The organism is Nocardioides terrigena (assembly GCF_003047265.1).
GTDB classification, from domain to species: domain Bacteria; phylum Actinomycetota; class Actinomycetes; order Propionibacteriales; family Nocardioidaceae; genus Nocardioides; species Nocardioides terrigena.
On the sequence record NZ_PZYY01000008.1, the window covers coordinates 1 to 56,428 of the forward strand.

At 72.0% G+C, this 56,428-nt stretch carries 52 protein-coding genes and 1 riboswitch (1 of these 53 cut by a window edge); of the genes, 26 read left to right on the forward strand and 26 right to left on the reverse strand.

The features are described 5' to 3' along the window. Positions 1-166: 166 nt before the first annotated feature. Complete coding sequence (locus DAE25_RS17540; protein WP_107767446.1) at positions 167-733, forward strand: anthranilate synthase component II; 567 nt, start codon at positions 167-169, stop codon at positions 731-733. Further along, positions 730-2,022, forward strand: a complete 1,293-nt coding sequence (locus DAE25_RS17545; protein WP_234411122.1) for an anthranilate synthase component I family protein — start codon at positions 730-732, stop codon at positions 2,020-2,022. The genes DAE25_RS17540 and DAE25_RS17545 overlap by 4 nt, the downstream gene beginning before the upstream one ends. Before the next feature lie 89 nt (positions 2,023-2,111). Here DAE25_RS17545 and DAE25_RS17550 read toward each other — a convergent pair whose 3' ends face one another. From DAE25_RS17550 to DAE25_RS17580, 7 genes are all read right to left on the reverse strand, one after another. Then, positions 2,112-3,503, reverse strand: a complete 1,392-nt coding sequence (locus tag DAE25_RS17550; protein WP_107767447.1) for a sensor histidine kinase — start codon at positions 3,501-3,503, stop codon at positions 2,112-2,114. Beyond that, positions 3,500-4,198, reverse strand: coding sequence for a response regulator transcription factor (locus tag DAE25_RS17555; RefSeq protein ID WP_056889441.1), 699 nt, complete (start codon positions 4,196-4,198; stop codon positions 3,500-3,502). The genes DAE25_RS17550 and DAE25_RS17555 overlap by 4 nt, the downstream gene beginning before the upstream one ends. 4 nt (positions 4,199-4,202) lie before the next feature. Beyond that, positions 4,203-4,844 carry a hypothetical protein gene (locus tag DAE25_RS17560; protein WP_159083819.1) on the reverse strand — a complete coding sequence of 214 codons (642 nt, stop codon included), beginning with the start codon at positions 4,842-4,844 and terminating at the stop codon, positions 4,203-4,205. Between the two features lie 101 nt (positions 4,845-4,945). Next, the gene (locus tag DAE25_RS17565; RefSeq protein WP_107767449.1) at positions 4,946-5,806 is read right to left on the reverse strand and encodes a fructosamine kinase family protein; all 861 of its coding nucleotides are present in this window, start codon (positions 5,804-5,806) and stop codon (positions 4,946-4,948) included. Beyond that, on the reverse strand, positions 5,806-6,309 hold the full coding sequence (locus tag DAE25_RS17570; protein WP_107767450.1) for a low molecular weight protein-tyrosine-phosphatase: 504 nt from the start codon (positions 6,307-6,309) through the stop codon (positions 5,806-5,808). The genes DAE25_RS17565 and DAE25_RS17570 overlap by 1 nt, the downstream gene beginning before the upstream one ends. Next, positions 6,309-6,680 (reverse strand): phage holin family protein, encoded by a 372-nt coding sequence (locus DAE25_RS17575; protein WP_107767451.1) that lies wholly within the window; start codon positions 6,678-6,680, stop codon positions 6,309-6,311. Before DAE25_RS17575 ends, DAE25_RS17570 begins: the two co-directional genes overlap by 1 nt. A 65-nt stretch (positions 6,681-6,745) precedes the next feature. Then, positions 6,746-8,218: a carotenoid oxygenase family protein gene (locus tag DAE25_RS17580; RefSeq protein ID WP_107767452.1), complete on the reverse strand. Its 1,473-nt coding sequence runs from the start codon at positions 8,216-8,218 to the stop codon at positions 6,746-6,748. 75 nt (positions 8,219-8,293) lie between these two features. Between DAE25_RS17580 and DAE25_RS17585 the strand changes: the two genes are divergently transcribed. From DAE25_RS17585 to hisC, 4 genes are all read left to right on the forward strand, one after another. After that, the gene (locus DAE25_RS17585; RefSeq protein WP_159083820.1) at positions 8,294-8,902 is read left to right on the forward strand and encodes a TetR/AcrR family transcriptional regulator; all 609 of its coding nucleotides are present in this window, start codon (positions 8,294-8,296) and stop codon (positions 8,900-8,902) included. Between the two features lie 9 nt (positions 8,903-8,911). Further along, complete coding sequence (locus DAE25_RS17590; RefSeq protein ID WP_107767454.1) at positions 8,912-9,478, forward strand: VanZ family protein; 567 nt, start codon at positions 8,912-8,914, stop codon at positions 9,476-9,478. Beyond that, entirely contained in the window at positions 9,475-9,609 is a 135-nt protein-coding gene (locus tag DAE25_RS24170) for a hypothetical protein (RefSeq protein ID WP_267895273.1), read from the forward strand. The genes DAE25_RS17590 and DAE25_RS24170 overlap by 4 nt, the downstream gene beginning before the upstream one ends. A 69-nt stretch (positions 9,610-9,678) precedes the next feature. After that, complete coding sequence (gene hisC / locus DAE25_RS17595) at positions 9,679-10,752, forward strand: histidinol-phosphate transaminase (protein ID WP_107767455.1); 1,074 nt, start codon at positions 9,679-9,681, stop codon at positions 10,750-10,752. 64 nt (positions 10,753-10,816) lie between these two features. Here hisC and DAE25_RS17600 read toward each other — a convergent pair whose 3' ends face one another. Together DAE25_RS17600 and DAE25_RS17605 are read right to left on the reverse strand one after the other, a co-directional pair. After that, positions 10,817-12,100: an MFS transporter gene (locus DAE25_RS17600; protein WP_199907659.1), complete on the reverse strand. Its 1,284-nt coding sequence runs from the start codon at positions 12,098-12,100 to the stop codon at positions 10,817-10,819. Further along, the gene (locus tag DAE25_RS17605) at positions 12,097-12,672 is read right to left on the reverse strand and encodes an ArsR/SmtB family transcription factor (protein WP_107767456.1); all 576 of its coding nucleotides are present in this window, start codon (positions 12,670-12,672) and stop codon (positions 12,097-12,099) included. The genes DAE25_RS17600 and DAE25_RS17605 overlap by 4 nt, the downstream gene beginning before the upstream one ends. 200 nt (positions 12,673-12,872) lie before the next feature. On the opposite strand from DAE25_RS17605, the gene DAE25_RS17610 reads away from it, so the two are divergent. Then, the gene (locus tag DAE25_RS17610) at positions 12,873-13,847 is read left to right on the forward strand and encodes a glutathione S-transferase C-terminal domain-containing protein (RefSeq protein ID WP_107767457.1); all 975 of its coding nucleotides are present in this window, start codon (positions 12,873-12,875) and stop codon (positions 13,845-13,847) included. A 28-nt stretch (positions 13,848-13,875) separates the two neighbouring features. On the opposite strand, the gene DAE25_RS17615 is transcribed toward DAE25_RS17610, so the two are convergent. Next, on the reverse strand, positions 13,876-15,132 hold the full coding sequence (locus DAE25_RS17615; protein WP_107767458.1) for a family 43 glycosylhydrolase: 1,257 nt from the start codon (positions 15,130-15,132) through the stop codon (positions 13,876-13,878). Between the two features lie 72 nt (positions 15,133-15,204). Further along, positions 15,205-16,263, reverse strand: coding sequence for a family 43 glycosylhydrolase (locus tag DAE25_RS17620; protein WP_107767459.1), 1,059 nt, complete (start codon positions 16,261-16,263; stop codon positions 15,205-15,207). 167 nt (positions 16,264-16,430) lie between these two features. Between DAE25_RS17620 and pdhA the strand changes: the two genes are divergently transcribed. From pdhA to DAE25_RS17635, 3 genes are read left to right on the forward strand one after another with little or no spacing between them, the layout of a single operon-like run. Further along, on the forward strand, positions 16,431-17,588 hold the full coding sequence (pdhA, locus tag DAE25_RS17625) for a pyruvate dehydrogenase (acetyl-transferring) E1 component subunit alpha (protein ID WP_107767460.1): 1,158 nt from the start codon (positions 16,431-16,433) through the stop codon (positions 17,586-17,588). Further along, positions 17,588-18,574 carry an alpha-ketoacid dehydrogenase subunit beta gene (locus DAE25_RS17630; protein WP_107767461.1) on the forward strand — a complete coding sequence of 329 codons (987 nt, stop codon included), beginning with the start codon at positions 17,588-17,590 and terminating at the stop codon, positions 18,572-18,574. The genes pdhA and DAE25_RS17630 overlap by 1 nt, the downstream gene beginning before the upstream one ends. Further along, on the forward strand, positions 18,574-20,112 hold the full coding sequence (locus DAE25_RS17635; protein WP_107767462.1) for a dihydrolipoamide acetyltransferase family protein: 1,539 nt from the start codon (positions 18,574-18,576) through the stop codon (positions 20,110-20,112). The genes DAE25_RS17630 and DAE25_RS17635 overlap by 1 nt, the downstream gene beginning before the upstream one ends. Before the next feature lie 141 nt (positions 20,113-20,253). Here the strand turns inward: DAE25_RS17635 and DAE25_RS17640 are convergent, their stop codons facing one another. From DAE25_RS17640 to DAE25_RS17650, 3 genes are all read right to left on the reverse strand, one after another. Then, on the reverse strand, positions 20,254-21,204 hold the full coding sequence (locus DAE25_RS17640; protein ID WP_107767463.1) for an NAD-dependent epimerase/dehydratase family protein: 951 nt from the start codon (positions 21,202-21,204) through the stop codon (positions 20,254-20,256). A gap of 180 nt (positions 21,205-21,384) precedes the next feature. Continuing rightward, positions 21,385-22,875: a M1 family metallopeptidase gene (locus DAE25_RS17645; protein ID WP_107767464.1), complete on the reverse strand. Its 1,491-nt coding sequence runs from the start codon at positions 22,873-22,875 to the stop codon at positions 21,385-21,387. After that, positions 22,872-23,423: an RNA polymerase sigma factor gene (locus DAE25_RS17650; protein WP_107767465.1), complete on the reverse strand. Its 552-nt coding sequence runs from the start codon at positions 23,421-23,423 to the stop codon at positions 22,872-22,874. Before DAE25_RS17650 ends, DAE25_RS17645 begins: the two co-directional genes overlap by 4 nt. Positions 23,424-23,443: 20 nt before the next feature. Here DAE25_RS17650 and DAE25_RS17655 point away from each other — a divergent pair, with 20 nt between their 5' ends. After that, positions 23,444-24,919: a serine/threonine-protein kinase gene (locus DAE25_RS17655; protein ID WP_107767466.1), complete on the forward strand. Its 1,476-nt coding sequence runs from the start codon at positions 23,444-23,446 to the stop codon at positions 24,917-24,919. A gap of 1 nt (position 24,920) precedes the next feature. On the opposite strand, the gene DAE25_RS17660 is transcribed toward DAE25_RS17655, so the two are convergent. Beyond that, positions 24,921-26,468 (reverse strand): glycosyltransferase family 61 protein, encoded by a 1,548-nt coding sequence (locus DAE25_RS17660; RefSeq protein WP_107767467.1) that lies wholly within the window; start codon positions 26,466-26,468, stop codon positions 24,921-24,923. Further along, positions 26,465-27,091, reverse strand: a complete 627-nt coding sequence (locus DAE25_RS17665; protein ID WP_159083821.1) for a magnesium transporter CorA family protein — start codon at positions 27,089-27,091, stop codon at positions 26,465-26,467. Before DAE25_RS17665 ends, DAE25_RS17660 begins: the two co-directional genes overlap by 4 nt. A gap of 198 nt (positions 27,092-27,289) precedes the next feature. Here DAE25_RS17665 and paaN point away from each other — a divergent pair, with 198 nt between their 5' ends. Together paaN and DAE25_RS17675 are read left to right on the forward strand one after the other, a co-directional pair. Continuing rightward, positions 27,290-28,960, forward strand: a complete 1,671-nt coding sequence (paaN, locus tag DAE25_RS17670) for a phenylacetic acid degradation protein PaaN (RefSeq protein ID WP_107767469.1) — start codon at positions 27,290-27,292, stop codon at positions 28,958-28,960. A gap of 31 nt (positions 28,961-28,991) precedes the next feature. Beyond that, positions 28,992-30,503, forward strand: a complete 1,512-nt coding sequence (locus tag DAE25_RS17675) for an amidohydrolase (RefSeq protein WP_107767470.1) — start codon at positions 28,992-28,994, stop codon at positions 30,501-30,503. Positions 30,504-30,661: 158 nt separating this feature from the next. On the opposite strand, the gene DAE25_RS17680 is transcribed toward DAE25_RS17675, so the two are convergent. After that, positions 30,662-31,867, reverse strand: coding sequence for a helix-turn-helix domain-containing protein (locus DAE25_RS17680; protein ID WP_107767471.1), 1,206 nt, complete (start codon positions 31,865-31,867; stop codon positions 30,662-30,664). A 102-nt stretch (positions 31,868-31,969) separates the two neighbouring features. Here DAE25_RS17680 and DAE25_RS17685 point away from each other — a divergent pair, with 102 nt between their 5' ends. The 4 genes from DAE25_RS17685 to DAE25_RS17700 all read left to right on the forward strand — a co-directional run bounded on the left by DAE25_RS17685 (position 31,970) and on the right by DAE25_RS17700 (position 37,751). Further along, the gene (locus DAE25_RS17685) at positions 31,970-33,103 is read left to right on the forward strand and encodes a ferredoxin reductase (RefSeq protein WP_107767472.1); all 1,134 of its coding nucleotides are present in this window, start codon (positions 31,970-31,972) and stop codon (positions 33,101-33,103) included. A 74-nt stretch (positions 33,104-33,177) separates the two neighbouring features. Beyond that, positions 33,178-34,407, forward strand: coding sequence for a fatty acid desaturase family protein (locus DAE25_RS17690; protein WP_107767473.1), 1,230 nt, complete (start codon positions 33,178-33,180; stop codon positions 34,405-34,407). 226 nt (positions 34,408-34,633) lie between these two features. Beyond that, the gene (locus DAE25_RS17695) at positions 34,634-36,697 is read left to right on the forward strand and encodes an MSCRAMM family protein (RefSeq protein WP_107767474.1); all 2,064 of its coding nucleotides are present in this window, start codon (positions 34,634-34,636) and stop codon (positions 36,695-36,697) included. 241 nt (positions 36,698-36,938) lie between these two features. Further along, positions 36,939-37,751, forward strand: coding sequence for a crotonase/enoyl-CoA hydratase family protein (locus DAE25_RS17700; RefSeq protein WP_107767475.1), 813 nt, complete (start codon positions 36,939-36,941; stop codon positions 37,749-37,751). Between the two features lie 35 nt (positions 37,752-37,786). On the opposite strand, the gene DAE25_RS17705 is transcribed toward DAE25_RS17700, so the two are convergent. Genes DAE25_RS17705 through DAE25_RS17715 form a run of 3 tightly spaced genes read right to left on the reverse strand, consistent with a single transcriptional unit; the run spans position 37,787 to position 40,906 of the window. Further along, a complete protein-coding gene (locus DAE25_RS17705; protein WP_234411123.1) occupies positions 37,787-38,782 on the reverse strand; it encodes a LacI family DNA-binding transcriptional regulator in 996 nt (331 codons plus the stop codon). Between the two features lie 34 nt (positions 38,783-38,816). Continuing rightward, positions 38,817-40,001 carry an MFS transporter gene (locus DAE25_RS17710; RefSeq protein WP_234411124.1) on the reverse strand — a complete coding sequence of 395 codons (1,185 nt, stop codon included), beginning with the start codon at positions 39,999-40,001 and terminating at the stop codon, positions 38,817-38,819. After that, positions 39,998-40,906, reverse strand: a complete 909-nt coding sequence (locus DAE25_RS17715) for an ABC transporter substrate-binding protein (RefSeq protein ID WP_107767477.1) — start codon at positions 40,904-40,906, stop codon at positions 39,998-40,000. Before DAE25_RS17715 ends, DAE25_RS17710 begins: the two co-directional genes overlap by 4 nt. 223 nt (positions 40,907-41,129) lie before the next feature. Here DAE25_RS17715 and DAE25_RS17720 point away from each other — a divergent pair, with 223 nt between their 5' ends. Genes DAE25_RS17720 through DAE25_RS17735 form a run of 4 tightly spaced genes read left to right on the forward strand, consistent with a single transcriptional unit; the run spans position 41,130 to position 45,945 of the window. After that, positions 41,130-42,248 carry an alpha/beta hydrolase family protein gene (locus DAE25_RS17720; protein ID WP_107767478.1) on the forward strand — a complete coding sequence of 373 codons (1,119 nt, stop codon included), beginning with the start codon at positions 41,130-41,132 and terminating at the stop codon, positions 42,246-42,248. 3 nt (positions 42,249-42,251) lie between these two features. Further along, complete coding sequence (locus DAE25_RS17725; protein WP_107767479.1) at positions 42,252-43,214, forward strand: NAD(P)-dependent oxidoreductase; 963 nt, start codon at positions 42,252-42,254, stop codon at positions 43,212-43,214. Then, positions 43,211-44,464, forward strand: coding sequence for a M24 family metallopeptidase (locus DAE25_RS17730; RefSeq protein ID WP_234411125.1), 1,254 nt, complete (start codon positions 43,211-43,213; stop codon positions 44,462-44,464). The genes DAE25_RS17725 and DAE25_RS17730 overlap by 4 nt, the downstream gene beginning before the upstream one ends. Positions 44,465-44,484: 20 nt before the next feature. After that, entirely contained in the window at positions 44,485-45,945 is a 1,461-nt protein-coding gene (locus DAE25_RS17735) for an NAD-dependent succinate-semialdehyde dehydrogenase (RefSeq protein ID WP_107767481.1), read from the forward strand. Positions 45,946-45,963: 18 nt separating this feature from the next. Here the strand turns inward: DAE25_RS17735 and DAE25_RS17740 are convergent, their stop codons facing one another. Beyond that, the gene (locus DAE25_RS17740; RefSeq protein ID WP_234411126.1) at positions 45,964-46,824 is read right to left on the reverse strand and encodes an alpha/beta hydrolase; all 861 of its coding nucleotides are present in this window, start codon (positions 46,822-46,824) and stop codon (positions 45,964-45,966) included. A gap of 163 nt (positions 46,825-46,987) precedes the next feature. Between DAE25_RS17740 and DAE25_RS17745 the strand changes: the two genes are divergently transcribed. Further along, positions 46,988-47,944, forward strand: coding sequence for an AraC-like ligand-binding domain-containing protein (locus DAE25_RS17745; protein ID WP_159083822.1), 957 nt, complete (start codon positions 46,988-46,990; stop codon positions 47,942-47,944). 211 nt (positions 47,945-48,155) lie between these two features. Here DAE25_RS17745 and DAE25_RS23270 read toward each other — a convergent pair whose 3' ends face one another. Then, positions 48,156-48,293 (reverse strand): hypothetical protein, encoded by a 138-nt coding sequence (locus DAE25_RS23270; RefSeq protein ID WP_159083823.1) that lies wholly within the window; start codon positions 48,291-48,293, stop codon positions 48,156-48,158. A 274-nt stretch (positions 48,294-48,567) separates the two neighbouring features. Between DAE25_RS23270 and DAE25_RS17750 the strand changes: the two genes are divergently transcribed. Next, positions 48,568-50,064: a calcium-binding protein gene (locus DAE25_RS17750; RefSeq protein WP_107767483.1), complete on the forward strand. Its 1,497-nt coding sequence runs from the start codon at positions 48,568-48,570 to the stop codon at positions 50,062-50,064. Positions 50,065-50,478: 414 nt separating this feature from the next. Further along, on the forward strand, positions 50,479-50,970 hold the full coding sequence (locus DAE25_RS17755; protein ID WP_107767484.1) for a SixA phosphatase family protein: 492 nt from the start codon (positions 50,479-50,481) through the stop codon (positions 50,968-50,970). A 117-nt stretch (positions 50,971-51,087) separates the two neighbouring features. Here DAE25_RS17755 and DAE25_RS17760 read toward each other — a convergent pair whose 3' ends face one another. From DAE25_RS17760 to DAE25_RS17775, 4 genes are all read right to left on the reverse strand, one after another. Then, positions 51,088-52,020 (reverse strand): ATP-binding protein, encoded by a 933-nt coding sequence (locus tag DAE25_RS17760; RefSeq protein WP_107767485.1) that lies wholly within the window; start codon positions 52,018-52,020, stop codon positions 51,088-51,090. A gap of 148 nt (positions 52,021-52,168) precedes the next feature. Beyond that, complete coding sequence (locus tag DAE25_RS17765) at positions 52,169-52,390, reverse strand: hypothetical protein (protein ID WP_107767486.1); 222 nt, start codon at positions 52,388-52,390, stop codon at positions 52,169-52,171. Between the two features lie 78 nt (positions 52,391-52,468). After that, positions 52,469-53,377: a TIGR03086 family metal-binding protein gene (locus tag DAE25_RS17770; protein ID WP_107767487.1), complete on the reverse strand. Its 909-nt coding sequence runs from the start codon at positions 53,375-53,377 to the stop codon at positions 52,469-52,471. Between the two features lie 69 nt (positions 53,378-53,446). After that, positions 53,447-53,827 (reverse strand): SpoIIAA family protein, encoded by a 381-nt coding sequence (locus DAE25_RS17775; protein WP_159083825.1) that lies wholly within the window; start codon positions 53,825-53,827, stop codon positions 53,447-53,449. Between the two features lie 94 nt (positions 53,828-53,921). Continuing rightward, positions 53,922-53,985: riboswitch (guanidine-III (ykkC-III) riboswitch) on the forward strand. Positions 53,986-54,049: 64 nt separating this feature from the next. Here DAE25_RS17775 and DAE25_RS17780 point away from each other — a divergent pair. Further along, the gene (locus DAE25_RS17780) at positions 54,050-55,240 is read left to right on the forward strand and encodes an aminotransferase class V-fold PLP-dependent enzyme (protein ID WP_159083826.1); all 1,191 of its coding nucleotides are present in this window, start codon (positions 54,050-54,052) and stop codon (positions 55,238-55,240) included. Between the two features lie 104 nt (positions 55,241-55,344). Next, positions 55,345-56,428, forward strand: partial view of an ATP-dependent helicase HrpB gene (gene hrpB / locus DAE25_RS17785; protein WP_234411127.1) — the 5' portion only. The gene runs 1,481 nt beyond the window's last position; only the first 1,084 of its 2,565 coding nucleotides appear in the window; it begins with the start codon at positions 55,345-55,347; its stop codon lies off the right edge, out of view.

Sequence of the window (56,428 nt, forward strand, 5' to 3'; positions counted from 1 at the left end):
CCAGAACCGTCGATCGAACTCACGTGGATGCTTCGGACGACCCATGACAACAACTCCTCAACATCGAGGTGTTGCATCACTCCCTAGAACCCGCCGCGCGTTCTGGGGTCCGATCGTCACGGACTACCCCGGGAGGGGACGCGCGTCCGGGGGCTAGCGTGCACCCGTGCTCCCTCCCGCGGACGTCGTCGTGGTCGACCACCACGACTCCTACACGTGGAACCTCGTCCACCTGGTCGCCTCGGTGACCGGCGTGCTCCCGCGGGTGGTGCAGCACGACGAGGTGAGTGCGGCGGAGGTCCTGTCGCACGCGTACGTCGTGCTGTCGCCGGGGCCAGGTCACCCGGCCGACCCGGTCGACTTCGCGGTCGGTCGCGAGGTGCTGCTCGCCGGCACCCGTCCGGTGCTGGGCGTCTGCCTCGGCATGCAGGGACTGGTCACGGCGTACGGCGGGACGGTCGAGCGGGTCGAGCCGGCGCACGGCGACGTGGCGACCGTGACCCACGACGGGTCCGGCGTCTTCGCCGGGCTGCCGAACGGCTTCGCGGCGGTGCGCTACCACTCGCTGGCCGCGACCTCGCTGCCCGACGAGCTGGTCGCCACGGCCTGGTCGGCCGAGGGGGTCGTGATGGGCGTGCGGCACGTGTCGCTGCCCCTGCAGGGCGTGCAGTTCCACCCGGAGTCGGTGCTCTCGCAGCACGGCGCCGCGATGGTCGCGAGCTGGCTGTCGTGACCGACGAGGACCCGGCCGTCTCCTTCGCAGCCGTCGCCGCCACCCACCGGCGCTGCTTCTGGCTCGACGGCGGGGGCGCCCGCGAGTGGTCCGGCCGGCGCTCGATCGTCGGCTGGCTCGAGGACGACGACGTGTCCCTGACCTACGACGCCGCGCGGCGCGAGGTCCGTCGGCACGCGGGCGGCACGTCGGAGGTCGTCGGCGACGACATCTGGTCGGTGCTCGAGTCGTCGATGGCGCCGGGGGAGCAGTGGTTCGGCTACCTCGGCGCGGCCTGCCGCCCCGACCTGCCCGCCCGTCCGGACCCGGACCTGCCCGACGCGGTGTGGATGCGGCCGTCCCACGTGCGGTCGTTCGAGCACGCCGCGGGGCCGATGTCGGAGTCCCCGCCGAAGCGGGGACCTCGGCGCATGCTGGCCGATGCATCGGCCAGCAACCGTCAAGGTCGGCCAGCCGGTGGGGCTCCTGGGGCGTACGCCGCGGCGTACGCCCGCGTGCAGGAGCACCTGCGGGCGGGCAACTCCTACGAGGTCAACCTGACCTACCGGCTCGGCGCCGACTCCGACCTCGACCCGGTCGCGACCTACCTCCGGCTCCGCGACCTCAACCCCGCGCCGTACGCAGGGTGCCTCCAGCACGACGTCGAGTCAGCCAGGGCGTGGCTGCTGAGCTCGAGCCCGGAGCGCTACGCCCTCGTGACCGCGGACCGCGCCATCGAGACCAAGCCGATCAAGGGCACCGCGCCCCGCGGCGCCACCGAGGAGGAGGACGAGGCGCTACGGGTCGGGCTCGCCCGCGACCCCAAGAACCGCGCCGAGAACCTGATGATCGTCGACCTCCTCCGCAACGACATCGGGATGGTCAGCGAGGTCGGCTCGGTCGAGGTGCCCGTGCTGATGGACGTCGAGTCCTACGAGACCGTGCACCAGCTCGTCTCGACCGTCCGCGGCCGGCTCCGCGAGGACGTCACGACGGTCGGGGCGCTGCGGGCCCTCTTCCCGCCCGGCTCGATGACCGGCGCGCCCAAGCGACGCACGATGGAGATCATCGAGGAGGTCGAGGAGACGCCGCGGGGCGTGTACGCCGGGGCGTTCGGGTGGATCAGCGGCGACGGCCGGGCGGACCTCGGCGTCGTCATCCGGTCGCTCATGACAGCCGGCGACGGCCGCTGGACCCTCGGCACCGGCGGCGGGATCACCGTGCGCTCGGACGTGGACGACGAGTGGCAGGAGTCGCGCTGGAAGGCCGAGCGGCTGCTGCGGGCCCTCGAGGAGGAGTCGCCGGGGTAGTCCGTGACGAGGGGACCCCGGGAACGGTCAGCCAGGGGTCCGATCGTCACGGACTACCCCGAGAGGGCCTGGGTCGGTTGCCCGGTCGGTCAGACGGGGACCGGCTGCTCGCCGGGCAGCGACAGGCTGAGCCGGGTACCGCCGCCGGGGGCGTCGGAGACGGCCACGCGACCGCCGTGGCGGTCGACGACCTGCCGCACGATCGCCAGCCCGAGGCCGGAGCCGGGCATGGAGCGCGACTCCTCGGCCCGCCAGAAGCGCTCGAAGACGTGGGGCTGGTCCTCGGCCGGGATGCCGGGGCCCTGGTCGTCGATGGTCAGCACGCCGGACGCCAGCCGGACGGTGATGGTGCCGCCCGCCGGGCTCCACTTGGCGGCGTTGTCGAGGAGGTTGAGCACCGCCCTCTCCAGCCCGGTGGCGTCGCCGGTGACCCGCCAGTGGTCGAGCCGCACGTCGAAGTCGATGCTGGGCGCGCGGCGGCGGACGCGGGCCAGGGCCCGCTCGGTGACGTCGGCGAGGTCGATGGACTCGATGACCGCGGCCGGCTGGTCCTCTCGGGCCAGGACGACGAGGTCGCCGACGAGGGTGGTGAGCTCCTCGATCTGGGCGCGCACGTCGTCGAGCAGCTCGCGGCGGGCCTCCTCGGGCAGGCCGCCGTCGGTGTCGGCCTGGGCGAGCAGGTCGAGGTTGGTGCGCAACGACGTGAGCGGCGTACGCAGCTCGTGGCCGGCGTCGGCGACGAGCCGGCGCTGCCGGTCGCGGGACGCCGCCAGCGAGGTCAGCATCTGGTTGAAGGCCGCCGCCAGCCGGGCGATCTCGTCGTCGCCCTCGACGGCCAGCGGGGCGAGGTCCTCGGTGACGGCGATCCGCTCGACGGAGCGGGTGAGGCGGCGCACCGGTCGCAGGCCGTTGGCGGCGACCGCCCACCCGGCCAGGGCGGCGGCGAGCACGCCGAGTCCTCCCGCGACGAGCATCACGGTGCCGAGCTTGGCCAGGGTGCGGTGCTGCGACGAGAGGGGTTGGGCGAGCACCAGGGCCGCCCCGTTGCCGGCGGGGACGGTGGCGACGCGGTACTCCACGTCGCCGGCCGCGACGATCGTGCGCACCGAGTCGGCCTCGCGTCCCTCGGCGACGTCGAGCTCGGGACGCCCGAGGGTGATCTCGGGGCCGTCGTCCGCAGTCAGCACGCCGCGGTCGGAGGTGATGAAGATGATGCGTACGTCGGCGGCGCCGAGCATCCACGAGGGCACGTCGCGGCGGGTCATCTCCGACAGGGCGGTGTACTTGGCGGCCTTCTCGGCCCGGTCGAGCAGGGACTCGTCGAGGCTGTCCTGGAGCTGCATCCGCATCACCATGAAGGCGCCCAGCGACATCACCGCGATCGACACCGCGACGGCGAGGGTGGTGAGGACCGCGACCCGGGAGGCCAGCGACCGCCGGTAGTGCCAGCGCTTGTCGTCCCAGCCGGCGAGGCTGCTCATGCTTCCTTCAGCACGTAGCCCACCCCGCGCACCGTCTGGATCAGCCGCGGCTCGCCCTCGGCCTCGGTCTTGCGCCGCAGGTAGCCGACGTAGACCTCGAGCGAGTTGGCGCTGGTCGGGAAGTCGTAGCCCCACACCTCCTCGAGGATGAAGGACCGCTCGAGCACCCGGCGCGGCCGACGCAGGAACATCTCGAGCAGGGTGAACTCGGTGCGGGTCAGCTCGATCGAGCGCGCGCCGCGGCGTACGTCGCGCGACCCGACCTCCATTGTCAGGTCGGCGAAGGACAGCGTCTCCTCGGCGGCGTCGTCCGCGGGTACGACGCGGCGCAGCAGGGCGCGCAGGCGGGCGAGCAGCTCCTGGAGGGCGAACGGCTTGGTGAGGTAGTCGTCGGCCCCGGCGTCGAGGCCCTCGACCCGGTCGCCGACCGCGTCGCGGGCGGTGAGCACGAGGATGGGTACGTCGTGCCCGGCGGCCCGGAGCGCCCGCGTCGTCTCGATCCCGTCAAGGCGCGGCATCATCACGTCCATCACGACCACGTCCGGATGACTCGACCCGAGCACCGCCAGCGCCTCGGCACCGTCGGCGGCGAGCGCGACGTCGTACCCGTTGAACTCCAGCGAGCGGCGCAGCGAGTCGCGCACGGCGCGGTCGTCGTCGACGACGAGCACGCGGGGCTTGGGAAGGTCCGGCACAGGCCTACCTTGCCAGTCGAGCCTGAGCCTCCGCTGAGATCTCGTCGGGTGGGGGGAGGTGGTGTCGCCACGCGTGGTGCACGAGGAGCGCGGCCAGGACCGTCCCGATCCAGCCGGCGAGGAGGTCGCCGAGGGTGTCCGCGTACGCCGACGGCAGCTCGGCCGAGCGGGTGACGAAGCTGACCAGCTCGAAGAGCTCCCACGCCAGGGCGGCCGTCATCCCGAGCGCCACCGAGCGCTCCAGGACGGCCACGGTGCTCGACGTACGGGTCATGGTGAGCAGCACCAGCGCGGCGGAGATGCAGGTGACCACGGCGACGTGCATGACGTCGTCGAACCACGCGACCCGGTCGTAGAGGTCGAGCCGGTTGCCGAGGATGTCGCTGAACGCGGCGAACGTCAGCAGCAGGTCCGCGAGCCAGGGGTAGCTCCCCGAGGGCCGCCTGAGCTGCCACCACAGCGGCACTGCGAACGCGAGCAGCGGGTAGGTCAGCGCCCGCGCCGTGGGGGCCTTGCCCTCCAGGTTGCCCCACGCCGGGTCGAGGAGGACCAGCACGAGGCAGGCCAGGAGCGTGCCCTTGGCCAGCACGTCGAGCGCGGCCACGGCCGGCGACACGACGGGCGGGCGGGGCGCACCACTCCTCATGCTCCCAGCGTAGGGTGCGGCACTCCCGGCGCACCGGGTCGTAGGTCACCACCGGACGTGCCGCCCGGCCCGGTGGGCCGGGTCCGGCGAGATCGGGACGGTCAGGCGTAGCGCCCGGCGGCGGTGGCGGCGCGGGCGCCGTACCCCCCACCGAACATGCACGCGTGCACGAGCAGCGGGAAGACCTGGTGCAGCGCGAGCCGGTCCTCCCAGCCGTCCGCGAGCGGCGTGGTCTCGTCGTACGCCTGCACCACCCGCTGGAGGTGCGGCAGGCCGAAGAGGTGCAGCATCGCGATGTCGACCTCGCGGTGCCCGCCGTACGCCGCGGGGTCGATGACGTGGACGGCGTCGGCGCTCCACAGGCAGTTGCCGTTCCAGAGGTCGCCGTGCAGGCGCGCTGGCGGCTCCTCGGGGACGAGGTCGCGCAGCCGCCCGACGACCGACTCGACCGTCGCCGCGTCCTCGGGTGTGATCGCGTCCCGGTCCCGGGCGAGCTTGAGGTAGGGCAGCACCCGGCGCACCGCGTAGAACTCGGCCCACGTCGGGCTCGTCCGGTTGGGCATCGGCAGCCGGCCGATGAAGCCGTCCTGCTCCGCGCCGTACGACGCCGCACCCGCTGCGTGGGTGGTGGCGAGGGCGTGGCCGAAGGCGAGCGCGGACTCGAGCCCTTGCTTGGCCGACGGCTCCACCCACGTGAGGATCACGCACTCGGGGTCGACGGCGAGCACCGGAGGGACGGGGACCCCGCCCTCGACCTCGGCGAGCCAGCGCAGGCCGGCGGCCTCCGCCTCGAAGAAGCCGGGCGGAGCGTGGGGCAGCGTCTTCATCAGCGCCGTGGTGCCGTTGGACAGGCGCAGCCTCGTCGCGGTGGAGATGTCGCCACCGGCGACCGGTGCCGTGGCCACCACGGCGGCGCCGAGGAGCTCCTCGGCGCGGCGAGCGATGAGGGGCTGGCGGGCCATCAGGCGGGCTTGCCCGTCCGGTCCCGGTGCTGCAGGGCGTCGACGATCGCGGCACTCGTGCGCTCCACCATCGACAGCACCTCCCCGAATCCGTCGTCACCACCGTAGTACGGGTCGGGTACCTCCCCACCACGATCGACCGGATCGAAGTCCCGGAAGAGTGCGACGCGCTCGTGCGAGCCCACGTCGGCGAGGTTGGCCCGGTCCATCACCAGGACCACGTCGTGGGTCTCCAGCCAGCCGGCGTCGTACTGCCGTGCCCGGTGTGCCGAGGGGTCGTAGCCCTCGCCGACCAGCGCCGTCGCGGCGCGCGGGTCCATCGGCTTGCCGACGTGCCAGCCGCCGGTGCCGGCGCTGCTGACCTCGACCTTCGCGGCCAGCCCGGCCCGGTCGAGGTGGTCGGCGAGCACCACGTGGGCCATCGGGGAGCGGCAGATGTTGCCCAGGCAGACCAGCGCGATCCGGTAGGGACCGTCGGTCTGCTGGACGGGCAGCCGCTCCATCACGCGTCGCCCACCACCGCGTCGATGGTCCAGGTCGCCAGGGTGATGACCACCGAGCCGAGCATCGCGGTCCAGAAGCCGTCGACGGTGAAGCCGAGGTCGAAGATGTCGGCGAGCCACGCGGTCAGCATCAGCATCAGGGCGTTGATGACCAGCAGCACCAGGCCGAGGGTCAGGATGATGAAGGGGAGGGAGAGCAGCTGGACCACCGGCTTGATGAAGGTGGAGACCAGGCCGAGGATCAGCGAGACGCCGAGGAGCGGCAGCACCTTGTCCTGCCAGTCGGCGCCGTCGAAGGAGATGCCGTCGAGCAGCCACGCGGCGGCGGCCACCCCGCCCGCGGTGGTCAGCAGCCAGATCACGTACCTCATGCGGGCCAGCGTAGGGGGCGGGGTGAACCCGGCCCGGTCGCCGGTCGAGGGCCGTCAAGGCATCCTCAGGACTCCGTCGGCGCCCAGTTGCCGTGGAATCCGGCCGGCACCCGGCCGGGCAGGTGCACGGCCGCCACGTCCTCCAGCGAGGCGGCGTCCAGCACCCGCAGGTGCGAGCGCCCCTCGGCGTGGTCGAAGACGTAGCCCAGGAGCACACCGTCGTCCTCGGCCGTGTCTCCCGGCGTCGGCACGAAGCAGAACTCGCTGGCCTCCAGGCCGTCGCCCAGGCGTCGTACGTCGGTGCGCCCGGCGTCCAGGTCGTGGCGCAGCACGGCGTCCCCGGTCCGGCCGCCCTCGAACCCGACGGCCCAGCCGTAGCGGTGCCGCCGCCCGGTCAGCCGCTCGTCGTGGCGGGGGAACTCCTGCGAGCGCTGGTCGAAGCCGTCCTCGCGCGCCCGGCCGGTGACCAGGTCGAGTGTGAAGCGGGAGAGGACGGTGGGTCCCTCGTCCGGCCCGTCGAGGACGGTGTCGAACATCCGGGGGTGCTTCACGACGTCCACGACGACGGTGTCGCCGTCGTCGTACGCGTTGAGCGTGTGGAAGACGAAGCAGGGGTCGATGTCGAACCAGCGGATCGCGTCGCCCTCGGCGTCGCGGGGCAGGACGCCGATGCGGGCGGGGTAGTCGGGGTTCCAGCGGTAGGGCAGGGACGGTGGCCCGTCGGAGCCGCCGCGCGCGACCCGGGCGATCATCGGCTCGGGCACGGGGTTGCGTCCCACGATCCGGCCGAGCAGGCCGCGCACGAGCGGCCGGGCGACGCGGGGGACGTCGGCGGTGGCGGCGGCGAGGTCGAAGGTCACCGGCAGGTCGAGCACCACGACGTGGCGCTCGGTCAGGGCGAAGTCGTGGATCATCGGGCTGCCGTGGACGGTGATGTCGACGCTGCGCCGGATCCGGCCCGTCGGGTCGAGCACCGAGTAGTCGACGCGGTTGCCGCGCATCCAGCTGTAGGAGATCGCGTGCAGCTCGCCGGTCTCCGGGTCCTCGTGCGGGTGGGCGCTGTAGCCCGGGCGGCCCGGCACGCTGGGCAGTGTGCCCCCGAAGTCGCAGGGCCCGACGGTGTCGAGGTCGTGGGTGAGCTCGTACGGCGGGGAGCCGCCCTCGACCAGGGCGAGCGTGCGCCCGGCGTGCTCGAGCACGTTGGTGTTGGCCGCGAAGTCCGACCCGCCGGGGGCGCCGCGGGCCGGCTCCCCGAGCGTGGTGGCGACGTCGGCCGAGCGGACCCAGCGGTTGCGGTACCACTGCGCCTGCCCGTCGCGGAGGTGCACGCCGTGCACCATGCCCTCGCCGAGGAACCAGTGGAAGTGCTCGCCCTGCTCGTGGATCGGGTTGGGGCCGATGCGCAGGTAGCGACCGTCGAGGTGGTCGGGCAGCGAGCCGGTGACGGTGAGGTCGACGGCGGTGAGCTCCTCGGTGACGGGGGCGAAGTTGTCCCGGAGGAAGCGGCTGGTGGTCGGTGCGGGATGGGTCAGGGTCATGGCGGGCTCGGTTCGGGTGAGGTCGATAACGCTGTTATCGATCGACCATAACGCTGTGATGGCACCATGTCCACGGTGAGCACCGAACCCGCCGTGAGTCCCGCCGAGTTGCGCGCGCGCCTCATCGAGCAGGCCGCGCGCATCCTGGGCGAGGAGGGCCCCTCGGCCCTCTCCGCGCGCCGGCTCGCGACGGCGGCCGGCACGTCCACGATGGCCGTCTACACGCACTTCGGGTCGATGGCCGGGGTCGTCGACGAGGTCGCGACCGAGGGCTTCCGCCGCCTCATCGACCATGTCGACGCGGTCGGCACGTCCGACGACCCCCTCGCCGACCTGCGCCGGATGGCCGGGGGCTACCGCGACAACGCGCTGGAGAACCGGCACCTGTTCGGCGTGATGTTCGGGGCGATCAGCCTGGGCGGCTTCCACGGCCGGGGCGCGGACCCGGAGGTGTCGCTGGCGGCCTTCGACCAGATCGTGTCCGGCATCGAGCGCGCCATGGCGGCCGGCGTGCTGCGGGAGGGCGACGCCCGCGCCGTCGCCGCGCAGTTCTGGAGCGCCCTGCACGGCTACGTGATGCTCGAGCTCGCCGGGATGGACCGGGTGGTCGACGACTCGGAGCGGACCGTCCTGTGGCCCATGCTGGCGCACCTCCTGGAGGCCCTCGCTCCTGCGCCTCGCTAGCCTCGCTGCGTGACCATCGGCGGGACGGGCGTGATGCTCCTGGGCTGCCTGCTCTCCTTGGTCGTCTTCGTCGGCCTCGCCCGCCTGCTGCGACCGCGTCTGGGTCCGGTGACGTCGGTGGCGATCGCCGGCTTCTGCTGGACGGTCGTCTGCATCGGGATCCTGACCCTCATCCCGGCGCAGTGGGGGATCGGGGTCGTGCCGGTCGACGAGGCGCAGACGACCTGCTCGCTCGACTACGGCGGCCCCGCCCCGGACGGGTTCTGGATCCTCCCGGGCAGCCAGCGGCTGCTCAACATCGCGGTCTTCGTGCCCGCCGGCGCCCTGTGGGTGCTGGCCGTCGCCCGCTGGCGCACCCGCTGGGTGCTGGCTCCGCTCGGCCTCGCCGCGCTGGCGCTCTACTCCCTGCTCATCGAGGCGACACAGCTGGCCGCCTCGCGGATCGGCCGGGCCTGCGACGTCACCGACATGGTGGACAACATCGTCGGCGTGCTCCTCGGGGGGCTCCTCGGCGTCGTCCTCGCGCTGCTGCTGCGCCCGTGGGACCACCGCCCCCGACCTACGCTGGGGGCATGACATTCCTCATCCTGCTGGTCCTCGTGGTCGGTGCCGTCTACGCCTACCGCAACCGCGTCAGCCTGCTCGCGAAGATCCTCGGGCAGCCCGAGTCGCGCATCGAGCGGCGCATCAACGGCCCCAAGCGCTAGCCACCGGACCCGCCCTGCCTCGCCCCGGGTGTGCCCCCGGGCGCTCGACCACGTCCTAGGGTGAGGCCCATGCCGCAGAACCCCCAGCCCCGCCGCAACGTCGGCCAGATCCCGACGTACGTGCCCGGCAAGCCGCCGACGCCCCGCCCCGGCCTCACGACGTACAAGCTGTCGTCCAACGAGAACCCCTACCCGCCGCTCCCCGGCGTGGTCGAGGCCGCGACCCGCGCCGCGGAGGCGATGAACCGCTATCCCGACATGGGCAACAGCGCCCTGTACGACGCGCTGTCGGCCAAGTTGGGCGTCCCGACGTCCGACCTCGCGGCGGCCACCGGCAGCGTCGCGCTGATCTACCAGCTCCTCAACGCCCTCTGCGACCCCGGTGACGAGGTCGTCTACGCCTGGCGCTCGTTCGAGGCCTACCCGATCGCGGCCACCGTCGCGGACGCGACCAGCGTCCGGGTGCCGGTGCTCGCCGACGGTCGCCACGACCTCGACGCGATGGCCGCGGCGGTCACCGAGCGCACCAAGGTCGTCATCGTCTGCACGCCCAACAACCCGACCGGCCCGGCGGTGTCGCAGGCCGAGCTCGACGAGTTCCTCGCCAAGGTCCCCTCCCACGTCGTCGTCGTGGTCGACGAGGCCTACCTCGAGTTCGTGCGGATGGACGACGCGGTCGACGGCGTCGCGACGTACCGTGCGCACCCCAACGTCATCGTGACCCGCACCTTCTCCAAGGCCTACGGGCTCGCGGGCTTCCGGGTCGGCTACGCCATCGCGCAGGCTCCGCTGGCCGGGGCGCTGCGCTCGGTGTCGCTGCCCTTCGGCGTCTCCTCGGTCGCCCAGGCCGCCGCCATCGCCTCGCTGGAGGCGGAGGCCGAGCTGCTCGAGCGGGTCGACGCGCTCGTCGCCGAGCGGACCCGGGTGGTCGACGGGATCCGGGCGGCCGGCTGGGACGTGCCCGACGCGCAGGGCAACTTCGTGTGGTTCGGCCTCGGCGAGCGGACGACCGACTTCGCGGCCGCCGCCGACGAGCTGGGCATCGTGGTGCGACCGTTCGCCGGCGAGGGGGCGCGCGTCACGATCGGGGAGACCGAGGCCAACGACCGGGTGCTGGAGCTGGCGCGGACGTTCCCGCGCTGAGCTTGCTGGCCGAAACGTCCGCTTGCTGGCCGATGTGTCGGCCAGCAAGCGTCGAGGTCCCCGCTCAGGCGGGGACTTCCACCGGGACCCGGTCCATCGCCCGGAACGACGGCACTCGCGTCGGCGCCATCGTCGTGACGAGGTACGCCGCGCCGGCGATCAGCAGGGCCGGCGAGACACCGAAGGCGGTCACGGCCAGGCCGCCGAGCACGCCGCCCAGCGGCATCAGCGACCAGCAGATCGCGGTGTTGAGCGACGAGACCCGCCCCATCAGCGGCGCCGGGATCCGCTCCAGGATCACCGCGCCGAGGATCGGGTTGAGGAACCCCGACGCCGCGCCGGCCACCACCGTGACGGCGAAGACCGCCCACAGCGGCGACTCCAGGGCCATCACGACGAAGCGCGGCGCCCCCGCGATGAGGAACGCGACCACGTAGGTCCGGTAGCGCGGCAGCGTCTCGCCCCACCGGGCCGCGGACAACGCGCCCAGGACCGAGGCCCCGCTGAAGGCGGCGAACATCGCGCCGAGCACCTCCACCCCGGCGCCGGACTCCTTCGCCCAGACCGGCGCGAGCACCGCGACGTACGTCTGGTCGACGAGGTTGGTCACCGCGACCATCAGGCAGATCGCGACCAGCACCGGCTCGGTGCGCAGGAAGTCCCACCCCTCCCGGAGCTCGGTGAGGTACGACGTCGCGCGGACGCCGGTGGCCGTCCCTGCGCTCGGCACGGGCCGGCCCATCCCCGTGGTCGAGAGCGCGAAGACCGCGAAGGACAGCAGGAACGACGCCGCGTCGACGTACAGCGCGTTGGCGGCCCCGAACCCGGCGACGAGGAACCCGGCCAGCGCGGCCCCGGCCATCGTCGAGGTGCGCTCGACGGCGCTGCCCAGCCCGGTCACCCGCTCGAGGGAGACCCCGGCGACCCGGGCGATCTCGGGCGTCATCGCGGACTTGCCCGCGTCGCCCGGTCCCCGCAGGGCGCCGGCGACCGCGACGATCACGAGCAGCAGGGGGAAGGTCAGCGCTCCGAGCTGGTGGAGCAGCGGGATCGAGCCCACCACGAGGGCGGACCCGAGGTCGCAGACCAGGGTGACCCGACGCGGTCCGACCCGGTCGAGCAGCGGCCCGCCGAGCGCCTTGAAGAGCACGAGCGGGGCGATCTCGGCGGCCGCGACGAGGCCGGTCTGGGTGGCCGAGCCGGTGGTGGACAGCACGAACCACGGGATCGCGATCATCGAGACCCGGGTGCCGATGAAGGAGATGCCCTCGGCCGTCAGCCCACCGACGAGCGGCGCCCGGCGGGCGGGTGTGGTCGTGGTCGTCGTGCCGGTGGTCGGGTCGCTCACCCGTCGGTCCCTGCGGGGTCCGTCCCGAGGGCGCCGGGGCGGGGGAAGGCGTTGAGGTTGACCGAGAAGGGCGCCGCGTCCTCCGCCTCGCTGCTCTCCGTCTCCTCGATGACGCGAACCAGGGCCTGGACGAGCTCGTCGGCACCGGAGGGAGTGAGGGGGATCTCCCAGTCGCTCAGGGTGCCGACCGACCGCCACTCCTGGGGCAGGAACCGCAGCTCCGCGACCGCCGACCGCAACCGGTCGCCGTACAGCAGGGCGACGGTGGTCAGGTAGGCCTCGACGTCCTCGTCGCTCGTGCCCTCCCGGCGGAAGTCAGTGCGCGTGGCGTCGTGCGCGGCCCGCCACCACCGGTCGCGCCCGGTGCCCCGCTCGGGGTCCTCCTCGATGAAGCCGTGCTGGGCGAGCTGGCGCAGGTGGTACGACGTCGCGCCGGTGTTGAGGCCCAGGCGCTGGGCCAGGGAGGTGGCCGTCGCCGGCCCCTCGGTGCGCAGCAGGCCGAGCATCCGCAGTCGGACGGGGTGGCTGAGCGCGCGCAGGCCGGCGATGTCGGGGGAGATGGAGGAGGCCATGGGATCAGGCTAGGACTGCCAAGAGTCATTTGCAAACACTTCTTTGCTATCCGCTCCCGGACAAGTAACGCGGTGTTGGTCGGACGGGACGAGGCATCGACGCCACGTCTCGAGTGACTAACACCGCGTTACTTGTGGCGTGGGGCCTGAGGGCTGGCGTGACAAGATGGTTGAGACGGCAACGATCGGGGAGATCTGCGATGGGCGACACCGTGACCAGCACGACGTACACCGCGAAGGGCAAGCCCTTCGAGCGGGACATGGACTACATCAGCGACCGGATCCTGGCCGGCGAGCGGTCGGCCGACCCCGACGACCGCGGCCCGCAGGACGTGCAGGTGTGGCCGGTCGAGCCCGGTCGCTACCGCCTCGTCGCCGCCAAGGCGTGCCCGTGGGCCAACCGGGCGATCATCGTGCGCAACCTGCTCGGCCTCGAGGACGTGATCTCGTGGGGCGCCCCCGGCCCGACCCACGACCAGCGCAGCTGGACCTTCGACCTCGACCCCGACGGTCGCGACCCGGTGCTCGACATGACGCACCTGCAGGAGGCCTACTTCAACCGGGTGCCCGACTACCCCAAGGGCATCACGGTGCCCGCGATGGTCGACGTCGCGTCGCGCGCCGTGGTCACCAACGACTTCCCGCAGATCACCCACGACCTGTTCTTCGAGTGGCGCGAGCACCACCGCCCCGACGCCCCCGACCTGTGGCCGGCCGACCTCCGCGAGGAGATGGAGACCGTGATGAAGCGGGTCTTCACCGAGGTCAACAACGGCGTCTACCGATGTGGCTTCGCCGGGTCGCAGGAGGCGTACGACGACGCGTACGACCGGCTCTGGGTCGCGATGGACTGGCTCGAGGAGCGGCTGACCGACCGTCGCTACCTGATGGGCGACGCGATCACCGAGGCCGACGTCCGGCTCTTCACGACGCTGGCCCGCTTCGACGCGGTCTACCACGGCCACTTCAAGTGCAACCGCGCCAAGCTCACCGAGATGCCGGCCCTGTGGGGTTACGCCCGGGACCTCTTCCAGACGCCCGGCTTCGGCGAGACGATCGACTTCGAGCAGATCAAGCAGCACTACTACGTCGTGCACACCGATGTGAACCCCACCGGCATCGTCCCGCAGGGTCCCGACCCGGACGTCTGGCTCGAGCCGCACGGACGCGGCTGACGCACGCCGCCGCCGGGGCCCAGCCGGCTCAGGGAGTGGCGGTGGTCGTCGGCTCGGTCGGGGTGGCCGTGTCTGTCGGCGTCGGCGTCGGGGTCGGGGTCGGGGTCGGCGTCTCGGTGGGCGTCGGCGTCGGGGTGGGCGTGGGTGTGGGCGTCACCGGGGGCGGCGGAATCAGCCCTTGGACGAACGCCGAGATCGACGGGCCGTCCTTCGTCCACGCGAGCCGTGCGGCGTACAGGGCGCGCTTGCCGACGTCCTCGTAGTCCTGGTGGCCCTGGTAGGACTGGTAGCAGGGCAGGTTGGTCCCCTTGCAGACCCAGCCGTGGAAGAACATCCGGTTGGCCGCGGTGTCGGTCTCGGGCAGGTAGTCGGCACCGCCCGGTCCGCAGACTCCGGTGTTGCGGCGGTTGAGCAGCGCGTGGCCGCGGGTGCCCTGCCAGTCCCGCTTGAGGAAGTGCGACCGGCGCCAGATCGTGCGGTAGCGGCAGTCGCCGTAGTCGCCGCGCGAGGTGATCAGGTAGTGCCACTGGCCACGCCTGACCATGACCGGGTTCTCGATCACGCCACTGTCGCGGATCAGCTCGCGGCTGCGGCCGAAGGTCGCGGTCCCGGCGGCGTTGAGCCGGATCAGCCGGATCGTCGAGGGTGTGCCCTGGGTGCGGTAGAGCAGGAAACGGCGGCCGTCGGGGGCGACGTACGAGGAGGGGTCTATGACGCCGCGCCGCGGCAGGCCGACGCGGCCCGGCACCTGGTCGAAGGCCGGGATCGTCGTCGAGTAGTCGGGGCACACGAGCGGCTTGTTGCCGAGCACGGTGAACGTGGACGACAGGTCGGGGGCGGTCGCCACCCCGATGCAGCGGTCCTGGTCGTGGGGGAGACCGCGGGAGGGCATCGTGAAGTAGGCGACGTAGCCGTTCGGCGTCTGCTCGATCTCCGGCCCCCAGACGCCGGCGTACTTGGCCCACGTCGGCCGACCGTTGAGGACGTCACCCCCGCGGGACCAGTCGCCCCAGTCCTCCTCGGCGCGCGCGGCCCGGCCGCGGAAGCCGGTCGCGGCGCCGTACCAGCGCTCGCCGTCGCGCACGACGCTCGGGTCGCCGAAGTCGCGGTCCCAGATCAGCGGCCGCGGGGCGGTCGCGGCCCGGTCCGACGTGCCCGGGCGGGCCTCGCGGGCGTCGCGGGACTCGTCCGCCGAGGCGCTCGTCGAGCCGGGTACGGCGAGCAGTGCGGGCAGCGCCACCAGCGCGGCGAGCGCGCCGGTCCAGCGGGTCAGGTGACGTGGCATGTGGAAGGTCTCCCCTTGCAGGCTGACCCTTGATACCCCGGCGACCCAGGGGGAGGGCAAGTCCCCGCGCGGTCAGCGCCAGGACGAGACGGTCGGTACGCCGCCCGGCCACGCCAGCTCCGCGGCGTACATCGGGCGCCGCGACCCGAGCGTGGAGCGCTTCTTCACCAGGTCGACACCGGCCGGGCACTGCCGTCGCTCGCACGTCCACGCGTGCAGGAAGAGCCGCAGCCGCGATCCCCGCGGCACCGCGCTCACGTCGGCGCCGCCCGGGCCGCAGAGGCCGCTCGTCGCCCGGTCGAGAAGGACGCCCTCCTCGGCCGCAGACCAGTCGAGCAGGGAGGCCGACCGGCGCCAGACGGTCCGGTAGGAGCAGCGCCCGAAGTCGCCCTGCGACAGCAGCATCACGTAGCCCTCGGGTCGCTTCACGACCACCGGGTTCTCCAGCACGCCGTCGCGGCGGAGCAGCTCCGCCGACGGCCCGGCGACCCGGATGCCCGACCGGGTCAGCGGCACCACCCGGATCGACGACGGGATGCGGTCGGTCTTGTAGAGGAGGTGCGTGCGCCCGTCCTCGACGAACAGCGACGGGTCGATCACCCCGGCACGCGGCAGGGAGCGGTCGGGCTGGGGCACGTCGTCGCCGGCGGCCGGGGCCTTCGCGTACGACGGGCAGACCAGCGGTCGGCTGCCGACCGGCACGAAGCCGCCCAGCACCGAGCGGGAGCGGGCGACCCCGATGCAGCGGCCGTACTCGCCGATCCCGCGCACCGGGGCGGCGAAGTAGAGCAGCCACCAGCCGTCGACGCGGGCGACGTCGGAGGCCCACACGTCGCCGTTCGCGTGGGACCAGGAGGGGAGCCGGACGAGCCCGCGCCCGGCCGCCCGCCACGCGCCGCGCGGCCGGTCCGAGACGGCCCGGGGGACGAGGCTGCCGGTGGAGAACCCGACGTACCCCGATCCCAGCACCGCCACCGCCGGGTCGGCGAAGTCACCGGTGAGGACGGGACGCGGCCGGTCCGGCGCGGCCGACGCGGCCGCGGAGGCGGTCGCGGTGGAGCTCGCAGGGGAGACGAGGGCGGACGTCATGGCCAGGAGGAGGGCGACCAGGACGGCCGGGGGTCGGAGCACCGGGAGATCCAAGCACGCCGTGATCGAGTGGCCCGATTGGCGCCCGCGCTGGCCTCCTCGATACCGTGCGGGCACCATGTGGTCGGGGTCACACACGCCCGCGACCGCACCGAGCCGTCGGCGATCCCGGTGACCCCGAGACGCTGCTAGCCGCACGAAGGAGTGCCATGAGCGACCCCGGAGGATTTGGCCCCGACCTGGTGGAGGTCTTCGGACCCAGCCAGCAGGACGGCGGACCCGAGCTCGTCCAGCTGTTGACGCCTGAGGGTGAGCGCGTCCACCACGACGAGTTCGACCACGACTTCTCCGCCGAGGAGCTGCGCGGCTTCCACCGCGACATGGTCCTCACTCGGCGGATCGACACCGAGGCCACCGCGCTCCAGCGCCACGGCGAGCTCGGCATCTGGGCCCAGCTGCTCGGCCAGGAGGCCGCCCAGATCGGCGCGGGCCGCGCGCTGCGCCCGCAGGACTACGTTTTCCCGACCTACCGCGAGCACGGCGTCGCCTACTGCCGCGGCATCGACCCGCTCGACCTGCTCGGCCTCTTCCGTGGCGTCGACCAGGGCGCGTGGGACCCGAAGGACAACAACTTCGGGCTCTACACGATCGTCATCGGCGCCCAGGTCCTGCACGCGACCGGCTACGCGATGGGCATGCAGCGCGACGGCGTCGTCGGCACCGGCGACCCCGACCGCGACGCGGCGGTCATCGCGCACTTCGGTGACGGTGCGTCCTCCCAGGGCGATGTCAACGAGGGCTTCATCTTCGCGGCGTCGTACAACGCTCCCGTGGTGTTCTTCTGCCAGAACAACCAGTGGGCCATCTCCGAGCCGATCGAGCGCCAGACCCGCATCCCGCTCTACCAGCGCGCGCTCGGCTTCGGCTTCCCCGGCGTCCGCGTCGACGGCAACGACGTCCTCGCGACGTACGCCGTGACGCAGGCGGCGCTGCAGCGCGCCCGCGACGGCCAGGGCCCGACCCTCGTCGAGGCGTACACCTACCGGATGGGTGCGCACACCACCACCGACGACCCGACCCGCTACCGGATGAGCGACGACCTCGAGCACTGGAAGCTCAAGGACCCGATCGCCCGGCTCGAGGTCTACATGCGCCGCAACGGCCTCGTCGACGACCAGTACTTCGCGGACCTCAAGGCCGAGGCCGACGAGCTCGGCCACCACCTGCGCGAGGGCTGCAAGGCGCTGCCCGACCCGCAGCCGATGAGCGTCTTCGACCACGTCTACACCGAGATGACCGACGAGCTCGCCGCCCAGCGCGACGGCTACCGGGCATACCTCGACTCCTTCGAAGGGGCGGGCCACTGATGAGCACGACGCAGAAGATCACCCTTGCCAAGGGCCTCAACATGGGCCTGCGCAAGGCGATGGAGGACGACCCCAAGGTCCTCATCATGGGCGAGGACGTCGGCAAGCTCGGCGGCGTCTTCCGGATCACCGACGGCCTGCAGAAGGACTTCGGCGAGGACCGCGTCATCGACTCCCCGCTGGCCGAGTCCGGCATCGTCGGCACCGCGGTCGGCATGGCACTGCGCGGCTATCGCCCGGTGGTCGAGATCCAGTTCGACGGCTTCGTCTACCCGGCCTACGACCAGATCGTGTGCCAGGTCGCCAAGATGACCTTCCGCTCGCAGGGCAGGTCGAAGATGCCGATGGTCATCCGCATCCCGTTCGGCGGCGGCATCGGCGCGGTCGAGCACCACTCGGAGTCCCCGGAGGCGCAGTTCGCGCACACGCCCGGCCTCAAGGTCGTGGCCTGCTCCAACCCGATCGACGGCTACTGGATGATCCAGCAGGCCATCGCGTGCGACGACCCGGTGATCTTCCTCGAGCCCAAGCGGCAGTACCACGCCGACAAGGCCGAGCTCGACGAGTCGGCCACCCCCGACCCGCTGTTCACCTCGCGCACGGTGCGCGCCGGCTCCGACGCCACGCTGCTGGCCTACGGCCCGACGGTCAAGACCGCGCTCAAGGCCGCCGAGGCCGCCGCGACCGAGGGCAAGAACATCGAGGTCATCGACCTGCGCACCCTCTCGCCGCTCGACATGGCGCCGGTCTTCGAGTCCGTACGCCGCACCGGCCGCGCCGTCGTCGTCCACGAGGCCCACGTCAACCTGGGCATGGGCGCCGAGCTGTCGGCCCGGATCACCGAGGAGTGCTTCTACTCCCTCGAGGCCCCGGTGCTGCGCGTCGGCGGCTTCGACACCCCCTACCCGCCGTCGCGGATCGAGGAGGAGTGGCTCCCGGACCTCGACCGGGTCCTCGACGCCGTCGACCGGAGCATGGAGTTCTGATGAGCGAGTTCAAGCTGCCCGACGTGGGCGAGGGCCTCACCGAGGCCGAGATCGTGTCCTGGAAGGTCAAGGCCGGCGACTCGGTCGAGATCAACGACATCATCGTGGAGATCGAGACCGCCAAGTCCATCGTCGAGCTGCCGTCGCCGTACGCCGGCACGGTGCTCGCGCTGATGGTCGACGAGGGCCAGATGGTCGACGTCGGCACGCCGATCATCTCCATCGGCTCGGCCGACGAGGCCGCCGCCGCGGCGGCCGCGCCTGCGGCCCCGCAGACCGAGTCCGACCCCTACCTCGGCATGGCCCAGAAGGCCGGCGAGGCGCAGGTCGACCTGTCCGACATGGACCTCTCCAACCCGGCCGCGTCCGGCGGCGGCGAGGGCGAGTCCCTGGTCGGTCGCAACAAGGCCGAGCGCGGCCCGCAGCGCCGGGCCCGCAAGGGATCGGCCACCCCGCGGACCGCCGCTGGCGCCCAGACCCAGCTGCAGCTGCAGGGCGCGTTCGCGCCCGGCGGCGCACGGACCGACGAGGTCGCGCCCGTCGACGAGCCGGCCGTGCCGGCCACTTCGGCGGCGCCCCGTCCGGCCGCCGAGCCGGCGGAGGCGCTCGTCCCCCCCGCGGCGCAGACGCCGCACGCCGACGTCCGTGCGCTGGCCAAGCCGCCGGTGCGCAAGCTGGCCAAGGACCTCGGCGTCGACCTGTCGATGCTCCTCGGCTCCGGGGCCGGTGGCGTCGTCACGCGCACCGACGTCGAGGCGGCCGCTGCTGGTGGCGGGACCGACAACGGCTGGTCGCCCGCGACAGAGACGCCGACCCCGCGTCGTACGGACGAGGCGCCGCGCGAGACCCGCGAGCCCATCAAGGGCGTGCGCAAGATGATGGCCCAGGCGATGAGCCACTCGGCCTTCACCAGCCCGCACGTGACCGAGTGGGTCACCGTCGACGTGACCGCCACGATGCAGCTCGTCGAGCGGCTCAAGGCGCGGCGCGAGCTCAAGGACGTGCGGATCAGCCCGCTGCTGGTGCTGGCGCGTGCGGTCCTGCTGGCGATGAAGCGCACCCCGGAGATCAACTCCTACTGGGACGACGCCGCGCAGGAGGTCGTCTACAAGAGCTACGTCAACCTCGGCATCGCCGCGGCCACTCCGCGCGGGCTGGTCGTGCCCAACGTCAAGGACGCCGACGCGATGTCCATGGTCGAGCTGGCCGGTGCGCTCGGTGAGCTGACCGCGACGGCCCGCGACGGCAAGACGCAGCCGGCCGAGATGGCGGGCGGGACGTTCACGATCACCAACGTGGGCGTCTTCGGCGTGGACGCCGGCACCCCGATCATCAACCCCGGGGAGTCCGCGATCCTGTGCTTCGGCGCGATCAACAAGCGTCCGTGGGTGTCCGAGGAGGGCGAGATCGTGGTGCGCGACGTGACCACGCTGGCGCTGTCCTTCGACCACCGGCACATCGACGGGGAGAAGGGCTCACGCTTCCTCGCGGACGTGGCCGGGATCCTCGGGGACCCGGGGAGCGCACTGCTCTTCTGACCGACCGGGCGGTCTTGTCTCGCTCCTGAGCGCCGACCGGGCACTTCCTGCGCGCTCACGACGCCCGACCGGGCGCTTCCTTGCGTACGACGCGCACGGAAGCGCCCGGTCGGTGCGTTTCAGCGGCCAGGAACCGCCCGGTCAGCGGGAGGACCAGGCCGCGAGCACCTCGGCCTCGCGCTCGGCGGAGATCCCGTGCACCTCACCGCCGAGGCTGTCACGAGCGGTGTCGCCGACCGGCCGGAGCCGCAGCCCCGCCGCGACGGCCGGCCCGGGATCGTGCGACATCATCCCGTCGTAGTCGGGTCGCGGCAGCCACAGCGGCACCGACCCGTCGCCGGCCCAGTGCTCGACGCCCTGCTCCTCGAGGAACGATCCGTCCACCCAGGTGAGCAGCGGTGCCGGGGCGCCCACGGCGGCCGAGACCTCCGCGAGCAGGTCGCCGATCGCCATCGGCGTGCCCACGGCGTCGTACACCCCGGCCGTCCCTGCCTCGCAGGCGTCCAGGACCCACGCGGCCAGGTCGCGTACGTCGATCACCTGCACGACGTCGTCGGGGGTGCCGGGCGCGAGCACCTCGCCGCCGCGGGCCAGCCGGGCAGGCCAGTAGCCGAAGCGGCCCGTCCCGTCCCCGGGGCCGGCGATGAGCCCGGGGCGCACCACCATCGACGAGCGAGCACCCTCGCGGACGATCGACTCGCAGGCGACCTTCATCGCGCCGTACGCCTCGGGGTCCGAGGCGAGGTCGACGTCGTCGGTGACCGGCTCGACGAGCGGCTCCATGGCGGGCGAGGTGTTGTCGGCGTAGACGTTGACGGTCGAGACGAAGACCCAGTGGGCGTCCGGGACGGCCGCGACCGCGCGGCGTACGTGCGAGGGCAGCCGGGCGACGTCGACGACCGCGTCCCACCCACCGTCGCGCAGCTCGTCCGGGGCGTCCTCGCCGCGGTCCCAGCGCAGGTGGGTGGCACCGTCGGGGACCGTGCCGGACTCGCCCCGGCAGGCGCAGGTCACCTCCCACCCCCGGGCCACCGCCCGGGTCGCGATCTCGCGGGAGAGGAACCGGGTGCCGCCGAGGACGAGGAGTCGCATGCCCCCACCTCACCCGCCGCGGAGTGGGCCCGCAAGGGGGTTTCGCGGTGGGCGAAAACCTGCCCCCCCCTCGCCGGGGTAGTACCGGACCTTTGGGTGGCGACACGCCGATGTTTGCCACCCAAAGGTCCGGTACTACCCCAGGAAGCTCGACGGAGACAGCCGGCGGCGAGCAGGCACTCAGGCGCCGATGAGCCCCTCTGGCGGCGTGGTCCGCCCGGTGATCCAGGCGTCGAAGAAGCGGGTGAGCTCCAGCCCGGTCTCGGCCTCCCAATGGTCGTAGACCTGCTGGCGGGTCACCGACCGGTTGTCCTGGTCGGTGAGCCAGGACCGGGCGACCTCGAAGAACTCTTCGTCGCCGAGCTCGCGCCGCAGCTCGTCCCACATGACGGCCGGTGAGTAGTAGATGTTGGACCCGCCGAACTGCCGGCGGTCGTAGGCGCCTGGCGGGCCGTACTCGTCGCGCAGCTGCTGGTCGACCCCGCGCCACTCCGCGATCTGCACCCCGACGTCGTAGCCGCCGCGGTCGGCCTCGTAGAGCGCCTGCATCAGCATCGTCATGCCCTCGTTGAGCCACACGTCGCTCCAGTCGGCGGGCGAGACCTGGTCGCCGTACCACTGGTGCACGATCTCGTGCACGACCACCGGCGCCGAGCGGACGTACTCGGTGTTGCCCATCGTGATCATCGTCTGGGTCTCCATCGCGCTCTGCGAGTCGGTGAGCACGAGGCCGAGCGAGGTGAACGGGTAGGGCCCCAGCCGCTGCTCGATCCAGTCGACCGCCTTGGCGGCGACCTTGAGGTCGTCGTACGCCCCGGGCAGGCCGCGCGGGATCCAGTAGTCGACCGTCAGCCCGCTGGTGGCGGTGTTGGAGCGGTGGGTGTAGTCGCCGATGGCGAGGGTGACGAGGTACGACGCCGCCGGCTCGTCGAGCTGCCAGCGCGTCGTGGTGAGGTCTTCGCCGGACGGACCGTCGGAGGACTCGGTCGAGACCAGCCGCCCGTTGGCGATCCCGGTCCACGGGGACGGCACGGACACGGAGATGTCGTAGAGCGCCTTGTCGGAGGGCTGGTCGTTGACGGGATACCAGGAGTAGGCGCCGTACGGCTCCTGCATCGTCCAGACCTCGGCCCGGTCGGTGACGGTGAAGCCGACGGTGGAGAAGTCCCCACGCGTCGTCGGGGCGGGGACCGGGCGCGGCTTCCCGGCGTACTCCACGACGAGCTCGTGCCGGTCGCCCTCGCTGATCGGCGAGCGGACGACGAGGTCCTTGCCGCGGTGCCGGTACGCCGCCTCGTCGCCGTCGAGCGTCACGCTCGCGACCTCGAGCGGCCGGGCCAGGTCGAGGCGGAAGGTGGGGGTGTCGCGGGCGGCACGGAAGGTGAGCGTCGCCGTGCCCGTCAGCGTGCGCTGGTCAGGCGCCCAGGCGAGGTCGAGGTCGTAGAGGAGCGCGTCGACGTCGGGGTGGCCGACGCCGGGGTAGACGGAGTCCTCGACCGGGGAGCTCTCGGCGAGCGCCAGGTCGGGCTCGACCGCCTCCGCAGTCGGGGCGTCCGAGGCGGCCGAGGGGGTCGAGGAGGGCTCGGACGACTCGGTCGAGCCGGTGCACCCAGCCAGCGCGAGCAGCCCGGCGACCGCGAGCGCCGTCGTACCTCGCCGCAGGTGCCTCACGCCTCGCCCCGCAGCAGCGGCCGGGCCAGCTTGCGGCCGTGGTGGATCTGCGCCTTGACGGTGCCGAGCGGGGCGCCCACGAGCCGGGCGATCTCCTCGTAGGGCAGCCCGTAGACGTCGCGCAGCATCAGCGGCTCGACGTACTGCGGGTGGTCGCGCTCGATGGTCTCCATCGCCTCGAGCAGGTCGAGGCGGGTGCCGGCGATGACCGACGTGGTGCGCGGGTCGGGACGCTCGTGGTGGTGGACGCCCTCGAAGTCCGTGGGCACGGCCTGGTTCTTGAGCCGGCGGTAGGTCGAGCGGGCGCTGTTGAGCGCGACGACGTGCATCCAGGTCGTGAAGCGGCCGTTGCCGTGCCACGACCCGATCTTGGTGGCGATGTTGAGCAGCGCCTCCTGGCAGGCGTCCTCGGCGTCGCCGGAGTAGGGCAGCACCCCGCGGCACACGTTGAGCGCTCGCGGGCGGACCTCCCCCAGGAGCGCCTCGAGGGCGTCGCGATCCCCGTCGCGGGCACGCCGCGCCAGGTCGTCGATGTCGTCAGGCGTCACACCTGCAACATAATGCAGGGGTGTCCGCTCCCTCGTCCCTCGGTCGTTACCCGGTGCGTCGACGCATCGGGGCGGGTGCGTTCGCCACCGTGTGGCTGGCCCACGACGAGCAGCTCGACTCCCCGGTCGCCATCAAGGTGCTCGCCGACAACTGGACCGAGGACCTCCACGTCCGGCAGCGGTTCCTCGAGGAGGGTCGCTTCCTGCGCCGGGTCGAGTCGCCGCACGTCGTGAGCGTGTACGACGCGGGCGAGCTGCCCGACGGGCGCCCCTACCTCGTCATGTCGTACGCCGACCAGGGCACCCTCGCGGACCGGCTCGCGCTGTCCCCGCTCACCCGCGCCCAGGCGGTCCACGTGATCGGCCAGGTCGGCGCCGGCCTGCACGCGCTGCACCAGCGCGGGGTGCTGCACCGCGACGTCAAGCCGGCCAACGTCCTGTTCCGCACGGTCGAGCTCGACGGTCACAGCAGGGTCAGCACGATGCTCGGCGACCTCGGGCTGGGCAAGGCGATGGACATGTCGTCGCGGCTGACCATGATCGGCGGCACGCCGCAGTTCGTCGCACCCGAGCAGGCGCAGGGTGAGGCGCTCGACGCCCGGGCCGACCAGTTCTCGCTGGCCGCCCTGGCCTACCTCCTGCTCGCCGGCCGCGCGCCGTACGAGCACGCCTCCCTGACCGCGGCCGCCGACCCGCCGCCCCCGGCACCGATGGGCGACGGCCTGCCCGAGGCGGTGGAGGCAGTCGTGCGCCGGGGCCTGGCCGCGGACCGCGACGACCGCTTCCCCGACGTCCCGGCCTTCGTCGCCGCGCTGAAGTCCGCCCTCGACGGGTCCTTCGCCGGTGCCGACGAGGCGCCGACCGCGTGGATCCCGCCCGACCCCAGCCTCACCCAGCTCGCCCCGGACCCGCTCGCGTCCGCCGAGGAGCCGACCGTGGACGAGCGTCCCTCCACGCGCCGGCGGTGGGCCCTCGTCGGGGCCGCCGCCCTGATGATCGGCCTGCTCGGCGGCTTCGCCCTCGAGCAGTCCACCACGACGCACCAGCAGCTCGTCGACTCGGAGGGGAGGATCGGGGTCACCGTGACCGACCGGTGGACGGCCGCCGTGGACGACGAGCGCTGGGTGCCGCCGGACTCGGAGGTCGACTACCCGTCGCTCTCGGCCGGTTCGGGCGTGGGGTGGAACGAGGACGAGGACCCGGGCCACGGCGTCTTCGCGGGCCTGATGCGCGGCGACGACCTGCCGACCCGGATGCCGCAGCACCCCGAGTGTGACGGTCCGCCACGGGAGCCGATCGATCACGAGATCGACGGCGACGACGCCCTCACCGCCACCTTCACCGGGTGCGCGCTCGCCGGTCGCGAGGACGGCGTCACTGTGGAGCGGGTCGTGCACGCGACCGCCAACCAGCTCCTGTGGGTCCAGGTGCGTGCGGGGGACCTGCTCACCGCCAACCGGGTGCTCGACTCGGTCGAGCTCTTCGGCCTGAGGTAGGTCAGATCTCGCGCAGAAGGACGCGCAGCGCCTCGCCGTGCTGCTCGGTGTCGAAGCGCCAGGGCGACTGGAAGGCGCGGTAGTCGAAGCCACCGGCCGGGTGGTCCCGGTCGGGGGCGCTCCACAGGTAGTGGAGGTCGCTGCCGCGGGCGGCCGTGATCAGCTCCTCGTTGCGCGCGTCGTACGCCGCGTGGTTGAGCACGACGACCGGCGGCGACTGGTCGGCGAAGAGCAGGTTGAACATCCCGGTGCCGCCGAAGCCGCCCACGGCCCGCGCGTCGTGGAAGAGGCGGGCCTGCTCCGGAAGCGTGTGTCTGGACGGGTCCACTGCGCCGAAGCCGGCGTCGGTGAACTCCGCCTCCACCTCGGCCCAGTTGTGGCACAACCGGTGCCCGGCGCGACGGGTCACGAAGATGCGCTCGCGACCCGACGGCGCGGGCGCGTCGCGGAGCAGGCCGTGCAGCACCCGGTCCCAGACCTCGGTGATGCGCGGGTCGATCGAGTAGGGCTCCTTGTTGTGGAGCTGGGGGGTCGCCGTGAAGAGGGTGTCGACCACGACCGGCTCCTCGAGCCAGACCACGTCGTCGGGGGAGATGCCGTACGCCGCCAGCACCGCGACGTCCGGCCGGACGGTGGGACGACCGCGGTCGCGGCGGTGCCGCCGCACCACCAGGCGCACGTCGGGGTCGTGGCGCCTCGCCTCCTCCCAGCCCCAGAGCTTGGCCAGGCCCTCGGTCATCAGGTGCCCGTAGTGGCCGGAGTTCTTGTACTCGAAGAAGTAGTGGCTGCCGGCGAGGCGCCGGACCGGTGCGGTGGGCTCGTTGCGCAGCCGGGCGAACCGTGGAGTGATGTCCCGCAGCCGCTCGTTGGCGAGCGGCTGGTGCTCGAACCACTTGAAGGTCTCGGGCAGCAGGGTCGCGCCGGCGGCCACGACCATCCCCTCGTGGAGGGTGACGTCGCCGGTCCACTGCCGGACCTCGGTCGGCGGGACGCGCCAGGACGTCAGGGCCTCGCCGCCGCCGGTGCCGCGCGAGGTCACGGTGCGGGCCGGGGTGAAGACGGACTCCTCGTGGCGGGCCAGCACCTGCAGGGCGACGTCGGCGCGGCTGGTCACGGCAGCCGCCTGGGTCTCGCCCACCTTGAGCAGGCTGGCGCCCACCTTGTCGACGACCACGAGCCGGCCGTCGCGTCGTACGCCGCTGATGGTCCGCCGCAGCTCCCGCCGGAGCCGCGGGCGGATCCTCACGGTCGGTCGCTCACCCGCCTCCAGGGCACGCCACTGGGCCTCGATCCGGATGGCCGCGGCCTCGTCGGCGGCGACCACGACGTACTGCCCTCCCTGGGTGACGTGCCAGATCTGCCGGGCAGCCCGCCGCATCGCTCGTGCGGGCCGGGGTGCGGTGTCGTCGACGAGGGTCGCCGGCGGTCGGCCCGCCGGCACCGTGTCCCCCGGACGGAGGACGACACAGGGGCGCGCAGCGTGGCGCACGAGCTGGTCGAGCCGGCGCCGGGAGCGGTGCTCCTGCCAGCGGGTGCGCAGCGGTGTCACGCCTGCCGCATCCCGGCGGCGACCCGGGTGATCAGCTGCCGGGCGCCGGGGGCGTCGACCTGACGGCCGGTGACCGCGATCTCGACCTCGGCGAAGCCGGTGCCGCGCAGGTCCAGCCAGGTGATGAAGCCGTGGCGGAGGAAGCCGTCGGACGCGTACGTGAACTCCAGGGTGTTGGCGGTGCGCTTCTCGACCCGGAAGCGCTCCTCCTCCTCCTGAAGGTCCTGGATGCGGTCGGTGAGGGTCTCCTCGATGCTGTCGTTGGCCGACTGCACCTGCTCGATGCGGAGCAGGTAGGTGTTGTTGGGGTTGCGGACCTTCTTCCACTTGGCCTCGTTGGGGGCGTTGTAGATCCGGGCCCAGCCGCGCGGGACGGGGTGGACGAGGCGGAACCGCTGGGTGCCCATCCGTCCCTCCCGCATGGGCAGGTCGGTCGCCAGCGGGGCGACCGACGGCTGCGCATCGCCGGGGGGAAGGGGATCGACGGGGACACTCGGGGATTGGGCCACCACCGGGCTGGGCGTGCCGCCCGTCTCGGGCTCGAGCGCGTACGACGCGGCGTACCCGCCCACGATCCCCACCACGAGCAGCGCCACCGCTGCCGCTGACCCCCGCCAACCCATGGGGAGACCATAAGCGGTGGGGTGGCCGGGGCTCGGCAGGCCTCGTCGCTCCTTCGCGGGGTAATACCGGACGTTCGGGTGGCGACACGCCGACGACTCCCACCCGAAGGTCCGGTACTACTCCAGAACCACCGCAGGTCGTGTGACACGCGTAGGTCGAGATTGCGCGGAGGCGTCACATCGCGAGACAGTGTCCCCATGACCTCCAGCCCGCTCGTCAGCCTCGACCGTCACCGCGACCGCCTCGACGCCGCCGTTGCCGCCAGCGCCGCCCGCACCTACTACTCGGCCTTCGACGAGTCCCCGTCGCCGCGGGTGTACGGCGAGTCCGCGGCCGCCGAGGGCAAGGCGGCGTTCGAGGCGCTGCTGGACCGGCCGTTCCCGCTGGAGACGCCGGGCAGCGACGGGACCGTGGCGACCGAGCGGTCGCCGTACGGCATCGACCTGGGCATCACCTACCCGCGGGCGAGCGACGTGGACGCCCTGATGGCTGCCGCGCAGGCGGGCATGAAGGCCTGGCGCGACGCCGGCCCCGACGGGCGCACCGCCGTCTGCCTGGAGGTCCTCGACCGCCTGCACGGGCGCATCTTCGAGCTGGCCAACGCCGTCCAGCACACCAGCGGGCAGGCCTTCGTGATGGCCTTCCAGGCCGGCGGCGCGCACGCGCTGGACCGGGCGCTGGAGGCGATCGCCTACGCGCACACCGAGATGACCCGCACGCCGGCGACGGCCGTCTGGGAGAAGCCCGGCAAGTACCCGCTCACCATGGAGAAGACCTTCACCGTCGTCCCGCGCGGCGTCGCGCTGGTGATCGGCTGCAACACCTTCCCGACGTGGAACTCCTGGCCCGGCCTCTTCGCCAGCCTGGTCACCGGCAACCCGGTCGTGGTCAAGCCGCACCCGGGCGCCGTGCTGCCGCTGGCGATCACGGTCCAGGCCTGCCAGGAGGTGCTGGCCGAGGGCGGCTTCGACCGCAACCTGGTCACGCTCGCGGCCGAGGGGTCCGACGACAAGCTGGCCGCGACGCTCGCCACCCGTCCCGAGGTCCGGCTGGTCGACTTCACCGGTGGCAACGCCTTCGGCGACTGGCTGGAGACCCACGCCCGCCAGGCGACGGTCTTCACCGAGAAGGCCGGCGTCAACACGGTCGTGATCGACTCGACGAGCGACCTGCCCGCGATGTGCCGCAACCTCGCCTTCTCGCTGGCGCTCTACTCCGGCCAGATGTGCACCGCCCCGCAGAACCTCTACCTCCCGGCCGCCGGCATCGCCACCCCGGACGGCACCGTGTCCCCGGCCGAGGTGGCCCAGGGCATCGAGAAGGCCCTCGACGGGCTCCTCGGCGAGGACGCCAAGGCCGTCGAGCTGCTCGGCGGGATGGTGTCCCCGGCCGTCGTCGAGCGCGTCGAGGCCGCCCGCTCCCGCGCGGGCGTGCTGGTCGCCGGACGCGACGTCACGCACCCGTCGTACGCCGACGCCACCGTGCGCACGCCCACCCTCGTCGGGCTGACCGCGGCCGACTCCGACGTCTACGAGTCGGAGTGCTTCGGGCCGGTGGCCTACCTCATCGAGACCGCGGGCACCGACGAGTCGATCGACCTCTTCCGCGACACGGTGCAGCGCCACGGCGCGATGACCGCCGCCGTCTACTCGACCTCCGACGAGGTGATCGAGCAGATGCGCGACGCGGCCCTCGACGCCGGCGTCGCGCTCAGCGAGAACCTCCTCGGCGGGATCTTCGTCAACCAGTCCGCGGCCTTCAGCGACTTCCACGGCACCGGCGCCAACCCCGCCGCCAACGCGTCCTACACCGACGGCGCGTACGTCGCCTCGCGCTTCCGGGTGGTCCAGTCCCGACGCCACGTCTGAGTCGCCCTCCGGCCCGTCCTACGGTGGGCGCATGCTGATCCGCAACGCCCGCCTGGTGTCCCTCACCGAGCCCGCCCCGCAGGGCCTCGTCGACGTCCTCGTCGAGGACGGTGTCGTGACCCGGGTCGGGGTGGACCTCGGCGGCGAGACCGCGACGAGCGGGCACGCGGCGTACGACGACGTGGTCGATGCCGAAGGCGGCTGGCTGATGCCCGGCCTGTGGGACCAGCACGTGCACCTGGCCCAGTGGACGCTCTCCAGCGCCCGGCTCGACCTGGCCCCGGCGCGGTCGGCCGAGCAGGCCGTCGCGCTGGTCCGCGAGCGGCTGGAGGAGTGGCCAGACCTGCCGGTCATCGGCTGGGGCCACCGGCCGACCGCGTGGGACGAGGTCCCGATCACGTCCCACCTCGACGCCATCGACACCGAGCAGCCGATCGTGCTGATCGCCGGCGACGGGCACCACGGCTGGCTCAACACCGTGGCCCTGCAGATGCTGGCGCTGCCCACCCGCCAGAGCGTGGTGAGCGAGGCCGAGTGGTTCATGGCCTACGGCCGGCTCTCGACCGTGCTCGGCACCGACGGCACCGGCCCGGAGGCCTACCGCCGCACTATGGAGAACGCCGCCGCGCTCGGCGTCGTCGGCGTCGTGGACTTCGAGTTCAGCGGCGGGGTCGCCGACTGGGCCGAGCGCTGGGCGGGCGGCGCGGACCTGATCCGGGTGCGGCACGCGTGCTACGCCGACGGCCTCGAGGACGTCATCTCCCGCGGGCTCCGCTCGGGCGACCCGCTCGACGGCGACCGGCGGCTGACGATGGGGCCGCTGAAGATCATCAGCGACGGCTCGCTCAACACCCGCACCGCCTGGTGCTGCGACCCCTACGCCGAGAAGGCCGTCCTCGGCTTCCCCGAGGGCCAGCCCAACCAGACGCCCGAGGAGCTGCGCACCCTGCTGCGACGGGCCGCCGAGCACGACATCCACGTCGCCGTGCACGCGATCGGCGACCGGGCGGTGACCGAGGCGCTCGACGCGTTCGAGGAGACCGGGGCCCGCGGCGGCATCGAGCACGTCCAGCTCACCACGCGCGACGACGTACGCCGCATGGCCGGGCTCGGCGTGCGTGCCAGCGTGCAGCCCGCCCACCTCCTCGACGACCGCGACGTCACCGAGCGGCTGTGGCCCGGGCGGTCCGAGCGGTGCTTCCCGCTCCGATGGATGCTCGACGAGGGGGTCGACGTGGTGCTCGGCTCGGACGCGCCGGTCTCGGTGCTCGACCCGTGGCTCGCCGTCGCGGCCGCCGTGCACCGCTCTGGCGACGAGCGCGAGCCGTGGCACCCCGAGCAGTCGCTCACCCCGCGTGAGGCGCTGGCCGCCTCGACCGACGGCCTCGGCACCGTGGCCCCCGGCCACCCCGCCGACCTCCTGCTGCTCGCGGCCGACCCGCTCGACGGCGCCGGCGACGCCGCCCACGCGGCCCTGCTGCGCGGCTTCGCCGACCACGTCGTCGCCACCTGGGTCGACGGCCGGGTGGCCCACCAGCGCTGATCCCGCCCGCGGAATCCGCCACGGAGATCGCACTGCGGAGCGGCCCCGGACAAGTAACGCGGTGTTAGTCAGGCGAGACAAGGCATCGATGCCTCGTCTCGCCTGACTAACACCGCGTTACTTGCTGCAGGCGCCCTGGCCCGCCCCGGAGCCCGAGATCAGGCGAGCGCCAGCGTCACCTCGAGCACGAACTGCGGGTCCTCGAGCCGGTCGCCGTACAGGTCGCGCAGCTGCCCGACGCGGTAGCGCACGGTCTGCGCGTGGATGAAGAGCTCCTCGGCGACCGCGTCGCGACGGCCCTGGTGCAGCACCCAGGCGCGCAGGGTCTCGGCGAGCTTGTCCGCGGTCGAGGGGCGCTGGTCGGCGAGCGGGGCGAGGACACGGGCGCGCAGGTCGGCGCGGGTCTCCGGGTCGGCGGCGAGCAGCAGCGCGCCGAGGTGGGCGTCGGTGTCGACCACCCCCTCGATCCCGAGCGCGACGGCGCGGACCGCGCGGTCGTGCGAGCGGGCGGCCTCCAGCCAGGGCACCGTCGGGCCGACCACCGCCGTCGTGCCGCGCAGCGCGCGCACCAGTCCGGAGCGCGCCGAGCGGGTGCCCGTCGACGGCGCGAGCAGCAGGGCCAGCCCGTCGGGGACGCCGGGCACCTCCTCGGTGGGGTGCAGGGTGCGCGGGTCGAGGGCGGTCACCGCGTGCGAGACCTGCGACTCCGGGAGCAGCACGGCGCTCAGCGCGGTGGGCGGCTCCCAGTCGGCGCGCTCGGCCGCGGCGACCACCGCGTCGGCCGCGGCCCCGGTGACGAGGGCTCGGGCCAGCCGGTCGAGGTTGCGCTGCCGCACGCGGCCGGTGCTCTCCAGCTCGTCGGTGTGGCCGGCGGCGCTGGAGGCGGAGAGCTCGTCGATGTAGGCGAAGACCAGCTCGGCGAAGCGCGAGAGCTGCTCGGCCTCGACCCCGGCCTCCACGGCGGTCCGCGACAGGTCGCGCCACGAGACGCGGGCGCCGATCCGGTACGCCGCGAGCAGGGCCTCCATGCTCCGCCCGCTGCGGGCCTCGCCGCGGCCGAGCTGGTAGGCGCCCTCCAGCGCCGGGGCCATCGGGGTGCCGGCGTCCTCGCGGGTGGCGAGGGTGAGGAAGCCGCCGAGCGCGAGCTGCACGGCCTGGCGGATCCGGTCACCCATGGCGCCACTGAACTGCCCGGTGTAGCTGGGCACCTCCTCGGTGATGGCCCCCACAGCCCGGTCCGCGACCTCGGCCAGCTCGTCGCGCATGAGCTTCACGACGTCCTCGTCGAGGCGTACGACGGTGGGTGCCGGCGCGGCACGATCGGAGCGAATCTGTGTGGCGCGTCGCACAACCCGGTCACTCATGGGACCTCCCCGGTAGCAATTTGTTCGTATCGAACAATAACCCGGATCCGATTCACGTGCACCGGGCAGGACTTCTCCAGTCGGAACAGGGAGTGTTGTCCCATGACGACGTTCCTGTCCCCCGCCTCGCGCCGCGACCGACCGCTGGTCCGCGACCTGCGCGACCGCGCGGTGCGCCTCGCCGAGGCGGCGACCACGCCGTTGCTCCCCGCCGACTACCTCGACCTCTTCGCCCCGCTGCGCTCCGGCGCCGACCTGCGCGGCCGCATCGAGGAGATCCACCCGGAGACCGCCGACGCGGCCACCATTGTGATCCGCCCCGGCGCCGACTGGGCCGGCCACGTCCCCGGCCAGTACCTCCGCATCGGCATCGACGTCGACGGCGTCCGCCAGTGGCGCGCCTACTCGCTCACCCACGGCCCCAGGGCCGACGGCCGCATCTCGATCACGGTCAAGGCCGTGCCGGACGGCCTGGTCAGCAACCACCTCGTCCACGAGGCTCGGCCGGGCACGATCGTGCACCTCGAGCAGGCCGACGGCGAGTTCGTCCTCCGCAGCGACCACGACCGGTTGCTGTTCGTCACCGCCGGCTCCGGCATCACCCCGGTCATCGGGATGCTGCGCAACCTCTTCCCGAGCACCGACTCCGGCGTCCTGCGCCTGCCGCGCAGCAAGGACCTCGACGTCGTCGTCGTCCACGTCGCGCCCAGCGAGCCGCACTCGATCTTCAGCCGCGACCTGCACGCCCTGGCCGACGCCGGAGTGATCCGCCTGGTCGCGCGGTACGACGACGAGCACGGCGTCCTGGACGTCGCCGACCTCGCCGAGCTGGTCCCCGACCTGCACGAGCGCCGCACCCTGGCGTGCGGCCCGGCCGGGCTGCTCGACGCCCTCGCCGCGCATCACGAGGCCGCCGGCCTCGAGCTCACCACCGAGCAGTTCCGCACCACCCGGGTCGAGGCCGGGGAGGGTGGCACCGTCGCCTTCTCCTCCGGCACGACGCTCGAGCTCGACGGCGCCACGCCGATCCTCGACGCCGCCGAGGAGGCGGGTGTCCTGATGCCCAGCGGGTGCCGGATGGGCATCTGCATGGGCTGCGTGCTGCCGCTGAAGGAGGGCTCGGTGCGCGACCTGCGCAACGGCGCCATCACCACCGCGATCCCCGGTGAGTCCGGGGCCATCAAGGTCCAGACCTGCATCAACGCCGCCGCCGGCCCCTGCCACATCGACCACTGACCCCTCGCCCCCACTCGTGGTTTCGAGGCTCGACGCGCTCGCACCTCAACCACCGAGGAACCGGAAGGACTGACATGACCACGATCCAGAAGCAGGCCCAGAGCCCGATCGCCCACCTCACCGAGGCCGACATCGAGGCCATCGGCGTCGAGCTCGACGCGATCCGCCAGAGCATCCTCGACGACCGCGGCGCCGACGACGCGGCGTACATCCGCAAGCTGATCGACCGCCAGCGCAAGCTCGAGCTCGGGTCGCGCGCGGTGCTGCTCTTCAGCGCGTTCCCGCCCGCCTGGGTCGTCGGCACGGCCGGCCTCAGCGTCGCCAAGATCCTCGACAACATGGAGATCGGCCACAACATCCTCCACGGCCAGTGGGACTGGATGCGCGACCCCAAGATCCACTCCAGCACCTGGGAGTGGGACATGGCCTCGCCGTCGGAGCAGTGGAAGCACAGCCACAACGAGCTGCACCACACCTACACCAACGTCATCGGCAAGGACAACGACCTCGGCTACGGCATCATGCGCGTCGACGAAGGGCAGCGCTGGACGCCGTTCCACCTCGGCCAGCCGATCTGGTGCTTCATCAACGCCGTGTTCTTCGAGTACGGCATCGCGGCCTACGACCTCGACCTCGGCGCCGTGATCAAGAAGAAGCAGACCAAGGACCCGGAGTTCCGCCGCCGGGCCAAGCAGGTCCTCGGCAAGATCCGCAAGCAGGTCACCAAGGACTACGTCGCCCACCCGGTGCTGTCGATCCCGACCGGCTCGTTCCTGCCCACGCTCGCGGCCAACTTCACCGCCAACATCGTGCGCAACCTGTGGTCCAACTCGATCATCCTGTGCGGCCACTTCCCCGAGGGCGTCGAGACCTTCGAGAAGCGCTCCATCGAGGGCGAGTCCAAGGGCGACTGGTACGTCCGCCAGATGCTCGGCTCGGCCAACATCTCCGGCTCCAAGGCCCTGCACCTGATGAGCGGCAACCTGTCGCACCAGATCGAGCACCACCTGTTCCCGGACCTGCCGTCCAACCGGTACGCCGAGATCGCGCCGAAGGTGCAGGCGCTCTTCGACAAGTACGACCTCAACTACCACACGCGCCCGTTCGTGCCGCAGGTCTACTCGGCCTGGCACAAGGTCGTGCGGCTGTCGCTGCCCAACGGCTGGCTGGCCACCACCAACGCCAAGAACGCGCCCGAGCAGTTCAAGCTGCTCTACAAGATGGCGACCGGTGGCCCCAAGATCCGTCGTGCCGCCCAGGCCCGGCTCGAGCAGCAGGCTCGTCGCATGGCCAAGGCCGCCTGATCGTCTGAGGCAGCAGGCCCCCTGGCCGCAAGCGGCGGGGCTGGGCACAATCTCAAGTGGGAGCTGCGTCACCTGGTGACGCAGCTCCCACTGCGCATTTCCGGTGTGTCTGGACCGCGCCTCCCACAAATGGGGGATGAATCCGACGAACGGACTTGCGGCGTCGCGGCGTACCTAAATTGCAGGACAGCGCCCCCGAGGGGAGGGGCCGGAACCGGAGACCGCCATGCGCCTGCACCGTCCTGTCCTGGCCCGCTCGCTGACCCGGTGGGTGGTCGTCCTCGCCCTGGTGGCGGGCGCGCTGCTCCCGGTGGCCGCCGCGCACGCGGCCAACGGCCGGGTCGCCGGCACGCTCACGGGACCCGGTGGGCAGCCGCTGGGGAGTGCGTACGTCGTGGCGCTCGAGTCCTACTTCGACGGCGAGGTCACCTACTGGGACGAGGTGGCCCGCGACGACACCAACGCGTCCGGCGCCTACGACCTGTCGCTGCCGCCGGGCACCTACCGTCTCCGGTTCGTCGACTACGACGGCGACCACGTCCCGGAGTACTTCCAGGACGTTCCCACCGTCGAGCTCGCCGTGGACGTCGTGGTGGGCAGCGGCGCCGTCCTGACGGGCCGCAACGCTCAGCTGGCGCGGGCCGCGCACGTCACCGGGACCGTCACCAACGCGGAGGCCGAGCCGCTGGAGCTCGCGGAGGTCGCGGTCTACCAGCGGGTCGGCGGAGCCGGGACCGACGTCTGGGAGCGGGTCGAGAGCGCCTGGACGGACGCGGCCGGGAGGTACGACGTCGGGGGCCTCGCCGCCGGCACCTACCGGGTCGGCTTCCAGGACAGCTTCGCCGAGCACGTCGAGGAGTTCCACGCCGACCAGCCGACCGTGCAGCTCGCGAACGACGTGGTGGTAGCCGCGGCGCAGACGGTGTCGGGCATCGACGCGCGGCTGGCCCGAGGTGCGTACGTCGGCGGGACCGTGAGAGGTCCGGACGGCGAGCCGGTCGGCGACATCGAGGTGACGGCGTACAGGCAGGTGACCGACGGGCTCGGCACCCGCTGGGAGGCGGTGGCGTCGGGCTTCACCGACCTCTCCGGCGCGTACGTCATCGGTGGCCTGCGGGCCGGCGCCTACCGACTCGGCTTCCACGACTACACCGGCAACCACGCCCCGGAGTTCTACGACGACGAGCCCACCGTGCTCGAGGCCGTGGACGTCGCGGTGCCGGCGGGCGCGACGGTGCTGGACAAGGACGCCGAGCTCGCGATCGCCGGCCACGTCACGGGGACCGTCGTCGGTGCGGACGACCAGGCGCTCGAGGGGATCGAGGTCGCGGTGTACCGGCAGGTGACCGCCGGCGGCGTCACCCGGTGGATCCCGGTCGGGTCGGTCCAGACGGACGCCTCCGGTTGGTACGACGTGGGCGGGCTCGCCGCCGGCACGCTCCGCCTCGGCTTCCACGACCCCTCCGGCAACCACCTCGACGAGTTCCACGCCGACAAGCCCACGGTGGAGCAGGCCCAGGACATCGCAGTCGCCGGCGGCGAGAACGTGCCGGTCGTGGACGCCCGGCTGGACGCCGCCAGCCGCGTCACCGGCGCCGTGACCGGGATGGACGGCGAGGCGCTGGACGCCGTGCGGGTGGCCGTCTACCGGCAGGTGACCGCAGGGGGTGCGACCTCGTGGGAGGAGGTGGCGTCGGCCTCCACCAACACCTCCGGTTCGTACGACGTCGGGGGCCTGCCCGCGGGCACCTACCGGATCGGCTTCGAGGGCGCCGGCTACGCCGTCGAGTACTGGAACGACATGCCCACGCTGGCCCTGGCCCATACCGTCACGGTGGGCGTGGCCGCCACCCGCGCTGACATCGACGCGGCCCTCTCGGACACCCCGCCGCCCACGCCGACCCCGATGCCCGAGCCCTCGCCAGGCCCGGCGCCGGCGCCCGCCCCGGCACCCGCGCCCGCCCCGGCACCCGCGCCCGCCCCTGCACCGGCGCCGCCGACGGCGGCCCCGGCCCTGACCGTCGTGCTCAGCGACGTGGCACCGCGGGGATCCGGCACGCCCCGGGTCGGGAAGACGCTCAAGGTCACGCGCGGCACGTGGAACGTGTCGGTGAGCGTGCGCTACCGGTGGTTCGCCGACGGGAAGAGGATCAAGAGGGCGACAAGGTCGGCCTACCGGCTCCGCGCCCGGGACGCGGGCGCGAAGGTGTCGGTCAAGGTCACCGCCTCGGCACCCGGGCTGACGCCCAAGACCGTGACGGTGAAGTTCCGGGGCAGGGTCAAGCGCTGAGGCGCCCGACGAACCGCTGGGCAACACCGCATACGGGCTGACTAGCCCGGTTCTCCACTGCTCTCCCACGCCACGGGAAGTGGACGTCCACCACGGCCCGGGCGGGCAGCGCCGTACGTAGTTTGGGAATGCGCCGCGAAGCCGGGCGAGGCGAGAGGTCAAGCGCTGAGGTGCTGGCCCACCGGACCGGGGGACGAGCAGGGGTGCGGCGACGCGGGGGGCGTCGCCGTACCCTTGCTGCATGCCCGAGAGCGCCGACGACACCCTGGTCACGTGCACCATCGAGCGCGGCATCGCGCGGGTGCGGCTGAGCCGTCCCGACAAGATGAACGCGCTCACCCTCGACACCCTCGAGCAGCTCATCGACACGGCCCGGATGCTGCGCCGCGACCGGTCGGTGCGCGCCGTGGTCATCGACGGCGAGGGTGAGGCGTTCTGCGCCGGTCTCGACTTCGGCACCGTCCTCAAGCAGCCGATGCGGGTCGCCACCGCGTTCGTGCCCCGGCCGTGGCACGGCACCAACGTCTTCCAGGAGGCGTGCTGGGCCTGGCGCCGGCTGCCGGTGCCGGTCATCGCCGCCGTCCACGGGCACTGCCTCGGTGGTGGCCTCCAGATCGCGCTGGCCGCTGACTTCCGCATCGCCCACCCGGACTCCACCTGGTCGGTGCTCGAGGGCAAGTGGGGGATCATCCCGGACATGTCCGGCGTACGCAGCCTCTCCGAGCTGGTCGGCATCGAGACCGCCAAGCGGCTGACGATGACCGCCGAGATGTTCAGCGGCAAGGAGGCCCTCGAGCTCGGCCTGGTCGGCAGCGTCGACGCCTACCCGGCGGCCGCCGCGCTCGAGCTCGCCGAGCAGCTCAAGGAGCGCTCGCCGGACCAGCTCGCTGCCGCCAAGCGGCTCTTCAACGACACGTGGACGTCGAGCGCGCGGCACACCTTCGCCCGCGAGCGCATCGAGCAGGCCTTCCTGCTCTTCAACCGCAACACCAAGGTCGCCCGCGAGGCCGCCTTCACCAAGGTCGCCCCGGTCTTCGGACCCCGCTCGCGCTGAGGGCGCCGCGGCGCCCCTGACCGCCGGTCAGGCCGTCAGGTCACCGGGGGTGCGGTGGAGCCGCGTACGACGAGGGACAGCGGCAGCAGCACCGAGCGGGCCGCCCGGTCGGGCTCGGCGATGGCGTCGAGCAGCATCCGGGCCGCCTCGGCCCCGATCTGCTGGTGCGGGATCGCCAGCGTGGTCAGCGGGGGAGCGAGCTTGTCGAGGAAGGGCATGTCGTTGAAGCCGACCACGCTCATCTCCCGCGGGCAGTCGATGCCGCGCTCGGCGAAGACGTCGTAGCAGCCGAGCGCGATCAGGTCGTTGCCGGCCACGATGGCGGTGACGTCGGGGCGTACGTCGAGCAGGTGGCGCAGTGCGATCGCACCGGCCTCCTCGGTCCAGTGCTCGCAGGTGACCACGAGCGCCGGGTCCACGTCGAGGTCGCGGTCGCGCACCGCGTTGCGGAAGGCCCGGCGCCGGGCGACGCCGGTCGAGGTGGTGGCCGGTCCCGAGAGGTGGCCGATCCGGCGGTGCCCGAGGTCCGCGAGGTGGTCGACGGCCATCTCGATGCCGGCCGCGTCGTCGGGGGTGATGGAAGGGATGTCGACCCCGTCCGGGCGACGGTTGACCATCACCATCGGCACCCCCTCGCGCTGGAGCTTGGCCATCAGGGGGTGGTCGAGCAGCGCGGTGGCCACGATCAGCCCCTCGACCTGGCGGGAGCGCAGCAGCTCGATCTGGGCGTGCTCGCGCTGCGGGTCGTTGTCGGTGTTGACGATCAGGCCGCTGTAGCCGGCCGGCTCCAGCACGTCCTCGATGCCGCGCACGATCGGGGGGAAGAGCGGGTTGGTCAGGTCCGGGATGACCAGTCCGACCGTGCCCGACTTGGCCGTCTTGAGCCCGCGCGCCATCGGGTTGGGCCGGTAGCCCAGGCCCTCGGCGACCTTCATCACCCGCCGCGCCGTCTCGGCGTTGACCAGCCCACGGGTGGCGGGGTTGAGGGCACGGGAGGCAGTCGCGGGGTGGACCCCGGCAGCGTCTGCCACGTCCCGGAGCGTGGGGGTCTGCACAGCAGGCATCCTAGGGTTCCAGGTCCTCGGTCGGACGGTGCCAGCGTCTCCTGGCCGCCCAGGCGCCGATGCCGAGCGGTACGGCGAGGGCGGCGTACCCGGCGTACACGAGCGCGAAGCGTCCGGCGTCGGCCAGGTCGGCCACCGCGATGGCCCCGACGGCGCTGCCGACGAAGAGCGACGCGGCGAAGAGCGACACCACCACGGCGCGGGCCCCGGGCAGCACCTCGGTGGCCCAGGTCTGCAGCGAGGAGTGCATGGCCGGCCACGCCAGACCGAGCAGCACCGCCGCGGCGACGGCCACCGCGGGCTCCTGGGAGACGGCCAGCAGCCCGGTCGCGAGCGCCGCGAAGCCGGCACCCAGCAGGATCAGCCGCGCCGGGTGCCAGGCGAGCGAGAGCCGTCCCACCGAGGACGAGCCGACGAGCACGGCGATCCCGTAGACACCGGTGACCGCGCCGGCCACGGTCGTCGAGGCCCCGGCGCTCTCCACGGCGGTGGGGAGCAGGGTCAGGGCGCCGAGCAGCACGACCCCCTCGACGAAGGCGAAGAGCAGCACCAGCAGCGTGACCCGAGACCGCCCGATGGCCGACAGCGAGGTCCGCGCCGTGGCGCGGGTCCCGGTCGGGACCGGCTCGGGCAGCCGGCGGAGCAGGACGGCGAGCACGAGCGCCGCGCTGCCGGTGAGGACGAAGGGCAGCCGCCACGTGGCGACGTCGGCGAGCAGGCCCGCACCGGCCGAGGCGGCGGCGGTGCCGACCGCGACCCCGACCATCAGCCCGGTGATCGCCTGCTGGCGGCGGGCCGGGGCGACCGTGTCGCCGAGGTAGATCAGGGCCGAGGGGTACGCCGCGCCGAAGAAGCCGCCGGCGAGCCCGCGCAGGATGCCGAGGACCAGCACCGTCGGACTGAGTGCGGAGACCAGGCTCAGCACGCCCGCCACCACCAGGCTGGTGCGCAGGGTGCGGACTCGGCCGTAGCGGTCGGAGGCGAAGCCCCACAGCGGCTGGCCGAGCCCGTAGACGAGGAAGTAGGCGCCCGCGGCGGTGACGACCTGGGTCAGCGGGACGCCCAGGCTGGTGGCGATGGCCACCAGCATCGGCGGCATCGCGAAGCGGTCGAGGGTGCTGACCAGCGTGGTGGCCTGCAGCAGCCGCAGCGGCGAGACCCTCCCGGACGAGGCCGCCTCGCTCACCGGCGGACCACGAGGCCGGGGTCGGCCAGGGCGTCGGCCAGCACGTCGCGCCCGTCGACCACGCGGGGCAGCCAGTGCCGGCGCAGGTCGAGCACGGTGCGCAGGGCGGCCGGGTCGACGGAGCCGTCGACGACCAGGCCGTCGAGGGGGTCGGCCAGCCGGGCGACGTACCGCTGTGCGAGGTCGTCGTCGAGACCCAGCTGAGCGGCGGCCGCCTCGACGGCGGTGTCGGCCAGCCCGCCGCCCACGATGCCGGCCGCGGTCGCGGTCAGCACGTCGGCGAGGTCGTGCCCGACCTCGAGGTGCTCGTCGCGGACGACGCAGACGACGGTGGCGAGGTAGGGGGAGAGCTCGTCGCGCACGCTGGCGATCAGCGTGCAGCCGGCGGCCTCGGCCGCGAGCTCGTTGCCGGCGCCGAGCATGGTGGCCGCGCAGCCGCCGTCGAGCAGGGCCTGCAGCCGCTGGGGTGTCGACCCGAGCTTGGCCACCTCGTAGTCGTCGCGGGCCAGGCCGCGTCGTTCGAGGAGCGTGAAGAGCGCGAGCGCGAAGCCGGACCCCGGCACGTCCACCCCGACCACGGCTCCGCGCAGGTCGTCGAGCGTCGCCCCGGGGCGGGCCCAGACGCCGAGGCCCAGGCCGCGGTCGACGCCGGCCAGGATCCGGGCGTCGACCAGCTCGCCGAGCGGGTTCTGGGGGTCGAAGCGGTAGGCGAGCACGTTGTCGGGGTTGGTGAGCCCGACGTGCAGCTCGTCGTCGATGAGGGAGCGGAACTGCGCGGGGGACGACGGGACGGGTCGCTCGAAGACCTCGAGCCCGGCGGCGGCGAGGGCGCCGGTACGACGCGCGACCTCCAGCACCACCGACGGCGTGAACGACCCCAGCTCCACCACGCGCGCGAGCGTCATGGCCCCCACCTGCCTTCCCCGGCCGACGTGCTGCCCGCCGCAGGCACCGTACCGGAATGTGCAGTCGATTGCAGCCGCGGGCTGTCCACACGGCCTGCGGAGCCGGCGGCCGGGGCCTCTGGAGGCGCTTCTGCTTGACATTCGGGTGGGTGACGGTCAGGCTGCACTCGATTGCAGTGAGCGGCGTACGGGCCGCGGCGCACGACCGACCCGGGAGGTGACGATGGACGAGCTGGTGGCCTCCGCCGTCGCCCACTGGGGTCCGCGGTTCACGACCAACGGCGTCACCACGGCCGACTTCACCCGGATCACCGCGGGCATCGAGCGTTGGGACGACTGGTGCAGCACGTGGACGGCCGAGGGCTCGGCGCACGAGGCGCTCGGCCGGGCCGCCCTGGCCGAGGGGCGAACGCGGTCGGCCGGGGAGCACCTGGCCCGGGCCGCCGTCTACCACCATTTCGCCAAGTTCGTCTTCGTCACCGACCCCGACCAGATGCGCGCCGCGCACGAGCGCGCGGTCGCCTGCCTCACCGACGCGCTGCCGCACCTCGACCCGCCGGGTCACCGGCTCGAGATCCCCTTCGAGGGGTCGCGGCTCGTCGCGGTGGTGCGTACGCCGTACGGCGCGGGCCCGTACCCGGTCGTCCTGATGCTGCCCGGCCTCGACTCCACCAAGGAGGAGCTCGGCTCGACCGAGCAGACCTTCCTCGACCGGGGGATGGCCACGGTCACCCTCGACGGTCCCGGCCAGGGCGAGGCGGAGTACGACCTGCCGCTGCGCGGTGACTGGGCGCCGGTGGCTGAGGTGGTGTGGGAGGCGATCGGCACCCAGTCCGACCTCGACCGCACCCGGCTTGCGGTCTGGGGCGTCAGCCTCGGGGGCTACTACGCGCCGCGCGTCGCCGCCGCCCTCGGCGACCGGGTCAGCGCCTGCGTCTCGCTGGCGGGACCCTTCAACTTCGGTGAGTACTGGTCCGGCCTGCCGCAGCTCACCCGCGACACGCTCCGGCACCGCTCCGGCGCGACCGACGACGAGCAGGCGCGTGAGCGCGCTCTCGAGCTCGACCTGTCCCAGGTGGCGTCCGACCTGGTCGCGCCGCTGCTCATCGTCTTCGGCCGGCAGGACCGGCTGATCCCGTGGGAGAACGCGGTCCGGATGCGCGACGCCGTCGCCGGCCCCGCCACGCTGCTGATGCTCGAGGACGGCAACCACGGTTGCGCCAACGTCTCGCCGCAGCACCGCCCGATCACCGCCGACTGGCTGGCCGGTCGGTTGCTGGGCGGTCCCGAACCCCTCCTCACCACCACCGCTGACTCGACCGCTGACCTGAAGGCAGGCTGACTGATGAACACCACCGACGCTCACACGCCCGGATCCCTGCGGGTCGGCTGGATCGGTGCCGGCCGGATGGGTGCCGCGATGGCCTCGCGGCTGGCCAGGGCAGGGGAGGACGTCACCGTCTGGAACCGCACCCGGGCCAAGGCCGAGGCGCTGACCGGGGTCGGCTGCAAGGTCGCCGACACGATCGCCGACCTGCGCGGGCACGACGTGGTCTTCACGATGGTCTCGACGCCGGCCGACCTCGAGCAGGTCCTCACCGGCCCGGACGGCCTGCTGGCCGACCCGGACCACGTGCCCGGCTGCGTCGTCGACTGCTCGACGGTCTCCACCGAGTCCTCGGCCGCCATGCGGGCGGCCTGCGACGAGCGCGGCGTCGCCTTCCTCGCCTCCCCGGTGAGCGGCAACGGCAAGGTCGTCCGGGCCGGTGGCCTGAGCCTGGTGGTGTCGGGCCCCGAGGAGACCTACCGGCACGTCGAGCCGCTGCTCGACCACCTCGGCAAGGGCGCGACGTACGTCGGGGAGGGCGAGCTGGCCCGGCTGGCGAAGATCTGCCACAACGTCATGCTCGGCGTGGTCACCCAGAACCTCGCCGAGATCACCGTGCTCGCCGAGAAGGGCGGGATGTCGCGGGCGGCGTTCCTGGAGTTCCTCAACAAGTCGGTGATGGGGTCGGTCTTCACGACCTACAAGAGCCCGGCCTTCGTGCACCTCGACTACACGCCGACCTTCACCCCGATCCTGCTGCGCAAGGACTTCGACCTCGGCTTCGCCGCCGCCCACGAGCTCGACGTACCGATGCCGGTCGCGGCCGCCGCGGCCGCCGCCGTGCAGGGCACGGTCAGCGGGGGTCGGGTCGAGGAGGACTTCGCGATCCTGCTCGACCAGCAGGCCATGCTCTCCGGGCTCACGCTCTCGCCGGAGGACACCCCGGTGGACGACGGCCTGTCCGCAGCCGACGAGGCATGAGCATGAGCACGGCGGGCCGCCCCCTCGCGGCGCCGGGGCACATGGGGGTCGACTACGAGGAGCGGGTCGACTTCGACCGGCTGCGCCGCTACCGCATCGCCCGGGCCAAGGAGGCCCTCGGCTCCAGCGAGTGCGGGTCGTTCCTGCTGTTCGACTTCTACAACATCCGCTACACGACCCAGACCTGGATCGGCGGTGCGCTCGGCGACAAGATGATCCGCTACGCGCTGCTGGCCCGCGACAAGGACCCGGTCCTGTGGGACTTCGGGTCGGCGGTCAAGCACCACAAGATCTACTCCCAGTGGGTGCCGGAGGAGAACTACCGCGCAGGCTTCCTCGGCTTCCGCGGCGCGGTCGCGCCGTCGGTGGGCCTGATGGTCGACGCCGTCGCGGAGATCAAGTCGCTGCTGACCGAGGCCGGGGTGGCCGACATGCCGGTCGGGATGGACATCGTGGAGCCGCCGTTCCTCTTCGAGATGCAGCGCCAGGGCCTCACCGTCGTCGACGCCCAGCAGCTGATGCTCGACGCGCGCTGCATCAAGAGCGGCGACGAGATCATGCTGCTCAACCAGGCCGCCGCGATGGTCGACGGCGTCTACCAGGACATCACCGAGGCGCTCAAGCCCGGCGTCCGCGAGAACGAGATCGTGGCGCTGGCCAACAAGCGGCTCTACGAGATGGGCTCCGACCAGGTCGAGGCCGTCAACGCCATCTCCGGCGAGCGCTGCAACCCGCACCCGCACAACTTCACGGACCGCCTGATCCGCCCGGGTGACCAGGCCTTCTTCGACATCATCCACTCCTTCAACGGCTACCGGACCTGCTACTACCGCACCTTCGCGGTGGGCAGCTCGACCCCGGCGCAGCGTGACGCCTACACCCAGGCGCGGGAGTGGATGGACCGCGGGATCGACGGGATCAAGGCCGGCGTCGGCACCGACGAGGTGGCCGCGCTGCTGCCGAAGGCCGAGGAGTTCGGCTTCGGCAGCGAGATGGAGGCCTTCGGCCTGCAGTTCGCCCACGGCCTGGGCCTCGGCCTGCACGAGCGGCCGATCATCTCGCGGCTCAACTCGATGAAGGAGCCGGTCGAGCTCAAGGTCGGCATGGTCTTCGCCCTCGAGACCTACTGCCCGGCCACCGACGGCCTCTCCGCCGCCCGGATCGAGGAGGAGATCGTCATCACCGAGGACGGTCCTCGCATCCTCACGCTCTTCCCGGCGCAGGAGCTCTTCGTCACCAACCCCTACTGACCCACTGAAAGGCCCGACCCGTGGCTGACTTCTCGCTCTCCTCCGTCGCCGACCTGCCGCTCGACCTGTGGGTGGGCGGCGTCGAGCGCGCCGCCTCCGACGGCGGTCGCTTCGACGTGCTCGACCCGGCGACCGGCCAGGTCATCACCTCGGTGGCCAACGGCACGGTCGAGGACGCAATGGCGTGCGTCGACGCGGCGGACGCCGCTGCGGCGTCGTGGGCGGCGACGGCACCGCGCGAGCGGGCCGAGATCCTGCGCAAGGCCTTCGAGCTGATGACCGAGCGGTCCGACGAGATCGCCCACCTGATCTCCCTGGAGAACGGCAAGGCCCTGCCCGACGCGCGCGGCGAGACGGCGTACGCCGCGGAGTTCTTCCGCTGGTACGCCGAGGAGGCCGTGCGCGCCTCGGGCACGGTGATGACCGCACCGTCCGGCGCCAACCGCATCCTCGTGCTGCAGCAGCCGGTCGGCATCGCGGTGCTGGTGACGCCGTGGAACTTCCCCGCCGCGATGGCCACTCGCAAGATCGGCCCGGCCCTGGCCGCCGGCTGCACGGTGATCCTCAAGCCCGCCTCCGACACGCCGCTGACGGCGCTGCTGATGGCGAAGATCCTGTCCGACGCGGGCGTCCCCGAGGGCGTGGTGTCGGTGCTGCCGGCGCGGCGCTCCGGCGCCGTGGTCTCGGCGATGGTGCACGACCCCCGGGTCCGCAAGCTGTCCTTCACCGGCTCCACCGAGGTGGGCCGGGTGCTGCTCAAGGAAGCGGCCGACCAGGTCGTCAACTGCTCGATGGAGCTGGGCGGCAACGCGCCGTTCCTCGTCTTCGAGGACGCCGACATGGACGCCGCGATCGATGGCGCGATGATCGCCAAGATGCGCAACGCCGGCGAGGCGTGCACGGCGGCCAACCGCTTCTACGTCCACGCCGACGTGGCCGAGGACTTCAGTCGCCGGCTGGCCGAGCGTATGAAGGCGCTGACCGTCGGCCCCGGCACCCACGACGACACCCAGGTCGGCCCACTGGTCAACGAGGAGTCGGCCGCCAAGGTCGACGAGCTGGTCAGGGGCGCGGTCTCGGCCGGTGCCCGGGTCGTGCTCGGCGGCGACCGTCCGGATCGCGAGGGCTTCTACTACTCACCGACCGTGCTTATCGACGTGCCCCGCGGTGCGGACATCCTGGGCGAGGAGATCTTCGGCCCCGTCGCCCCGGTCCTGACCTTCACCGACGAGGACGACGCCATCGCGATGGCCAACGACACCGAGTACGGCCTGGTCTCCTACGTCTACACCCAGGACCTCGCCCGCGGCCTGCGCGTCAGCGAGCGGCTCGACGCCGGCATGGTCGGCCTCAACCGCGGACTCGTGTCCGACCCGGCCGCACCCTTCGGCGGCACGAAGCAGTCGGGCATCGGGCGTGAGGGTGGGCACGAGGGGATGCTGGACTACATGGAGAGCAAGTACGTCGCTGTGTCCTGGTGACAGGCACATCCCCTTCGCTCAGACACCGACCTTCCGGAAGAAGTCCACGCAGGACTGGGCGACCTCCTGCCAGCCGGAGTCGATCGTGATCGAGTGCCCGCGGCCTGGGACCTCGACGAGCTCCGTCACGGAGTACTCGTTCTTGGCCTGCTTCTTGTAGGTCGCGCGAGCAATCGCGGGCGGGGCCTGGTGGTCCTCCTCCCCGACGAGGACGAGCATCGGACCGCGGTCCTCACCCTTCTTCTCTGCCTTGACCTCGCTCCCGGGATTCACGTTGGCGAAGGCAGCCTGGAAGAGCGGGACTCCTGAGCCGGCGACGTGGAACTGGTCGTAGAGCTCCTTTGCCTCCTGCTCGCTGACCGAGCTCGCGAAGCCGAACCGGAACTGGTCGTACGTCAACGTGATGGCGCGGCCACGGTTGGCCGGGTTCGCCAGCACCGGGGCCGCCGCCTTCAGCGCGTTCACGGGGAGGGGGAGGACCCCGCGCGAGGGGGCCGGCGAGATGGCGCAGGTCGCCGCCGCCAGTCCTCTCCCAGCCAGGATCTGCACCAGCACTCCACCGAACGAGTGGCCGATGATCGCCGGCTTCTTGTCGAGCTTCTCGATGATCGCCTGCTGGTACGCCGCGACGTCGCCGACGCTCTTGCCAGCGAAGACATCAGGACGGGAGCGTGCGTCCTCGACGCTCTCCGGGTCGTCGGGCCAGCCGGGTGTCACAGCCACGTATCCGGCTTCCTCGAAGAACGCCGCCCACCGGTCCCAGCTCGAGTCGAGGAGCCACAGTCCGTGGACGAAGACGACCGGTTGCTTGTTCGATCCGTTGGCTCGCTCCACCTCGGCGAGCTCGGCTGGTGTCGGAGTCATGGTGCTGTCGGACATGGGTGGCGCCTCTCTGTGGGAGTTCTCCTCAAGGTAGGTGTCGGTAGGAGATGCAGATGGCCCGCGCCTGCAGGGTCGTGTGCTGGTCCTGCACGATGGATGGGCACCGGACCCCCGGGGATCTAGGCTGCTGAGCCAGGAGCTCCAGCACCGGAGGTCGGCGATGAGCATCGTTCTGAACTCCGACGACATGCCCGTCGTCGAGCGCGTGGACGCGATCCACGAAGCCATCTGCGCGGGCGTGCTGCCGGTCGAGATCCGTTGGGACCGTCCCGCCGACCAGATCGACCTGTGGTGCAGGTTGGCCACGGCAGGCCCCCTCAACTTCAACTCAGCACGATCGTCCGACAACTCGTTGTGGCGCACAGCCCGGCAGGCGAGATCGGACCATGAACCCATGGTGTTCGTGGCGGTGCAGGGTCGAGGCAGCTCGCGGATCACGCAGGGCGACCGCCAGACGGTTCTCCGCCCCGGAGACGTGACGATCTACGAGACGACCCGGACGTACTCGATCACCAACCGGGGAGCCACAGAGCTGCACTACTTCCAGGTGCCGCGATCCGCGCTCGCGCTCCCACCACGCACCCTCGGCCAGGTCCTCGGCACGCGCATCGGCTCCGACAACAACCCGCTGGCCGCAGTGGTTGCCCCCTTCTTGGCTTCCCTCGGCCGAGGCAACATCCTGGACAAGCCGCGAGCGGCGGAGCTGATGGTCACACCGGCCCTCGAGCTCATTCGGGCTCTCGTGGCAGCACACGTCGAGGACGACGACCTGGCCAGGGAGCCACTGGACCAATCACTCGCGCTACGAGTCCAGCGACACATCGCCGAGCACCTGGGCAGCCGCGACCTGAGCGCAGAGACCATCGCCGCCGCACACCACGTCTCGGTGCGCCAGCTCTTCAAGGTCCTGGCGAGCGCCGACATCCGGTTGAGCGACACCATCCGCCGGCAAAGACTCGAGGCCTGCCGCCGCGAGCTGCGGGACGATCGGCGACAACACCTCGCCATCGCCACGATCAGCGCGCGCTGGGGCTTCGCCGATCCCTCACACTTCAGCCGGGTCTTCAGGGCGGAGTACGGGATGACGCCGCTCGAGTGGCGTACGGGTACCGGCTGACGGATGGCGCTCAGCACGCTTCGATCACGAGGCTCTCCGCCGCCTGTCGGCTACCAACGGTAGGTCTCACGCCGATCAACGGGCTTCAATCAAGACTTGCGGGCACGCACCGATCGGATGAGGTCCTGGTGCTGCGTGACGGGAGTGCAGTGGAGTGAGCTATACGCGAGCTCGCGAGGAGCCAGAGTCTCTCCGGCCTTGATCCGGGCGATCAACTCATCACCTTCTTGACGAGCGCCCGCATCTCGTTGTCTTTCCACCGGTTGATCTTCACCGTGGTGGTCGCATGCGCGTCCTTGCGTTGCTGTTCGGCCAAGCCGAAGGCGCATGGAGCGCTCGCATCGGGCACCCGCGGAGCCGGTCGTCGGTCGCGAAGGGCGGCCGCAAGGCCCGTCTGGTCGACCGGCGACCATATCCACGAAGGCCACTACGGGATCCACAAGAGCGAGCGGTGGACCACGCCACCCAGTAACAGTGAACTACCGCTGTCTCGCAGTCCCGGTCCTCGCAACCAGATCGAGGTCCGGTGCATCACAGGAGGGCGGGTTCGTCTCCGACGGCACCGACACCGACATGCTGCTGATTGACTTCAGGTAGGCAGCCTCACCTCAAGGACACCCGCCATGCGTCGTACGACAGCAGTCACCGCCCTCCTTCTCGGCACGACCCTCCTGGCACCCACTGGGTTCGCCACAGCAGCCGGCGAGACCTGCCGCGGCGAGGCCGCCACGATCGTGGGCACCGAGTACAACCTTCAAGGCACCGAGGGTCGCGACGTGATCGTCACCGGCGCCAGCGGCAACGTCTTGGCCGGCGGCGGCGACGACGTCATCTGCGCAACCGGTGCAGGCTCCAGCGGAAACACGCTCACGATCGATGCCGGGGCAGGCAACGATCTGGTGGACAGCACGGCCCTGGAGAACGGCTACTACCTCCACGCGATCCTCGGGGACGGCGCCGACACGTTCGTGGGTGGTTCGGAGGACGACCGCGTCACTGCCGGGGCAGCTGCTCCGAGACCCGCCGACCTCGAGCCCAGCGAGGTAGATCGCGACCAGATCGACACCGGCGAAGGCGCGGACAGTGTCACGTCCGGGGGACCGGGGTTGCCCAATGACGACGTGGTGCGAACCGGCGCTGGACACGACTACGTCCGGTGGTCCGGCACCATGGGCGCCGCAGGCGTGCTCGACGGCGGCGAAGGAGAGGACCGGCTGAACCTGCGGGTCTCGGGACAGACCGTCAGCATCGATCTTGCAGCGCAGACGCTCACTCGCGACGGGGTACGGGCGGCATCGTTCAGCTCGTTCGAAGCGCTGCTCAGGGTGTCTCCCGAGCCCGGTCTCGGCGCAGTCGCGGTCCTCGGCACGGATGACGATGACGTGGTCGAGATCGACCGGCCGGCGGTCGTGCGGGCCGACCTGGGCCGGGGCAACGACGCGCTAGGACTGGTCGGGACCGCGTCGGGCAGCCACTTCGATCTGGGGGCAGGAACCGACCGCGTCGATGTCCGGTCTGGAATCAGCGCACTCGACATCTTGTCCAGCGACGGTTCCGTCGATCTCGACCTGGCGCAGGGCCAGCTGGTCGTGAACGGCTCGCACACCGCATCGTTCGCCGACGTCGAAGATGCCGCCGTCCTCGCCTACGAGTCGACAGTGATTGGCAACGACAAGGCCAACCGCTTCTTCGCTGCCGGCTGCTTCGCGACGATCAACGGCCGCGGAGGCAAGGACTTCATCACCCACAGCACCTTCGACCCCATGACGGAGATCGGCTACAGCTGCGAGCGCGGCGGGGCGACGCTGCGCGGCGGCTCGGGCAACGACAACCTGAGTGGCAAAAAGCTTCCTGACCGCATCTACGGCGGCTCCGGCAACGACGACATCCGCACCAGCACCGCCATCGGGGGCGTCAACAAGGCCTGGGGCGGGCCGGGCAACGACAAACTCACTGGTGGGGGTGACAAGGACGTCCTGGCCGGCGGAGCCGGCGACGACCGTCTCGAGGGGTCCAAGCAGGCCGACGTCCTTCGTGGCGGCGCAGGCAAGGACCGCGGCCTCGGCGGACCGGGCCGTGACCGCTGCAAGACCGAGGTCGAGCGGAGCTGCGAGCGCTGAGCACCGGATAGCGGTAGTTCACTGCCACCCAGTGACAGTGAACACCGCTGTCCTCGCTGTCCGGTCCGTCAGGTCATCATCAGTCCTCTGGTTGTGGAGGAGGTGCGCGTGGGCACCCTCGTCGTCGGCGCGCCGCGCCGCACGCCACGGGCAGCCTCATCCGGCCCGCCAACGAGGTTGCGGCCTGGGTGTCGGGCCAGCCGCAGCCAGGACGTGGCTTAGGACTAGCGCGCCAAGTAGGAAGGTGGGCTGGCCGTATCTGTCGTGGTCGGCATCCTTCGCTGACGACGGCGATTACGTTCGGGACTGACACGGGTGCGTCACTTCGCCGCATTGTCTCCTCGGACACCAGCTCGGTCACCGCATGTCGGGTTGCGTCCGCCAGACGCCGTCGCATGGGCGCACACTAGGTAGGTGGCCGAGCACACGCTGATCCTCCTCAGACACGCCAAGTCGGACTGGTCGGGCCACGAGGATGACCACGATCGCCCGCTCGCGAAGCGTGGCCGGCGCCAGGCGCCCGAAGCCGGCCGGTGGCTGGCAGCCAACGTCGACTCGATCGACCTGGCGGTCGTCTCCACTGCCCAGCGAGCTCGGAGCACCTGGGATCTGGCTTCGGACGAACTCGACGAGCCGCCCAATACTCGGCACGACAACGACGCCTACGCTGCCTCCGTCGACGAGCTCCTGGATATCGTCCGCGGTCTCGACGAGGCACTGAACACGGTCGTGCTCGTCGGACACAACCCCGGCATTGAGGACCTCGCCCAGGCCCTCACCGCCGGCCGAGTGCCCATGCCGACCTCGGCGCTGGCGGTGATCGAGCTCAACAACACCTGGGACGGCGCCGGTCGGACGCGTGGACTGTTGCGCGCCGCCGGGCGCCCACCAGCCTCGACCCGATAGGTCGCATCGCGGAAAGGCGCCATGCGGGCCAGGGGGCAGCGATCTGGTGGAGAGCGTTGCGTCGGTCCGTCTGGAGGAGGACGAGTCGGTGGCCTGTAGCCGATGGTGGTGTGGCCGTCAGCCTCGCTCGTGGAGCCACTCGTCGTACGGCACTGGCTCCGCTTCTTCCTCCGCCTGGCTGACGATGGAGTCAGCGAACCAGGTGCGCAGCGACACCATCTCCGGAGTGGACCGCAGCGTGAGCAGCTGGTGGGTCTCGCTGATCTCATCAGCCAGGTGCTCGGCGGCCAGCAGCTCAGGGAGCGTCGCGGCCATCTCACGGGGAAGTGTCATCTCGATGTCGACGTGCTCCATTCCCATTGCGGCGGCGTCCAGTGCGGTCCGACGACCCAGGTGTCGCGCAAAGGCAGGGCGGGTCACCAGTCGCTCGATGAGCAGACCCAGCTCCCGCGGTGGGGTCGCACCCTCGTTGGAGTCGATGAGCTGGAGCTCCCGAACCAGGTCGTCGAGCCGCTGGTCGATCTGGAGCGCGAGCTGCACCGGACAGCGAAGCAGCCTCACCCTCGCCCAGCCGGCGGGCAGGACGACCTGCTCCGGTGCCGCGCGTTCTCGGTACTCCACCACCGGCGGGCGTACGTCGTGCTCGACGCCGTCGCCGGCCAGCTCGGCCCATACGCCTCGTCCATCGACGCGCTCCTCGATCCCCCAGGACTGCGCCAGGACCGACACGATCACCAGGCCGCGACCGGTGGTGCCCTGGCTCGCGACCGGCGGCGGGGCCACCGCCGCGAGCGGGACCATGCCGCCCGCGTCCTCCACGGTGAGCCGCACGCCTGGCTCGACGTCACGCAACCGAACACGTAGGTAAGGGCTGCCGCTGTGCAGGGCGGAGTTCGCCGCCATCTCGGTGACGCACAGGGCGGCGTCGTCGACGAGATGCTCGCGGCCCCACTGCCGCAACCCGTCGATGACGAACCTGCGCGCTCCGGGGACGCTGGAGGTGTCCGCGACGAGCTGGACTCGCAACTCCGGGTGGGCCCCTGGGGGCATGGACGTCACGGTGGCAAGTGTGCCCGACCTGTACGCCGCCCTGACCGTGTCGATTCGCGGCGACGCTGAGAGCCGACAGGACCGATGGCGATCGTTCGCCCTGCGATCAGGACGGCGCACACGTCTCCACACCGCCCACGGGTCGCCCCTACTCGCCGCTGGTTGGCCCCAGCCATTCCTCGGGTGCGAACTCGCTGCCGAAGTCAGCGCATGCCTCGTTCTCGCAGCGCCCTTGCGTTTCGAAGGTGACCCCGGCGTTGCCTGAGGTCATCACCAGTCTGGCGTTGTCAGGCTGGAGGTGGTCGCCGTGCCGGAGGGGCTGGCCGCACGTCGGACAGTGAGGGTCGCTCAGCTCGGCCGGGTCGGTCATCCAGTCACGGTAGAACCGACCGGCCGCCCTCGTCCACGGTGCAGGTAGGGACACCGGGCATCGATGGGCCGCCCCCAGTCAGCCCTTGACGTAGGAGAGCTTCTCGCAGACGAGCCCGTCGCGGAAACGGATGACGTCCACTCCTCGCACGTGGCCCGAGTCCGGACCTCCCCAGGCATAGCGCCAGCGGACGACGGCGCGATCGCCGGACACGAAGGACTCCTCCTCGGTGAAGCTCATCCCGGGCGTGCGCATGACCTGGGTCCAGGCCGCCCGGACGACGTCGCGTCCCTGGACGCGCTGCCCGTCCGCCGCCGGCGACGTGGATTCGAAGACGATGTCATCGGTGACCAGGGCGAGTGCGGCGTCGAGGTCCCCGTCACCGAAAGCCGCGTTGAACAACGCGAGGGTCCGATGGTGTGGACCCCATTCAGGGTCGCGGCCAAAGCGGGCCAGCAGGTCCTGCTGAGCGTCGCGGGTGAGGGGCCGCGGCGCGGCGACGGCGCCCGCCTGTCGGTAGGCCTCCTCGTTGGCGTCGAACCACTGGGCGACCGCGTGCACCAAGTGGGGATCCATGCGTGTGTCGCCTTGGGTGGCAGCGGCCAGGTCCCAGCCGTGGACCAGGTGGTCGGCGGCCAGCTGCATGGCGTACTCCTGCGTGGGCGTCTCTCCGAACGACAGGTGCACCGTGCCACCGAGAGGGAGCTGGGTGGCCACGGAGGAGATCGCGTTCCGGGCAGCCGCCAGGGCCGTGCCGATCCTGTCCTCGCCGAGCACGTCACCGTCGAACTGGTCACCGACCTCCTCGATCGTCGCGCCCTCCATGAGAGGCACGGTCCAGAGGTTCTCGTAGGTGACGTGGTTGACGAGGTCATGCACCGTCCACTCCGTGCACGGCGTGGGATCTCCCCACTGGTCGTCCCTCACCGCGTTGACCCGGTCGGCGAAGAACTCGACGGTCCGGTGGTACACCGTGTTCGCGTCCATCCTCTTGTCCTTTCACACGAGGCCGGTCTCGAGGGCCAGCTCGGCCTGCCCCCAGGGTCGAGTGACCTCTCAGCTGGTTGGCAGTTCCCCCGTGGCCGCCCATCGGGTTGCGGTCTCCCGCTCCGCGAGGGAGAAGGCTCGCGCCTGCCCTGGGAGCAGGATGCTGAAGAGCTTCATGGCCGGCCCGACCCACCGTGCGTCGGTGACGACCGCGATGCGTTCGAAGGACGACGCATGGCGCGCGCCGAGCTTGAGGTCCTCCCACACCGCTTCTCCCTCGTACTCGTCGAACTCCGGGCCGAGGACGTAGACGAGGCGCACCTTGCCGTGCTCGGCGATCGCTGCTTCGACGGCGGGAACCAGGACGTCGCGGTAGTCCTCCTCCTCGACGTCATCAATCGCCTCGAGCCCGAGGACACCGATGGGCATGTCGCTGAGAATCTTGATCATGCGACCACTCTCCTCCGTCAACGGCATCCACCGCCACGAGGATCGGCACTGATTTCACCCTGTGCAAGGTTGGGCGATGGGTAGGCTTGCTCGAGCCCTGCGCGATCGTGCTCGCCCGGACGAGGTGCGTCGTACCCGGCAGGACAAGACGACGCAGAAGGAGTCTGTCGTGGCTTGCTGCAGGGCGATTCGTGGCGTCGCTCATTCAAGGGCGTCGTCGAGGTGAACGCTCCACGGGCCGGTCGTGATGGCGACGGCGCGTTGCTCCCGCGGGAGATGTACGCGGCTCTCGAGGAGTACACCTACCTCAACCAGGCATCCCTGGGGCTCGTGCCCCGCCCGGCCATCGAGGCGATGACGCGGTTCCTCGAGGATGTCGGCCAGTACGGCAACGTCCGACTGTCCGACGACGACGAGGCACGAGTCCTGGACGGCGTTCGGCAGGCCGCAGCAACGCTGTTCGACGCCCCGCCTGGATCGATCGCGGTGCTGGCAGGGGCGAGCGAAGGGTTGGGGCAGCTTGCCGCGGCCCTTGCCTCGGGACTGAGGTCGGACGCACCCGAGGTCGTGCTGGTGACCACCGACTTCCCCAGCGTCACGTACCCGTGGCTCGCCGCCACTGGTCGGAGCCATGTCACGCCACCTGTCCTCCGCTGGGTCGTCGACGAGCCCGGCAGCGATCTCACCGACGGGCTCATCGCAGCGGTGAACGAGCGGACCGGGGTCGTGTGCGTGAGCGCGGTGCAGTACTCGACCGGCACGAGGATCGACGTCGCCGCCGTGGCCCGCGCCGCGCACATGGTGGGGGCCCGTGTCGTCGTCGATGTGACCCAGCTTGCGGGTGCCGCCCCGGTGAGCATGAGGGACTGGGGCGTCGATGCCCTCGTGTGCAGCGGCTACAAGTGGCTCTCGGCCCACGGGGGCGTCGCACTCGCCGCGCTGGACGCCGAGCTGGCCGAGCTCGTGCCCCCGGTGGTGGGATGGATGGGGGCTGAGGATCCCTTCGACTTCACCGCGACGGACCTCAGACTGGCCTCTGGCGCGCGCCGCTACGAGCTGTCCACGATGTCGTACGCCTCTGCGGTCGGGCTGCAACGCTCCATCGACCTGCTCAGCAGCGCAGGCATCCCCGCGCTCGCCGATCACTCACGCCTCCTGGCCCACGAGCTCGTCGACCTCGTGGCCCCGTCCGGCTGGTACCCGTTCCGTCGAGCAGGGGACCCAGCCGCCAGCCACCACATCGTCTCGTTGCGACACCCCCGCGCGTCGGGACCCGACGTCCAGACAGCTCTGGCTCGGGACCACCTGGTCTTCACCAGCTCACGAGTCGGCGGCATCCGCGTGTCCCTGCACGGGTACAACACCAGTGACGACCTGCACGCGCTCGCCAGGGCGCTGACCCGCGTCACCTGATTTCGCCGCGACGCGGAACCAACACCTGACCGGCTCGCGCGGAAGGTCTGTAGGCCTGTGTCCCGCAGCCTCGTCCGCGGATCGGAATCAGGCACACTGCATGAGTGTCCGACCCGCTGCGCACCCTGCTCGCCGCGCCGCCCGACCTCCCGGTCGCTGCGGGTCTGGCCGATCTCGTCGAGGCGCTTCGCACGCGCGGGGTCGCGGTGGTCCAGGCGCCGCCGGGCACCGGCAAGACGACGTTGGTCCCACCCGCGGTCGCCGGGGTCGTCGCCGGACGGGTCGTCGTCACGCAGCCCAGTCGCATCGCAGCCCGCGCTGCTGCTCGTCGGCTGGCGCACCTGCTGGGCGAGCCGGTGGGCGAGACGGTCGGGTACGCCGTCCGCGGAGACCGGCGCAGCAGTCGTCGTACGCGTGTGGAGATCGTCACGACCGGTCTGCTGCTCCGACGCATCCAGCACGACCCTGAGCTGGTCGGAGTCGGGGCCGTCGTGCTCGACGAGGTGCACGAGCGCCACCTCGACGCCGACCTGACCTTGGCGCTGCTCATCGACGTCCGGGCCAACCTGCGTGAGGACCTGGCCCTGGTGGCGATGTCGGCCACCATCGAGGCCGAACGGACGGCAACCCTGCTCGGCCGAGGTGACGATCCCGGCGGTCCCGACGATCGACGTGGCGCCCCGGTGATCCGCGTCCCGGGCGCCCTGCACCCGGTCCAGGCGGTCTGGTGCCCGCCGCCTGCGGGGGTGCGCCGGACCGACGACCGGGGGATCACCCCGGCGTTCCACGACCACGTCGCCGCGACCGTGCGTCGTGCGCTGGTCGGGCACGAGGGGGACGTCCTGGTCTTCGTGCCGGGTGTCGCGGAGGTCGAGGCGACCGTACGTCGCCTGGCCGGTGTGGACGCGGCCGTGCACGCCCTGCACGGACGGCTGTCCGGCGCCGAGCAGGACCGTGCGCTCAGCGAGGGCCCGCGTCGACGAGTGATCGTCTCGACCGCGGTCGCCGAGTCGTCGCTGACGGTGCCCGGCGTACGCGTCGTGGTGGATGCCGGGTTCTCGCGCGAGCCACGCACCGATCACCGTCGCGGACTGGCATCCCTGGTCACCGTCGCGGTGAGCCGGGCAGCGGCCGAGCAGCGGGCGGGACGGGCCGGACGGCTGGGGCCGGGGACCGTGCTGCGTTGTT

What these genes read in the sequence shown, in the direction of transcription:
- DAE25_RS17550 (WP_107767447.1), bottom strand. Translation starts at nt 3,503, where the DNA reads ATGAGCAGCCTCGCCGGCTGGGACGACAAGCGCTGGCACTACCGGCGG.
- DAE25_RS17695 (WP_107767474.1), top strand. Translation starts at nt 34,634, where the DNA reads ATGCGCCTGCACCGTCCTGTCCTGGCCCGCTCGCTGACCCGGTGGGTG.
- DAE25_RS17720 (WP_107767478.1), top strand. Translation starts at nt 41,130, where the DNA reads ATGGACGAGCTGGTGGCCTCCGCCGTCGCCCACTGGGGTCCGCGGTTC.
- DAE25_RS17745 (WP_159083822.1), top strand. Translation starts at nt 46,988, where the DNA reads ATGAGCATCGTTCTGAACTCCGACGACATGCCCGTCGTCGAGCGCGTG.
- DAE25_RS17630 (WP_107767461.1), top strand. Translation starts at nt 17,588, where the DNA reads ATGAGCACGACGCAGAAGATCACCCTTGCCAAGGGCCTCAACATGGGC.
- DAE25_RS17725 (WP_107767479.1), top strand. Translation starts at nt 42,252, where the DNA reads ATGAACACCACCGACGCTCACACGCCCGGATCCCTGCGGGTCGGCTGG.
- DAE25_RS17750 (WP_107767483.1), top strand. Translation starts at nt 48,568, where the DNA reads ATGCGTCGTACGACAGCAGTCACCGCCCTCCTTCTCGGCACGACCCTC.
- DAE25_RS17565 (WP_107767449.1), bottom strand. Translation starts at nt 5,806, where the DNA reads ATGGCCCGCCAGCCCCTCATCGCTCGCCGCGCCGAGGAGCTCCTCGGC.
- DAE25_RS17605 (WP_107767456.1), bottom strand. Translation starts at nt 12,672, where the DNA reads ATGGCCTCCTCCATCTCCCCCGACATCGCCGGCCTGCGCGCGCTCAGC.
- DAE25_RS17740 (WP_234411126.1), bottom strand. Translation starts at nt 46,824, where the DNA reads ATGTCCGACAGCACCATGACTCCGACACCAGCCGAGCTCGCCGAGGTG.
- DAE25_RS17760 (WP_107767485.1), bottom strand. Translation starts at nt 52,020, where the DNA reads ATGCCCCCAGGGGCCCACCCGGAGTTGCGAGTCCAGCTCGTCGCGGAC.
- DAE25_RS17560 (WP_159083819.1), bottom strand. Translation starts at nt 4,844, where the DNA reads ATGAGGAGTGGTGCGCCCCGCCCGCCCGTCGTGTCGCCGGCCGTGGCC.
- DAE25_RS24170 (WP_267895273.1), top strand. Translation starts at nt 9,475, where the DNA reads ATGACATTCCTCATCCTGCTGGTCCTCGTGGTCGGTGCCGTCTACGCC.
- DAE25_RS17680 (WP_107767471.1), bottom strand. Translation starts at nt 31,867, where the DNA reads ATGAGTGACCGGGTTGTGCGACGCGCCACACAGATTCGCTCCGATCGT.
- DAE25_RS17730 (WP_234411125.1), top strand. Translation starts at nt 43,211, where the DNA reads ATGAGCATGAGCACGGCGGGCCGCCCCCTCGCGGCGCCGGGGCACATG.
- DAE25_RS17575 (WP_107767451.1), bottom strand. Translation starts at nt 6,680, where the DNA reads ATGAGGTACGTGATCTGGCTGCTGACCACCGCGGGCGGGGTGGCCGCC.
- paaN (WP_107767469.1), top strand. Translation starts at nt 27,290, where the DNA reads ATGACCTCCAGCCCGCTCGTCAGCCTCGACCGTCACCGCGACCGCCTC.
- DAE25_RS17770 (WP_107767487.1), bottom strand. Translation starts at nt 53,377, where the DNA reads ATGGACGCGAACACGGTGTACCACCGGACCGTCGAGTTCTTCGCCGAC.
- DAE25_RS17635 (WP_107767462.1), top strand. Translation starts at nt 18,574, where the DNA reads ATGAGCGAGTTCAAGCTGCCCGACGTGGGCGAGGGCCTCACCGAGGCC.
- DAE25_RS17615 (WP_107767458.1), bottom strand. Translation starts at nt 15,132, where the DNA reads ATGCCACGTCACCTGACCCGCTGGACCGGCGCGCTCGCCGCGCTGGTG.
- DAE25_RS17775 (WP_159083825.1), bottom strand. Translation starts at nt 53,827, where the DNA reads ATGATCAAGATTCTCAGCGACATGCCCATCGGTGTCCTCGGGCTCGAG.
- DAE25_RS17765 (WP_107767486.1), bottom strand. Translation starts at nt 52,390, where the DNA reads ATGACCGACCCGGCCGAGCTGAGCGACCCTCACTGTCCGACGTGCGGC.
- DAE25_RS17570 (WP_107767450.1), bottom strand. Translation starts at nt 6,309, where the DNA reads ATGGAGCGGCTGCCCGTCCAGCAGACCGACGGTCCCTACCGGATCGCG.
- DAE25_RS17690 (WP_107767473.1), top strand. Translation starts at nt 33,178, where the DNA reads ATGACCACGATCCAGAAGCAGGCCCAGAGCCCGATCGCCCACCTCACC.
- pdhA (WP_107767460.1), top strand. Translation starts at nt 16,431, where the DNA reads ATGAGCGACCCCGGAGGATTTGGCCCCGACCTGGTGGAGGTCTTCGGA.
- DAE25_RS17715 (WP_107767477.1), bottom strand. Translation starts at nt 40,906, where the DNA reads ATGACGCTCGCGCGCGTGGTGGAGCTGGGGTCGTTCACGCCGTCGGTG.
- DAE25_RS17675 (WP_107767470.1), top strand. Translation starts at nt 28,992, where the DNA reads ATGCTGATCCGCAACGCCCGCCTGGTGTCCCTCACCGAGCCCGCCCCG.
- hisC (WP_107767455.1), top strand. Translation starts at nt 9,679, where the DNA reads ATGCCGCAGAACCCCCAGCCCCGCCGCAACGTCGGCCAGATCCCGACG.
- DAE25_RS17610 (WP_107767457.1), top strand. Translation starts at nt 12,873, where the DNA reads ATGGGCGACACCGTGACCAGCACGACGTACACCGCGAAGGGCAAGCCC.
- DAE25_RS17580 (WP_107767452.1), bottom strand. Translation starts at nt 8,218, where the DNA reads ATGACCCTGACCCATCCCGCACCGACCACCAGCCGCTTCCTCCGGGAC.
- DAE25_RS17685 (WP_107767472.1), top strand. Translation starts at nt 31,970, where the DNA reads ATGACGACGTTCCTGTCCCCCGCCTCGCGCCGCGACCGACCGCTGGTC.
- DAE25_RS17700 (WP_107767475.1), top strand. Translation starts at nt 36,939, where the DNA reads ATGCCCGAGAGCGCCGACGACACCCTGGTCACGTGCACCATCGAGCGC.
- DAE25_RS17640 (WP_107767463.1), bottom strand. Translation starts at nt 21,204, where the DNA reads ATGCGACTCCTCGTCCTCGGCGGCACCCGGTTCCTCTCCCGCGAGATC.
- DAE25_RS17665 (WP_159083821.1), bottom strand. Translation starts at nt 27,091, where the DNA reads ATGGGTTGGCGGGGGTCAGCGGCAGCGGTGGCGCTGCTCGTGGTGGGG.